Below are 57,671 nucleotides of genomic sequence, written 5' to 3'. Positions count from 1 at the left end.
TTACTGGTGGTGCTGGCGGTATTGGTAGTGGAATGGCTAAAGCAATGGCAAAGGAAGGTGCAATTGTTGCTATTGTAGATTTTAATGAAAAAGCAGGAAAATCTTTGGAAGTTGAATTGCGATCGTTTTCTCCAAAATCAATATTTATGAAAGCCGATTTATTAGAACGCGAAAGACTGCCGAAAATTGTCAGTGATATAGTTGGAAAATTCGGAAAAATAGATGTCCTGGTAAACAATGCACATGCTTCACGACAAGCAAACTTTGAAGATATAACCCAAGAAGATATTGATTTCTCATTTGGTACAGGGTTCTATCCCACACTTTATTTAATGCAAGCTGCTTTTCCTTATTTAAAAGAAACAAAAGGAAATATAATTAACTTCGCGTCAGGTGCAGGATTATCAGGGCAAAAGACGCAAACAGCTTATGCAGCAGCTAAAGAAGCCATTCGTGCAATCTCAAAGGTTGCTGCCAATGAATGGGGCGAATTTGGAATCAATGTCAATATAATCAGTCCTATGGCAAATACTCCTGGGGTTGAAGCTTGGGCAAAGGCTTATCCGGAAATGCATCAAGCTGCTTTAGGTCAAATCCCACTTAAACGCTGGGGAGATCCAGAAACTGATATCGGTCCTGTTGCTGTTTTCTTAGCCTCTGAAGATTCAAAGTATATTACGGGGCAAACTATTATGGCTGATGGCGGTTCCATTCAAATACGTTAGAAGAAGGGGAATTAATGAGTAATACAAATAATATTTTTAATCTAGTTCATATGATTGGGCAAATAACTAATGAAAATATTGTTCGATTTACGAACGAATTTTCTTATCCTATTGGTATATCAACAATTATTGTTTTAAGGGAAATAAATAACAGGGGACCCGTGAAACATACAGATTTAGCTGAATCATTAGGGTATTCAAAAAGTAGTATTACGAAAATAGCAAATAAGCTTGTAAGTCTTGATTTGATACAAAGAACTTACGATAAAAGTGATAAAAGAGCAGTCTATCTGATAATAACAGATAAAGGAATAGCAGCTTTAAAAGAATCTATAGCACTTGGTGATAAGATTTATAATGAGTTATATAATATTCTAACTGAAGATGAACTTTCAAGTTATATTGAAATTCAAAAAAAGTTACTAGCTAAGATTTCTGCTAGTAAAAGGCTATCACCTTAAGCTTTTACACTTATATAATAGTAAATTTCTAGATCAAGCTAAAATATGGAACATAAAATTAAAAGGAGGATTTCGTTTATGGCTCGATTAAAAGGTAAAGTTGCTATCATCACAGGAGCTGCTCAAGGAATGGGTGCAGCGCATGCGAGACGCTTTGTAGCAGAAGGGGCAAATGTTGTATTAACGGATTTAAATGAAGAAAAGGGTTACGCGTTAGCGAATGAACTAGGTGAAAATTCCCTATTTATAAAGCAAAATGTTACTATTGCCGAAGAATGGGCAACAGTTGTAGCAATGACTGAAGAAAAGTTTGGACCAGTCAATATTTTAGTAAACAATGCTGGTATTACAATGGCAAAGTCCATCCTAGGAACGACAGAAGAAGAATATCGTCGCATCGTGGATATTAACCAAGTATCGGTATTCTTAGGTATGAAAGCAGTCATTCCATCTATGCAAAAAGCTGGTGTTGGTTCAATTATTAATATTTCTTCTATAAATGGTATTGTTGGCGGTGCAATCGGTTATACAGACACAAAATTTGCAGTTCGCGGCATGACAAAAGCGGCAGCTATGGAATGTTCAAAATATGGTATTCGTGTTAACTCAGTACATCCAGGTGTTATTGCAACTCCTATGGTCGTCCAAGAAGATACAAAAGCATCTGTAGATGAATTTGCAAAACACATTCCTTTAAAGCGTGTTTCTCAACCAGAGGAAGTGTCAAATCTAGTTCTTTATTTAGCATCTGACGAATCAAGCTACTCAACTGGTTCTGAGTTCATTGTGGATGGCGGTATCACCGCTATGTAAAAAAAGTAAATACAATTAAGCTTAAGGGGCATTAATCATAAGGATTAATGCTTTTTAGCTTTACTCATCTGTTCTGAAACTTATTATGACTAATAAACGAACCAATCTTACACTCTTAGATGGATATCCATACCATATTGGATAAATCCAAAAAGAAAAAGACCATAGCAAATGTTAGTCTATTTTATGAGGTATTAAAACTGGAGATTTTGAAAAAAGTGAGATAGTCAGAATTAGCGTTAATAAGGTGCCTATGACATTAACGTTAATACCTTTACTCCCAATCCCTTTTTCTCTTTATGACCTGTTTCTTTTACAAATTCTTTGTTCATTTCATTCCAAATTGATACAGATGCTAAAGCAACTACGGGGATAAAAGCTGATAACACACTAATCCTCTTTTACATTTAACTCCTTGTATACAAATGCGTAGAAATTAATCCTGTCCGTACGTTCTGATCCTCTACCTGAACTACAAAGTCCTTGTTTAGCCCAACTCGATCTTATATTGTTTTCTCCATTGAAATAGATGCAGTATTATATCAGAGCATTTTATATAGATAATAAGTATTGGAATTACTTCCAAAAACACTCAGGGCTAATGAAGTGATTCCTTGCTCTTTCATATCCGATCCTAACTTTTGAAGAACAGAAATTGCATACCCCTTTTTTTAGAAATCTTTATGGATTAGGATATGGTAAACAAAAACTTTTTTACTGTCAGGCTGCATGTTATACCAGATCACTCCTATATCTTTCTCCTCTTCGATGGAATAGATGTTGAACACTGATTGACAGTCAGATTCCTTGTTTGTCAGGCAATAAACTAACCATCAATTGTTTTGAATTATCCAAGGCTAAATCCGTTGGTAAAAGAAAGGTCTCGGATAAGTCCTTTGCTTAGTCAGGAATAAACTCTTCTATGTACACTGATCAAACAGTCATTTTCCGTAATTCTGTTTTCATGATTTCGCTCCTTTTAACCACTAGGTCTTCGCGTGATTTTACCATTTATTTGGATTTGATTATTATCCATATAACTATGGCTGTCAAAATGAGGTATATATCAGTAGTATCCGCGAATTAGAATTTGTGGAAGTCTGGTATACGTGGTTTAATTTCATGAAATCTTTTTACATCATTTTGCTGCTTTTCGCTCCATTATGTATTATCTTTCTCATGAGCAAGAAAAGGCAGTTGGCGATCGGAAACATAGGGGGTATTGGATTATATTAAGTTCACTTTGGCAAGTATCTTTGTACTAAATAGTGTAGGTTTAATTGATGCTGATACATATCATATTTTATCTGAATGGAATAAAGTAAATAAATCTATGTTATTCTGTAAAAACAAGAAAAGTTTATGTGCTGGAAACTACCGCTTATTTTCGTTTTAGGGGGTGAAGTTCTAATGAATGAATTAACGATTGACAATAGTATAGCGTCTAATATCTTTATAGGCGTAATGCTAGTACTGATCGCAGCCATAGTAATTGCCTTAATAGCCATCCGAAAGAAAAAGCGGGATGAAGAGCAAGGTCATCCGCAATCAAAATATAACTCACAATCCAAGGATAAAGAGAGTGCTGGAAACCCGACCATACATACACCATTAATGGGCGCAGATTTTGAAAGTGATGGCAATAATAAGCGATATCATGATACCGACCTGAGTTCGCAGTCTTATGATTCCGGTCCAAGCAGCCCTTCCTATGATGGTGGAGGTTCGGATGGCGGAGGGGGCGGCGGAGGAGAATAACTGCATACGTCTTCTCATCTGTTGAAAACCGGCTTTTAAGCCGGTTTTTTGATGCTTTCAGGTATTTTTTGGTTTTTGTCGAAACTGTACGGAGAGTTTTATGGATATGGTAAAAAAGTATGTAATGACCAAATGGGGAGAAACGATAGAGCGGCTCGGCATAGGCTTTATAAGGAGGGCTAATGTGGATAAAAACCGGATGGTATTTCTTACGAATGCAGTTATAAGTGGTTTTATTGCATATATCATTGCTGATTATTGTGCTGCAGGTACGATAGCCGAGAATCCTACCGATCAAAAGTACGTAGTTCCAGTGGCTATTTGTTTCTTATTTGGATTGATAACCTCACTTAAATTTCCCTCCGAGCAATTCCGTGTTATGGCTATTGTAATGATGTGGGTATCTATACCGCTTGGGTTTGCAATTGGATTGGAATGGGCTATATGGGCTAATGAATCTAGTACGGCATATATTATTAAAGAAGTATTGGTTGATCGATCACATACTCATTTTTAATACACCTAGAAAAGCCGATTTTTAATTGTCAAAGCAGGTATCCCTCCGATTCTGTCGAAACTGTACAGAAAAGGAGGGTTTTCCATGGAAATTGTGAAAAGTCCGTCTGTTGCTCCTGTAATCGATTCGCTGCCGGAATTACAGCAGCAGATTTACCAGGGTGTTCGAGAAGCTTTTGTTCAAGTTACTGAAGCAGGGGAATATTATATGGCTGATGAAGATGATGCTGTTGTCATGACGCCGTTCGCGGATAAGCATCAGTTAACGCTCACAGAAGTAGCTACACACTATTGTGCAGCAGAATGCAGCATTGCGGATTTTCAGGCGTCACATTTGGGAAGCTCTCCGCCGGCGGATTTTGAAAAGTGGGCAATGAAAAAAGGAAATACCGTGGTGAGTCGGTATGATGATGTGAAGGATTGCATAATGGTCAGCATCAATGGGTGTAAAGCGATACCATATCAAGAATTACCGGTTTCCTCTTTCTTTGAATTGTTTCGTACATACACATTCAGTTCTTTGTTCAAGTGAATACTTGTAAATAGCCGACCCTCGATGTGTCGGTTTTTTTATGTATTCAGTATTTTTTGAGGACGAATTACATGCAGATATGCGTTTTTAACGGTATCATTAAGGATAGGATAGAAAAGTCAGATATTGCTCGACACCTTGTAGGGGGATTTACATGCACGATTATATGATAACCAATCAATTCATTTTTCTCTTCGCGCTGCTGCTCGTTGTAAGTGTAGTGGTGACGAAGTTTTCGACGAGGCTCGGGGTCCCGGCGCTCGTCTTGTTCATTGCGGTCGGGATGATCGTCGGCAGCGATGGTTTTGGTCTTGTATATTTCGATAATGTTCATTTAGCGGAAGCAGTCGGGATTTTCGCGCTGATCGTCATCCTGTTTGAAGGGGGGCTGCATGCGAACTGGCACTCAATGAAGCCGGCGCTTGCTCCGGCGATCACGATGGCAACAATTGGGGTGCTGCTGACAGCAGCAATCGTTGCTGTTGCTGCTCACTATATTTTCGATTTGACGTGGCTGGAATCTGTTCTGATCGGATCGATCGTCGGCTCGACGGATGCCGCTGCGGTCTTTTCTGTTTTGAAGGGGCAAAATGTCAAAGAAAAGCTTGCCGCGACGTTGGAAGCGGAATCCGGCACGAACGATCCGATGGCGATGTTTTTGACGATCACTTGTATCGAATTGATCAGCGGTCACGGCTCCAGTGTTGTCAGCATGATCGGCAGCTTTATCTGGGAAATGGGAGCAGGTGCGGCAATGGGGCTGCTCATCGGCTTCATTGCTGTCACAGCGATCAATCGAATCAACCTGGATACGAGTGGCCTTTATCCGCTGTTCGCGCTTGCATTCGCATTGATAAGCTACGGGTTGACATCCGTTATCCATGCTTCTGGATTATTGGCTGTTTATGTGAGCGCCCTGTATATCGGAAATGCGGAAATTACGTATCGCCGTTCGATCATCCGTTTCAACGAGGGTTTCGGCTGGCTTATGCAAATATGTATGTTCGTCTTGCTGGGCTTGTTTGTTTTCCCTAAGGAGTTATTTACACCAAGTCTTATGATCAAAGGCTTTTTACTATCGCTAGTGCTGATATTCCTGGCACGGCCGCTGGCAACCTTCCTTTCCTTGATCCGCTTCAAATATACCGCAAAAGAAAAGCTGTTCATTTCATGGGCAGGTCTGAAAGGTGCCGTACCAATCGTACTCGCGCTCTTCCCGCTCATTGCCGGTATCGAAAACAGTCAGCTTATCTTCAATGCCGTCTTCTTCGTCGTTCTCTTATCAACTGTACTGCAAGGTTCAACGGTCACGACGCTTGCAACGAAGCTGAAATTGGTGGAGCCTGCGACAACGAATGAAATCGAGACGCTTGAATTGATCAGCATGGGACGGAACAATCTTGAGATGGTAGAATATAAACCAACAGAACTGAATGAGATAACCGGAAAGCGTCTGGAGGATCTTGAATTTCCCGAAACGACTTTGATCAATGCCATCCTGCGGAGCGGTGAAATCATCTCACCAAATGGGCAGACGGTCATCAAAGCGGGCGATACGCTGTATATCATGGTCTCCATGCAATATAAGAAACAACTAGCAAAATATTTACGCAGGAATAAACTAACGGAAAAATAGCAGGAGGAATGAATGGTGCAAGACACACTGACAGCTGAAAGAATTGCAGCAATCGAGAAGGAGCTGCGACATATTGCCGCAATCATCAAGCAAAAAGGACGTGAAATCCTCCTGCAGTACCCGATTACGGCGCCGCAGTTCGTCGCGTTGCAGTGGCTGGCGGACAAAGGGGATATGACAACCGGCGAGCTTTCCCAGACAATCAGGCTCGCAATCAGTACGACGACCGATATTGTCGACAGACTGGAGAAAAATGAACTTGTGAAACGTGTACGTGACGAGAAGGACCGGCGCATCGTCCGGGTGCATATCCTGAAAAAAGGAGAGCATATCATCACAGAAGTGATCGAAAAGCGCCAAGCTTATCTGAAAGAGCTGCTGGAAACTTTTTCTCCGGAGGAGGCCGACCAGCTGCAGTTGCTCTTACATAAGTTACACGGTAAAATGAATGATTACGAACAGCTAGAGGCTAAAACAGAGAAGAAAAAGAGGAGATAAAAGTGGATTATCCGATTGGTGTCATTGATTCAGGAGTAGGCGGCTTGACCGTTGCAAGGGAGCTGATGCGTCAGCTGCCAAAGGAAAACCTCATCTATGTCGGGGATACACTACGCTGTCCTTACGGTCCAAGGCCGAAAGAAGAAGTGGTGGAATTTACATGGGACATGGTGAATTTCCTCCTGGAAAAGAACATCAAAATGCTCGTCATCGCCTGTAATACAGCGACGGCTTTCACATTGGAAGAGCTGAAGCAGAAGCTTGATATACCGGTTGTCGGTGTTATCGAGCCAGGTGCTCGTGCAGCAATCAAAACAACAAAGACAAATCATATAGGGGTACTCGGTACAGAAGGCACGATTCGCAGCCATGCGTACCGTAAGGCGCTGAAAAATATCAATAGTGAGCTCGAAATTGAAGGCCTCGCATGTCCAACATTCGTTCCGATGGTGGAAAAAGGTGTTGTCTCTGGTCCATTGGCCCGCCAGGTTGTCCAAGACGCATTGACACCTTTAAAAGACTGGAAAGAGATGGACACACTCATTTTGGGTTGCACACATTACCCGATTATCAAACCAGTTATCGAAGAAGTAATCGGTGAATCGGTGGAAGTGATCAGTTCTGGTGACGAGACAGCTCGTGAGGTAAGTGCAATTCTCGGATTTAAACGCAAGCTTTATGAAGGAGATCGTCCTGTTTCTCATCAATTCTATGCATCAGGAGATACGCATCTCTTCATGAAGATTGCGAATATGTGGCTGCAGCGGCCAGTTAAGGAAGTCGGAAGGATCCAGCTCGGCAGCAAACAGTCTATTTGAATAAATATGGTCTAAAACCTTTGATGGCTCGTATACATGATAGTACAAACCATCAAGGGGGAAGAAGTGCGTATGAACAAAAAGATTGCAGGTCTTTTCACTAGCGTAATAGGCCTTTCCATTTTACTGGCCGGATGCTCCTTGAAAGGAGAACAGGCTGTCGACGAAGTGGACGTGCCGCAGGATACAACATATGTGGACGAGCTGGAGGAAAATGCGCTTGAGCCTGGCGCAGCGGAAGCACCAGCCGAAGGAGAAGCACCAGCAGAGGGTGAGGAAGAACAGCCTGAAGAGGGTGCTAAAGAAGGCGAATCCGCTACTGCAAAACGTCAGCTGTTTCTGATGGATGCCAATGGAATGGTCGTACCGATGACATTCGAACTGCCACAGACAAATGAAGTGGCGAAAGAAACGTTGGAATACCTCGTAAAGGACGGTCCAGTGACGGACATGCTTCCTAACGGTTTCCAAGCAGTATTGCCAGCAGGAACAACCATCAATGGAATCGATGCCCAGGAAGATGGTACATTGATTGTTGACTTTTCGAAAGAATTTAATGAATATGATGCAGCCAGTGAGAAGAAAATTCTTGAATCGATCACGTACACATTGACACAGTTTGAGAATGTGAAAAATGTGGCCATACGCGTAGAAGGACAAGAGTTGGCGAAAATGCCGGTTGACGGCACGCCTATCGGCAAAAGCTATTCCCGTGCTGATGGCATCAACTTGATGGACAATGGCATCACAACCGTTGACAGCGAGTCTGTCACACTTTACTTCCCGGCTGAAGCAGTCGATGGCACACCTTACGAAGTACCAGTGACAGAACGAATGAACAGCAATGCCGAGAACGGCTATGAAGAAATCGTCAATGCACTGATTGACGGACCATCGATGGACAGCAACTTGTCCAATGTCTTCAATACAGGCTCCGCCCTTGCTTCCGAGCCGACCTTGAAAGATGGCGTACTCAACCTGGAATTCAACAAGGAAGTATTGAGTAATGTCGATGAAGCTGCCATCACAGATCAGCTGATGGAAACACTTGTCATGAGCTTAACAGAGCTTGAAGAAGTCGAAGCTGTCTCCGTTAAAGTCGAAGGTGTGGAAGAAGTGTTCAACGAGCATGGGGAGGCATATGCAGAACCTGTGACAAGAGAACAATATGTCCCAGCTGAAAAACTTTAATAGCAGCAGGCCCGGTCATGTGACCGGGCTTTTATCATGCAGGGGAAATGGGGCGTTTCAGCGAATTCACTCAGGTGAGGTGAATCTACGTATACTTATTTTAACGAACTGATCATCAGGGAAAGGACAGAAGATGTGCCGCCGGAGCTTTTGTTTCAAGAAGCTGGCTGGGCTGGGGCAATACCGTCTTGGCAACGGGAGAAATCCCGGCTGATCTTCGAAAATGGCACGTGGGCTTTCACTGTTTATGACAAAGATGAAATGGTCGGTGGAAATGTGTGAAGCCGCAGCATGGGGACTGGTTTGCACATAGTGCGACAGGTAATTTTGGTTTTTATGAAAAATGCGGCTTCGAAATGCGAGATCTCGATAAGAACCGAACCTGTGTTTATTATGGCTATATCCAGGCAAGGAAACAAGGGCATCGCTGATCACCTGCGTTGACAGGTGAAGTTTACGCAGTTATTATAGATACGTAAAGTCTATGATTGGAGTGCGGCAAATGAAATTCACCAAAGCGACGAACTACGCTCTGCATACAATGCTCTATTTAGCCACTGAAAGAGCAGATCAACAGCCAATTGGGGTGCAGCAGCTTGCTGATCACCAGCAGGTTTCTCCGACGTATTTGTCCAAGATTCTCACGAAGCTGGTAAAAGAAGGTCTGATCACCTCTTCTTCGGGAGCAAATGGCGGATATAGGCTCAGAAACGGATGGCAGCAGCTCTCCTTTTTCGATATCATTCAAGCGATAGAGGGGAAAGCCTCCATCTTTGAATGCAGCTTGCACGACGAGCCGGCTTGTATGGTGAAACGTGTAATGGAAAAAGCGGAAGAGCAAATGGAGAAGGAGCTTCGTCAGACAACCATAGCTTCTTTGCTGGAAGGTAAAAACGGCGAATAAAAAGCTGTTTTTTCTTTCGTACAATTATGGATATTGCGAGTCTATTAAATCCGTAAAGGAGCGTTAGCAGTGGAAAAATGGGATTGTGCCATAGTTGGCGGCGGTGCAGCAGGGATGAGTGCGGCTCTTCAACTTGCTAGAGCGAGAAAGAGTGTAGTTGTTTTCGATAATAATACAAACCGAAATCGAGTGACGCAGGAATCACATGGATTCTTAACAAGAGATGGCATTACTCCAGCGCAATTCAGGGAAGAAGCTAGACATGATCTGGCAAAATATCCGAATGTCACTTTTGTTTCTGCAGAAGTGACAAGTATCATGAAGCAAATGATAACAGCAAACTTCCAAGTCGGCACAAATAATCACCCTTATCTTGCAGAGAAGGTCTTGCTGGCAACTGGTATCCGGGAATCATTTCCCAGAGTCCCTTCCATAGGATCTTTCTATGGAAAGAGTATTTTCTCCTGCCCTTATTGCGATGGCTATGAACGCAAAGATGAGCCGCTGATTCTGTTCGCTGAAACCGAGGCTGGTATTCTTCATATGGGAAAAACGCTGCTTAACTGGACTGGAGATCTTGTCATAGCCTCTAATGGAAATAAACTTGCTGGCGATACAATTTCTTTATTCGAAAAGCATGGAGTACGCATCGAACAAGCAAGGGTCACAGAGCTTATCGGAGAAAATGGTATGTTGCAGGAAGTCGTCTTTGAAAATGAGAAGCGAATAAAACGGTCAGGCGGCTTCGTCATTCCGCAGTTTGTTCGCAAAGACAGTTTCGCAGCCGATTTGGGATGCATGTTTGATGAAGAAGGAAAACTAATCACGGAAGCATCCGGACAAACGAGCATTCCTCATGTCTATGCAGCGGGTGAATACGTCAATCAAGCTCCATCGTCGCTTTTGCTGGCAGCGGCTGAAGGTGCAAGAGTGGCGACAAACATGAATTTGCATTTTGTTGAAGCCCGTTTTTTCAGCTGATTTTTGAATTACGAGAAAAGGCAAGCTATACTGAAGAAGGGCTTGCCTTTTCTATTACATACATCAAACAAGTGCCAACAAGGGTACAAGATACACAGAAGTTCTATTGGAGGGACTAGTTATGGACAAAATCATCATTGCAACAAAAAATGCTGGAAAACTAAAAGAATTCAAAGCCTTTTTCGCAGACTATGATATAACAGCTTATGGTCTCGACGACTTGGCAGAGCAGTTCGATGATATCGAAGAAACAGGAACGACATTCGAGGAAAATGCTGCACTGAAGGCAGAAACAATGGCAGGCCACTTGCAGGTTCCTGTACTTGCGGATGATTCCGGGTTGGAAATCGATGCACTTGATGGTCGCCCAGGCGTCTACTCAGCCCGTTATGCCGGTGAAGCTAAAAGTGACCAGGCGAATATGGATAAAGTGCTAAAAGAGCTGCAGGATGTGCCGGAAGGAAAGCGTAGTGCCCGCTTTGTATGTGTGTTGGCTGTTTCCCAGCCCGGTAAAGAAACATTCTATGCCAGAGGACATGTGGAAGGTGCCATTACCAAAGCGCCGCGCGGCGAATATGGCTTTGGCTATGATCCTGTTTTTCAGCCGAATGGCTACGAGAAAACAATGGCAGAACTAAAACCGGAAGAGAAGAACCAAATCAGCCACCGGAAGCAGGCGATGGTCAATCTGGAAAAATGGCTGAATGATCAGGCAAAGTGAGGGATACGGATGAAAATACTGATAATGAGTGACAGCCATGGGTTAACAGAAGAAGTAGCTATGCTGAAACAGCGTCATGAAGATGATGTGATAGCGAGGATACATTGCGGCGATTCCGAACTGCCATTCGATGCTCACGAAATGGACGATTACTATCGGGTTGCCGGAAACTGCGATTATGACAGAGACTATCCGGACATAGAAGAGCTTACAATTGCCGAGCTGCCAATCCTCATTACACATGGTCATCTGTATGGGGTGAAATCGAGTCTGCGTCCGTTGGAAAAGCTGGCAAAAGAAAGAGACGCCAAAGTCATCTGCTACGGTCATTCGCATGTGGCAAGAGCAGATGTGATCGATGGCAGGCTGTATATCAACCCAGGCAGCATCCGTCTGCCGAAACAGTCGCCGCATCCGACATATTCTATCCTGTCCTACGAAGACAGCATTGCGACGGTCCGTTATTATACGCTGGATGGCAAAGAAATGCCGGAATTGGAGAAATCCGTTTCATTCAAGTAAGCCCGGACAAAAAATTGTAACGTTTTTCTTGCCGGAGCATCTTAATTTTACGTTATACTAGTGTTTGAATGAATTGAGGTGATTCTGTATGAATGAAGCCGATTTCGGTTATAAACCAAATCATAAAAAACGCAATTATCGACCGCTTGTTATTTGGCTTACCATCATCATCGATGGATTGGTTGTCGTACTGAGCGGCTTACCGCCTGTCGAAGGTTTCGATCTATTCGACGTACACATCCTGCCAATGCTGAACGCAATCTTCAACAGTTTTACGTTCATATTCTTGCTGTTGGCCCTGATTTTCATCATGAAGAAGAATATCATCTGGCATAAGCGCTTTATCTATTCAGCTTTTGTCACAACAACGTTATTCTTGATCTCCTATGTATCTTATCACTATCTTGCAGGAGATACATCATTCGGAGGCGAAGGCATCATCCGTCCGATCTATTTCTTTATCCTGATCACGCACATCGTGCTCGCAGCAGTCATCGTACCGCTGGCCCTAGCATCGATCACCCGCGCCTGGAACATGGACGTGCCCCGTCACCGCAAGATTGCCCGCTGGACAATGCCGCTGTGGCTGTATGTCAGCCTGACAGGCGTCATCGTCTACTTGATGATTCGCCCGTATTATTAATACGATTGCTCCGGGAAACCGGAGCAATTTATTAATTTCAAAAAAACTGTTGACTATACTTTGAATATCATGTAGAATAAATCTTGTCCTTAAGAGAGGACGACATACATAAAAGCAACACGCGGGTGTAGTTTAGTGGTAAAACCTCAGCCTTCCAAGCTGATGTCGAGGGTTCGATTCCCTTCACCCGCTCCATGTCCCAGTAGCTCAGCTGGATAGAGCAACAGCCTTCTAAGCTGTGGGTCGGGAGTTCGAATCTCTCCTGGGACGCTAATGAGAAAAGCGCTAAAAACCTTTTATTATAGAGGTTTTGGCGTTTTTTCTTTTGCTAAACCCAACGGGGCAGTAGGGAATTTTTATAGGGATGGGGAAGAAAAGGGGGGATTTTAGGAGGTTGCTGAAAAACTGTTGGCTTTCAAGAAATCCGGTAGTAAATATCAATCTAATAGAAAGCGAAAAGCGGAAGGCGCCTATATGTAGTAAGTTGCCTTCCGCTTTATTTAAACATAGATATTTTTTCAGTGGCTTAGCGTTTTATGTCCCCATTTTCCTGCTTCTTATCGAACATTGAATCATAGTCTGACTTTCTTAAGCTGTGTTCGTGCTATTTGTTGTGCTTTAAAATAGTGACTTAATCTAAATGTCTCTAAACTTAATAAATAAAAAAACAAGTAGCTGAGAATTACCCAGCTACTTAAATTAATTAATGAATAAACTTGTCTGCAACAGCTCTAATTTCTTCAACATGCTTGTTTATTTCTTGGACGTGGTTGATTTTAATAATGGTCTTAGCATCATCATTAAGTTGTATCCATTTATTGGAACCATTCAACCCTAATCTACAAACCCATTTACGAATGTTGTCGTCAATTAGGATATTAAAGTAGCTCTTATTATCGCGATAAAATACTCTTTCAGGTTCAATAACTGAATTAAGTACCATTTTAACATGTACATAACCTTCAATTTCTTCCTCAGTCGTTACAATGGGCTGTTCTCCGCTTTCCTCTTTAATGTCTGCTGAGATATTAATTTCCTCTTTTGTAGCAGCAGCATCTGCTTGAACGCTTGTATTATTTAAAGCAGCTTGAAGCTTGTCATTAACTTTTTCATTTATAAACTGATTAACGGATTTAGCTACTACACCTTTAAAGCTATCAAGAACATTTCTAGTTTTTTTACCTGGATAAATATCTTTCAGAAAGAAATGAATAAATTCATCAGATGGTGACTTAATCTCTTTAGAAAGTAGCTCTTTAATTTCATTTGTATATCTTAACTCAGAAGCAGTATTAAGAATGTCATCAACGTCGAAGTTACTTTTAGCAAACTTATGTAATTCCGTAATTTTACTCTCTTTTATATCGAATAAATCAAAAATAAAGAATGGTTTCTGATCCATTTTATTAGTCTCATCTAAATCAGTATAAAACTTATATTCTTTTCCATTAGTTAGTATGGCGAATTTAGCGCTCGTAGTGCCAAAATATCTAAATAGCTGGGAATCATGTCTCCCTAAATCCTGTGTTACTGGCTTCGCCTCTATAAGTATTAACGGTAAACTATCTTTCATAATTGCGTAATCTACTTTTTCGCCTTTTTTAATTCCAACATCGGCAGTAAATTCGGGTAAAAATTCATTCGGATTAAAGACATCGTATCCTAATAATTGAAAAAAAGGCATGATAATACTAGTTTTAGTGGCCTCTTCCGTTTCTATGGTATCAACAATATTTGAAACTCTTTTAGATAATGCTTTTATTTTGTCCGCAAACTCTTCCATAAATATACCCCCCTAGATTGGAAATTAATAGTATTTCAGACTTATTGTAACTTACTGGAACTATAAATTCACTAAATAACTTGAAATGAAATAAAAGCTTTAGAGTCTATTAATGGCAGCAATATGGATTGTTATGATTCTACAAGGAAACAATACAACTCCGATACCCTGACATAACCTTAAAGACAGGCGCATTGACAAAGAGGGTCAGATGCCGAAATTCAAGGGATTGAAAACTTTCCCTCTCTTAATTCAGTAATATATATTCTGGGGGGGCCATATACGTGGAATCGATTGTAGTATCTACTCCGCCTGTTATGTATGTTTTAGAAGTATATATGGGTTTTGGCTAGAACATGAATTATTATATACTCCAAAGTGATGAATTTCTGTATTGGAGTATCTGCAACGTAATTTTATTTTGTTTGATTTACCTCTCCTTTTTAAACATTTACCCCTGTTTTCTATATACCCTCCATTCCCATCCTTTTGGTAAAATCTAAATGTAATCGCTTACATTAAGCCTGGGGGGATTGGATATGAAAAGAAAATCGCTTCTGTTTATTTTTGGAATGATTTTGGTTTTATTGCTTGCTGGTTGCAGCAGTGAGGGTAGCAGTTCTGGTTCGGATGACGGTAAGGTGAAACTGCGGATTGCTTGGTGGGGCGATCAGCCGCGAAATGATTATACGACGAAGGTTATTGAGATGTACGAGGAACAGAATCCGGATGTACAAATTGAGGCGGAGTATGCGAGCTGGGATGATTATTGGCAGAAGCTTTCGCCGCAAGCGGCTGCAAATGAGTTGCCGGATATCGTGCAGATGGATGTTTCCTATTTGGCGCAATATGCCCAAGGGAATAAATTGGCGGATTTGACGCCGTTTCTAGGAGAACAGATCGACACGAGCAATATGACAGAGGATTATGTCAATGGCGGAAAGATAAATGATGGTATTTATGGAATGAATACTGGGGTGAACGCGGTCGGATTCCACTACAATCCAGAATTGCTGGAGGAGTTAGGTCTTGGTAGTGAAATTCCAGAAGGGTGGACATGGGATGATTATCAGAGCATGTCTGACAAAGCCGCTGCAGAAGGCGTTTATTTTGATACCCATTTGAAGCCGGATGTCTTTTTTGACTATTATCTCCGTTCCAATGGCTCCCGTTTGTATGCGGAAGATGGCAGCGGATTGGGTTATAAAGATGATCAGTTATTCGTGGATTTCTTTGGAATGGTGGCAGGACAAGTGGAAAAAGGAGCGACTCCGACACCTGATGTGCTTGCTCAAGTGACAGGTATTGAGGATGATCCGGTTGTCAAAGGAGAAGGTATCGGTATTTTCCAATGGTCGAATCAGTTCGTGGGATTGAAGCAGGTAGCGGAGAAACCGCTGGAGATTGCGCCGATGCCTGGGCCGGGAACATCTGATGGGCTTTACTTGAAGCCAAGTATGTTCTTCTCTGTATCACAAAACTCGAAGCATAAAGAAGCTGCTGCTGATTTCCTGGATTTCTTCATGAATGATGTCGAAGCGAATAAATTGATTCTTGGTGACCGTGGTGTACCTGGATCTTCTGAAGTGAAAGATGCTTTGAAAAATGAAGTTTCCGAGGCACAGCAGCAGGTCTTTGAATATGTGGAATGGGCGGAAACAAACAGCTCGCCAATGGGCGCTCCAGATCCAGCAGGTGCAGGGGAAGTCATCGAATTGCTGGATACATTAGCCGAACAAATCAGCTATGGCCAGCTTTCGCCTGAGGAAGCCGCGAAAAGTTTCCGAAGCCAAGCGGAAGGCATGCTTGGACAATAGGGAGGGTGTGACCAAGACGACAGCTGATTCAGCTGTCGTCTTGATTACACCTGCATAAAGAGAGGAGTGAAGTCTGTGAACGCACGTTTAAGGAGCAATTTATGGGGATACTTTTTCATTGGTCCGTTCATTATCGGCTTTTTAGCCTTTACGATCGTACCGATGCTAGCTTCTTTATATTTCTCGTTTACCAGTTACGGATTATTCGATTCACCTAAATGGATCGGGTTTGAAAACTATATCAAAATGTTCACTGAAGATCCGCGCTATCTTCAATCACTGAAGGTTACTTTCATTTACGTATTGGGAGGCGTACCGCTTAGGCTGGCATTTGCTTTGCTCGTGGCCATGCTGCTGAATGCGGGATCACGAGCTGTCGGCTGGTATCGGACGCTGTATTATCTGCCCTCGCTCATTGGCGGCAGTGTTGCAGTTGCGATCATGTGGCGGAATATTTTCGGTGATGATGGTATCGTGAACTTAGCGCTGAAAAGTGTCGGGCTGGATGCGATTCGCTGGTTTGGTGAACCGACAGCAGCATTATGGATGCTGATTTTCTTATCCATCTGGCAGTTTGGATCTTCTATGCTGATTTTCCTGGCTGGATTGAAATCCATTCCATTCAGTTTTTATGAAGCGGCCAGTGTGGATGGTGCGAACTTCTTCCAGAAATTCTTCCGCATCACATTGCCGATGCTGAGCCCCGTTTTATTGTTCAATATCATCATGCAGACGATTTCTGCTTTTATGACCTTTGTACCTGCTTTCATCATATCCAAAGGGACTGGCGGTCCGCTGGATGGTACGCTTCTATACTCCCTGTACTTGTTCAAGCAAGGATTTGAGTACTTCAATATGGGATATGCATCCGCTATGGCATGGGTCATGCTGCTTATTGTAGCTGTTTTGACAGGAATCATCTTCTGGACGTCCAAGTATTGGGTGCACTATGAGTCGGAGGGGAAGTAGAATGACTAAAAAAAGACCTCAATATTATCTCTACCATATTCTTGTCGGCGGCTTTGCCATTCTATTGCTTTATCCGGTCATTTGGCTGTTCGTCAGCTCGTTCAAGGAAAGTGGCGATATTTTTGTTACAGCAGGCTCGCTCATTCCCAATCCTTTCACCTTATTGAATTATGCGCAAGGATGGGAAGGCTTTGGCGGATATGGATTCGGGACGTTCATCAAGAATACGGTGATTTTCGTCATTTGGATGCTGCTCGGTCACTTGATTTCCTGTTCCTTGATTGCATTCGGCTTTGCCCGGCTGAAGTTCGTCGGTCGAGGATTTTGGTTCATGATCATGCTCATCACTTTGATGCTGCCGTATGAGGTAGTCATGATTCCGCAGTATATCATTTTCTCTGAGCTTGGCTGGCTGAATTCCTTGAAGCCTTTAGTCGTCCCAGCCTTTTTTGGACATCCATTTTTCATCTTCTTGCTCGTCCAATTCATCCGAACGATACCAAGGGAGCTGGATGAGGCAGCGACAATTGATGGGGCCAATACGTTCCAGGTTTTTTATAAGGTGATTCTGCCGCTCATCGTCCCAGCCTTGGCGACAACAGCGATTTTTACTTTCTATTGGACTTGGGATAATTTGCTCGGACCGGTTTTATATTTGAACAGTCCTGAAAAATATACTGTCTCGATGGCGCTGAATATGTTTTTGAGTAACGAAACAGTCTCGAACTGGGGCGCGATGTTCGCCATGTCGATTGTCACGCTTGTACCGGTGTTTGTTATTTTCTTCATCTTCCAGCGTTATGTGGTGGAAGGAATCAGCACGACTGGGCTGAAAGGATAGATTTTTAGAAAGGAGACATATTTATGGCTGCTATCAATAAAGGGCTGGAATGGATCACCAGAATGGCGTATGTCAACGTTCTTTGGCTTATTTTCCTGTTGCCGGGGCTGGTGATATTCGGGGTATTCCCTGCCACCACCGCCCTGATGGCTATCATTCACCAATGGCTGCAAGGAAAAACGGACATCCCAATCTTTGGAACCTTCTTGGAAAGGTATAAAAAGGAATTCATAAACAGCAACAAGCTGGGATATATCTTCGTTTTGTTAGGATATATCCTTTATTTGGACTTCCTATTCTTGATTTCTGCGGCGGACGCCGCCTTGTACTTCACGATTCCATTTCTTATTATCACTTCCATAGCGTTTTCGGCGAGTTTGTACGCGTTCCCGATGCTTGTTCATTATGAAATGAAGCCCTTCCAAATCGTGAAACGAGCTTTCTTTATCATGATGCTGAATCCGAGTCAAACCATGCTCATGTTAATCGGAACCATAGGAGTAGGTTCTATTTTATGGTATTTTCAAGGGTTGGCATTGTTTTTCAGCTTCAGTATCCTAGCTTTGATTGTGATGATGCCGGCTATTAAAGCATTTGAGAGAATAGAGAAAAAATCAGCAAAACTTCAGGCCAAGGAAATCAAATCAGTCCCCACGAATTAAAAACGAAAGGGAGGTTTGCTTTATGAAAAAATATGCGCTAGTCGGAACAGGCGGCCGGGCGGAATTTTATTATGGGGCAATGGCAAGGGATTTCAAGGACACCTGTACACTTGCTGCTTTTTGTGACATTAACCAAACAAGGATGGGTTATGCCAATCAGCTGCTGAAGGAAAAGTATCAGCACCCTGCCATACCAACATACCAGGCGGCAGACTTTGATTTGATGATTCAAAAGGAAAAGCCGGATATTGTCATTGTCACGACAATCGACAGAACGCATCATACCTATATCATCAGGGCGTTGGAGCTCGGCTGTGATGTGATTACAGAGAAACCAATGACAACGGATGAAGTGAAGTGTCAGGAAATCCTGGATGCTATTCAAAGGACGGGAAAGGAAGTCCGGGTTACATTCAATTATCGATATGCCCCGCATAATACAAAGATAAAGGAATTGATCGGTTCAGGTGTAATCGGAAAAGTGAACGCTGTGCATTTTGAATGGGCCCTGGACACAAAGCACGGAGCGGACTATTTCCGCAGATGGCATCGAGATAAACGAAATAGCGGCGGCTTACTCGTGCATAAGTCCACGCATCACTTTGACTTGGTGAACTTCTGGCTGGATACGACGCCCCAGCGAGTATATGCGTCAGGTGATTTGCTTTTTTATGGGAGGGAAAACGCAGAACAAAGAGGAGAAACGACATTTTACCAGCGTGCTTATCAAAGTGAACAGGCAAAGCGCGACCATTTCGCCCTCGATTTGGAGGGAAATCCACACTTGAAAGCTATGTACCTGGATGCGGAAAAAGAAGATGGCTATCAAAGAGATCAAAGTGTTTTCGGGGATGGCATAAGTATCGAGGATACTTTGGGAGTGCTGGTGAATTATAAAAATAAAGCTATCCTGACTTACAGCTTGAATGCTTACTTGCCATGGGAAGGTTTTATCGTTTCTTTTAATGGTACCAAAGGCAGAATCGATGCGCGGATCATAGAGAAGTCCTATGTGAACTCCGGTGGTGAAAAAGCCGAGGAAGGCCAGCTTGAAGAATTGTCCATCGTTGTGAGTCCTATGTTCGATGCACCTTATGAGGTCGAAGTGAAAGCGGCAAAAGGAGGCCACGGCGGAGGCGATACGGTGATGCTGCAAGATTTATTTGGTATGCCCGAGCCTGACGTGTTTAATCGGGCAGCTACTCACATAGATGGTGCAATGTCCATCATGACTGGCATCGCAGGAAACCATTCTTTGAGGTCGGGAAATGCCGTCAACATCAGTGAATTGATCAACCTATAAAACCGAGTATTGGAATGGAGGATGTTTTGGTGGAAAAAACGGCCATCATTTCCGGCGGAGCTTCCGGAATCGGCAAGGCTGCTGCGCTTAAGTTAGCTGGTGCGGATTTTCGAGTGTGCTTGCTGGATGTGAATGATACGAAATTGACTGAAGTAAAAAAAGAGATGGAAGAGAAAGCGTACAAGGTCATGACCATCCCTTGTGATATCTCTGATTATGATCAAGTTGAAATGGCCGCTAAAAAAATGATGGAGCAGTGGGGCAGAATCGATGTGGTGTTTGCAAATGCCGGGATTGTCGGTCAGACTGCATCCATTGAATCCATGAGCATTGACAATTGGATAAACGTTCACAACATCAACCTGAACGGAACGTTTTTCCTTGTGAAGGCAACCATCCCTTATGTGAAAAAACAAGGCGGAAGCATCATCATTACCAGTTCGGTCAGCGGAAACAGAGTCTTTTCCCAAGCCGGCTTCACTGCTTATTCCACTTCAAAGGCAGCACAAGCAACATTTTCTAAGATGGCAGCATTGGAGCTTTCGAAATACCATATCCGAGTGAATGTCATCTGCCCTGGCGGAATAGAAACGGATTTTAGCAAGTCAATCAAACGATCACAGGATTTGGACGAAATCAAAGTACCTGTCGAATTCCCTGAAGGAAGCAAGCCATTGGATAAACGTTCAGGGAAACCAGAGGAAGTGGCGAATCTAGTAAAGTTCTTGGCCACCGATGAATCCAGTCATATTACGGGGACGGAAATCTATATAGATGGAGCGGAGTCATTATTGATCGGATAGGTCATCGGCTTTTATGAACAAACACCATGAAGAGAGTCATGGTGTTTGTCTGGTCTTTAGGATGTCTGATCAGAGAAGGGGCAAATAAATGATTATAGATGCTCATCAGCATTTTTGGCACAAAGTTCAAGGAGCTGATCAAGGTCCAGGCAGCAGAAGTCGGTCTTACTTGCCTCATCATTTAGGGCCTATCCTCCAATCGCATACAATAGACAAAACGATTGCTGTGCAAGCGTCGCCGAGTTTGGAAGAAAATCGCTTTCTTTTGGAAATGGCTAATAAGCGAGAAGAAGTGATCGGTGTTGTCGGTTGGGTGGAATTGGGAGAATCTGATGCCTTGCAGCGATTGGCAGAGTTTAAGGAGGATCCTCATTTTGTTGGGATCCGACCGATGTTGCAAGACCTGCCCTCGGGATGGTTGTTACAGCGTGTAGTTCTTCATAACCTTAACAAGTGTGCAGACGATGCATTCCCGGTTGATTTACAAGCCAACCCCAGACACTTACCTGCAATCATCGAATTGTTAAAGAATATCCCACATCTGCATGGTGTCATTGACCATATTGCGAAGCCTCCTATGGATCCAGGGCATATGGAGCCATGGGCAAGTCATATGCGTGAAATCGCGGAATATCCTAATATCATGTGCAAGGTTTCCGGCTTGGTTCCCGAAAAAGTCGGAGCCAGCTGGAAGACGGCAGATATCTATCCTTATGTAGAACACATTCTCGATGTTTTTGGTCCAAAACGAGTCATGTTCGGCAGCGACTGGCCGGTATGTTTGAAGTCTGCTTCTTATCCGGATATTATCCAGCTCTTTGAGGAAACAGTGGTATATCGTTTATCCGAGGCCGAAAGGGAAGATGTTTATGGTAATAATGCATGTTGTTTTTATAAATTGGACAATGAATCATAAAACAAAGAGGATATTATTTCCATTCCATAGAAATTAAAAACTATACATGTCGCTTAGTTTAATAGCTTGGCTGTGAGGGGAGTGGCATCATGAGAAGACTGAAAAACTTTTTCTCTAATTTAAAATTGAAATATAAATTGTTTTGTTTACTCTCCCTCGTCCTCATATCATTCAGCATAGGTGGATTGGTCCTTTTGCAATATGCACTTGTTGCTTACAATGATGAGATCCACCGTCAGTCGGCGCAGTCATTGAAGGTATCATCAGCTTTGATAGAAAATGAAATCGAAAAAATGAAAGGGTTCTCATATAGGTTGTCTACGGATCCTTATTTGCAGTCCTATTTATACGATTTAAGGGAAACCGACGATGCTTATGAAGCATACCTTATCGGAACCACCATTAAAAAAAGGCTCATCGACTTGGGAGCCTTTGAAGATTCGGTAGATTCCATCCAGGTATACGACACAGCTGATAGAGGCTATAGTGCGGGAAATCGTGTGATTACCATCGACAACGAGCGTTTGCTGCAATATAAACAAGAAACGAACCAAAGAGATGGAGAAGCAGCATGGTTTGCTCCTGGTGATCAGGGTGAATCGTTTGTGGTGGCTCGGGAAGTGAATGCTTACCCTGATCTTTCCTTTGAGAGGCTGGGTATGATCGTTGTGCGATTCGATATGGCAGATATCGTCTCTTCGTTTGAAAACAGTTTGGACCAAAAAGAGATGCGGCTGCTGATTGCCAATTCGAATAGGGAGATCATTTTCCCTCAGGAAATCACGAAGAAGGATTCTTACCTGATAGCCAGTACAAAGGGGACAGAAGGCTATCAGCTTGTGAATTATGAGGCCGACCGATACTTTGTGACGTACGCCTCTGCTGATTATACGAATTGGACTTATATGATAGCTTCTCCATACAGTCAATTATTCCAGGCTGTGACCTTGGTACAAAGAACCGTATTGAGCATCTATCTTCTATTATTTGTGGTGTTATTGTTTCTGGGTATCCGTTTTATCAAAGGAATCACCAATCCGATCGAAGCATTGAATAGAAAGATGAAAAGAGTGCAAAAAGGAGGAGTCAAGGACTTCAAGGAAGAGAGTCATATCTTGTTTTCTGAAGACGAAGCAGGCCAAATGCATGAAAACTTCAATAAAATGATGAACCAGATCCTATCGCTGATTGAAGAGAACTATAAGAAGCAGTTAGTGATCAAAGATGCTGAATTCAAAACACTCCAAGCACAAATCAATCCTCATTTCCTCTATAACACATTGGAATCCATCAATTGGTCGGCAAAACTTGGCAAGGTACAGGAAACCTCACGTATGACTACGTCACTCGGTTTTATTTTACGTTCCTCCCTGGAAACGAAGGACGCCCTGATTCCGCTTGCGGAAGAACTGGAAATAGTGAAGCATTATATCACGATCCAATCTTACCGTTTTCAGGAACGATTGAGCTTTCTTATCGATATCCCTGATCATCTTCTTTCCTGCAAGGTGCCCAAATTCAGCTTGCAGCCTTTGGTGGAAAATGCGATTAAGTATGGGGTGCAGGAGATTGTCGGAATGTGCACGATAAGCATCGAGGCGGTGCAGGATGGAAAAAACACGATCATCTCGGTGATTGATGACGGACCAGGGATGGAACAGGAATTCATCAATAAATTATCAAGCGGGAATTATCGGCCAAAAGGCACGGGCTTGGGGATTCGGAATATCGATAATCGATTGAAAATATTATTCGGTCCGGCATACGGCATTCGAGTGATAAGTGAACCAGCAGCTGGAACGAAGGTAATGCTGATGATTCCTTTTGAAGGAGGGACTGATATTGTTCAAAGTTCTGCTGGTAGATGATGAGCCGATGCTGCTTGAGGGAATATCTTCTATCGTGGAATGGGAGCAGCAAGGAACCGTCTTGCATGGCATTGCCGAAAATGGGCTCGAAGCCTTGGAATTCATCAAGAAGCATGCGCCTGACATCGTCATTACAGACATTACCATGCCCGGGCTGGATGGGATGGGTTTGATTGAACAAGGGAGAAAAGTCTCTCCGCTAATCAAATGGATACTTCTATCTGGCTACAATGAATTCGAATATGCACAAAAGGCAATGCGATTCGGAGTGAAGCATTATCTGCTCAAACCATCAAGTGAAGAAGACATTCATGAAGCGTTATCGGAAGTAGTACAAGAACTGGCGGAAGAAAATAAACAACAAGCCAATATGGCAGCCGACCAGACGGGCGAAATGACTAACTACTCGTCTGTTGTTAATAAGATGATTGCTGCGATAAAGGATAATATTGAAAATCCAAGCTTGTCTTTGCAATGGATTGCAAGTGAAGTGTTATATATGAACACCGATTACTTAGGAAAATTATTCAAAAAGGAAGTCGGGGAGAAATTTTCTGCTTATGTGGTGAAACGTAAGATTGATAAAGCAGTGGAAATCATCGGTAAACAGAAAGATATCAAGGTTTTTGAACTAGCTGAAAAATTAGGATACGGAAATAACCCGCAATATTTCAGTAATATTTTCAAGAAACAAACAGGGTGCAGCCCGACGGAATGGATAAAAGAACAGGTGAGAAGGCAGTGAAACAATTAATAATGGGGGGACTCTAGATGCGTGAAAAATGGGTTTTTATCGGAGACAGCATCACGGAATGCGGAAGATTCGAGGATCATCGGGATATCGGTGACGGTTATGTGAAAATGATTGAAGATGAATTTGCTCAGAGAAAAGAAGTGGAAATTATAAATAAGGGAGTGGGAGGCAACCGTGTCACCGATTTGGCCGATAGGTGGGAAGAAGATGTGCTTTCGATAGCTCCTGACTTAGTGTCGATTTCCATCGGAATCAATGACGTGTGGCGGCAATTGGATCAGCCGCAGATGCAGCAGGTTTATCCGGATGCCTTCAGGGAAATCTATGATAAGCTCCTGTTCGAAACAAAACGAACCAAAGCTGCGCTCTTCCTCATGGAACCGACAATCATAGAAGAAAATAAAGATTCAAAAGGAAATCAGATGCTGATTCCTTATGTAGAGATCGTCCGGGAACTAGCTGACAAGTATGATGCGATACTCGTGCAAACTCATACAGCTTTTTTGCAAACGACGAAAACGAATCTGACAACGGATGGTGTACATATGACCAACGACGGCAATCGCTTGATGGCTGACACCTGGCTGGAAGCGTATTTTACTGCTAATGGGAAGTGACTTTTCCATGGAGTATGAAGGTAGGGATTGGTGAATGTAACTGACATAAGTCTAAGCCCTTCAATAATATACTAACAACAAGGGGAGCTTTTTCATACTGTGAGTGGGGTGATCATATGGCGAGAGTCCGATACAATAGTTCAGATGTTGACTTGATGGCAAGAATGATGCGGGCGGAAGCTGAAGGGGAAGGGCAGCTTGGAATGCTGTTTGTAGGGAATGTCATTGTAAACCGTGCTGTAGCGGACTGTTTGGATTTTGCAGATCTGAGAACGATCGATGATGTCATCTTTCATGTACAGGGCGGGAATTACTCCTTTGAGGCTGTTCAAAAAGGAAATGTTTTTTATCAACGAGCACGTGAACAGGAAAGAAGATTGGCAGAAAGGAATTTGAAATTTTGGAGACAACAACCTGCTTCGTACGCACTTTGGTATTTTAATCCGTATGCACCATGCCCTCCGACATGGTATGGCCAGCCTTTTTCAGGTCAGTTTAAGGATCATTGCTTTTATGAGCCGCAGGCTGGCACGTGTGACAGTGTTTATATGGGGTAAAGCCTTGTATAAAATAAAGGTGTGTATAAGCATCTTGCCGCTAAAAGCAGGATGCTTATTTTACGTGATTGGAAAAACATGCAGCGTGATTTTTGAATGAGTTATATTGCGATAGAACTTAATCTCTTTTTTGTTACTGTATACTGGATGATTAAAATGAAAGGGTTTTTCTATGCATTATTTCAAACTTGAGCGCATTTCGTTGACTCTATTAGTTGTGTTCATATTAGGTTTTATCGCATTGATTGTTTTTCCATTATTAATATCGAGCACCCCTTTAGCTGGAGATCTAATTGCAAAAATAGGTATGACCATAATGGTAATAATTGGTTTCCTATAATAGGATTTTTTACAGCTTTTTTTGCCTATGAAACCAGCAGTAAAGTTGTTCTAGCTTTATCGCATGTCACTTTGGCTCTGCTTTATTATTTCATAGGATTCTGGGCGCTAGTATTCGTTTACGCGGCATTTGCTAATGCACCTTAAGGGGGAACAATTGGGTTGACCAATCATATTACTTAGAATAATATAGAATTTAACAGAATATTCTCTTATCCAGAGAGGCGGAGGGACTGGCCCTATGAAGCTTCAGCAACAGACTGTATGTACTGTGCTAATTCCAGACTAGATAAGAATCGGACTACATAAAAGTAGCGAACCCCTTCTTATTTAGAAGAGGTTTTTTTGCGTTCTTCCAAACTATTTATTTGAGGTGATCGTTTATGTCAAACGAGTTAAGCAAAGCATTGGAAGTATTGAGAGAGAAAAAATGGGTGGATCTTACCCATACCTTCGGGCCGGATTCGCCGTATTTCTCAGCTTTTTCCCCGGCGAAGTTCGAAACATTGTTCTCCCATGATGACGGCTTCTTCGCCCAGAGCTTTACCTTCCCGGGGCAATACGGAACACATCTGGATGCCCCGATCCACTTTGTGCGGGATACAAGGTATTTGGAAGAGCTCGAGTTAAAAGAATTGGTACTGCCGCTCGTCGTGATTGATAAATCAAACGAAGCGGCTGCCAATCATGATTACGCACTGTCTGTGGCAGATATCCTTGCTTTCGAGGAGGAACACGGCAAAATCGAGCCAGGTACATTTGTGGCATTGCGGACTGACTGGAGCAAGCGCTGGCCAAATCAAGAGCAGATGGATAACAAAGACGACGATGGTAACAGCCATTCCCCAGGCTGGTCATTGGAAGGACTGAAGTTCCTATATGAAGAGCGGCATATCAAGGCGGTAGGGCACGAGACGTTTGATACGGATGCAGCAGTCGATTTCCAAAAGAACGGCGCTTTGGTTGGCGAGTATTATGTGCTGGAGCGGGATTCTTATCAAGTGGAATTGCTGACTAATCTGGATCAGCTGCCAGCTAAAGGAGCTTTCATCTTTAATATCGTACCGAAAGCGGGAAAAGCGTCAGGATTTCCGGTCCGTTCCTTTGCCGTCCTTCCATGAAGCAGGGGAGCCAGATGAGTGAGCTTATTCATGGTGTGTTTTGGGAGACAAGGCGACCAATCAATAAGAGTGGCGGAATTATGGCTCGGCAATAAGGGTACCAGGATGTTGGGTGACAGATGTATAACTTGTAAAATGAGATACCGAAAATCGGGCTTCAACGACTAAATGTAAGTTTTCTGTATATTATGGGGAGAATATGCATTCTCGCTCTCGGGACATGCTACACTTTTCTTGGAGGTGGCCTATGTATTTAGATGAGACGAAACGTTATCGATTCATTGGATCTATTCCTTTCGGGAAATATTTCATGGTTCGAATCTATGATTTGGAGCTGCAGGAGGAATATACGTTATCCGATAGGCTACTCAGCCAGTATACGGATAAGCCGTTGAAGGAATTTTATCTTCAGATCAAGCGGGATATCTACGCATTGAATCACGAAGAAAAAACGCTGACATCGGAAATGGGCGATATGCAGCAGCGGCTGCTTGATTTTTTGGATGAAGAAGATGAAGAAGAATTGGCTCCTAGCATGGAAAACGTCATTCCTTTCAGAAGGCGGGGACCTGAGGATATGCCAAAAAAGTAGCGGGGACTTTATTGAGGCTGTGAATAGACGGATTCACAGCTTTTTTCCATCTAAAAGTTTGCATTCTGCGTTTTCTTTGTTAAATTTAAGGGTATAGCTGTTACCAGGTCTCTAACTGAAAATCTAATAAGGATGTTGCCGATGGATAAAGAGAATAATGTAGTCCTGTTCCCGGGTTTGAAGACACGGCTGGAGCAGGAAGGGATGAAGGAGCTCCAGGAGAAGAATTATACGGACGCGATAGATAAGTTTGAGCAGCTTTTGGATTATGGCTATCGTCAGCCGGAAATTTTGACTGGGCGGCTGATCTGCCTGATGGAGCTGGGCAGGCATGAAGAGGCAGAAGAGATGTCTTTGCAGCTGCTTGCAGCCAAAGATAAGGATTATTTGCAATACTTACATATTCATTTGACTTTGCTGTTCCAGCTTGGGCGCTATGAAGAAGTGGTGGAAATGCTGGATGAGGTGTATGCGCGGGAGAAGATTCCGACGCCGCTTAAAACATCATTCGACCAGTTGCAGAAAGTAAGCCGTAAAATGGCGGAAGATAAGAGTCAGACGACAGCCGATCAACTTATACATAATTTCGACAAAGCTAGAAAGAATCAAGATGCTGCCCTGCAATGGCAGCTCATCCAGAAATGCCATTCGCTGGATGTCAGTCCGCATGTGCAAAAGATGGAGGCTTTCCTGATGGACGAGGAAGCCGACCCAGTCGTGCAGACAGCCGTACTGGAATGGCTCATCAAACAGGAAATCGAATTTCCTGTAACCATACATAAAATGAAGGAAACAGTGACTGTAATTCCGGAGAATCTGGCGCTGGTGGAAAAATCGGAAGGGATGGAACAGGTTCTGGGACATTTGCATCTGCTCGAGCAACAGAATCCATCACTTTACGACCTGGTGTATAAGCTATTGTACCGATACATGTATGTAAGATATCCAATGACGCCCACAGTGGAAGAAGCAGCTGTACTGGCAGCTGCCCTGCAGAAGCTGGCAAGCAGTTATCTGCAAATCGAACAGCCGGCTGTCACCGAGGAAGAAGCTCAGAAAATCGCCTCGATGATGGAGGAAATCATCACATTTGAAGCAAAATTTCTGACTGTTGCCGAGGAATGACAGAGTTCGCATTGTAAGTGTTGAAAGCGACTATGAATATGTTATAATGAGATGGTTGTAAACCAGTACTAGTTAATAACTTCTTTTATGCTAGAATTGAGAACGATTAACAGGTAAGAAACGATAGATGTTGGAGGGAATATTATGTCAGCAAAATTCGAAAGAACAGAAGGCAAGAACGAGGGTATCTTAACAATCACCCTATCTCCTGAGGAATTGGATGCAGCGCTTGACAAAGCGTTTCAAAAAGTAGTGAAACAAGTTCAGGTACCAGGTTTCCGTAAAGGAAGAGTACCACGCAAAATCTTCGAACAACGCTTTGGTGTAGAATCCTTATACCAAGATGCGATTGATATCGTTCTTCCAGAAGCTTACATGAACGCTGTTGAAGAAACTGGCATCGAGCCTGTTGCACAACCGGATGTAGATCTTGAGCAGATCGAACAAGGAAAAGAGCTAATCTTCAAAGCTACCGTAACTGTCAAGCCTGAAGTAGAGCTTGGTGACTATAAAGGTCTTGAAGTAGAAGCAGAAGATACAACAGTAACCGACGAAGATGTAGAGAATGAAATCGAAGCACTTCGCAACAGACAAGCTGAATTGGTTGTCAAAGAAGAAGGTACTGTAGAAGAAGGCGACACAGTCGTAATCGATTTCGAAGGTTTCACTGATGGTGAAGCATTCGAAGGCGGTAAAGCAGAGAACCATTCTTTGGAAATCGGTTCCGGCAGCTTCATCCCTGGATTCGAAGAACAGCTAGTAGGTAAAGAATCCGGCAGTGAGTCCGACATCAGCGTAACATTCCCTGAAGAATATCATGCTGCTGAACTTGCTGGTAAAGAAGCAGTCTTCAAAGTGAAAATCCATGAAATCAAAGCGAAGGAACTTCCAGAGCTTGATGATGAATTCGCAAAAGACGTAGACGAAGAAGTAGAATCTTTGGATGCGCTTCGTGAAAAAACGAAAAACCGTCTGCAAGAAGAAAAAACAAATGCAGCGGAAAACAACAAACGCGAGCAGCTGATCAACCTTGCTACAGACAACGCGAAAGTGGATGTTCCAGAGGCAATGGTAGATACAGAGCTTGATCGCATGGTTCGTGAATTCGAACAGCGCCTGCAAATGCAAGGTATGACACTTGAAATGTACCAGCAGTTCTCCGGTCAGGACGAGGCTGCACTTCGCGAACAAATGAAAGAAGATGCTGGCAAACGCGTGAAAACAAACCTTACACTTGAAGCGATCGCGAAAGCGGAAAACGTGGAAGTGACTGATGAGGACGTTAACGCAGAGCTTGAAAAAATGGCTGAAATGTACCAAACAGACAAAGAACAATTGACTGCTATGCTTGGCGGCAACACTGACGCTATCAAAGATGATTTGAAGTTCCAAAAAGCAATCGATGTTTTGGTGGATAACAGCAAAACTGCATAAGACATAATAGAAAAACAAGGCAGCAATCACTGTGCCTTGTTTTTCTAAAAAATAAACGTATTTTCCTCCCTTTGGATTTACGTGCATGAACGGCTTTTTCGTTTACATATACTACATACATATGATTTGACTTTTTTTAAAAAAACTCCATAATAAAACGTACCTCTTTTTCGTATGTGCAGGATTTGCCAATTTGGCGGAAGCAGAAATCTTCCCTGGCAGGGTTTACCTGCGGTCATTTGGCTAATACTGATGGAAAAAGTGTTTTGCTTTTTAATACTGCTGTTATCTGATATGATTGGCTAAAGGAAGGCTGGGCGCATCCAGAATGTGTTTGATCTTTCGAGATATCATATATAGATATTACATTCGAGGGGTGAAATGATGTTTAAATTTAATGAAGAAAAAGGGCAGCTTAAATGCTCTTTCTGCGGCAAAAGCCAAGACCAAGTACGTAAATTAGTAGCCGGACCAGGCGTCTATATATGCGATGAGTGCATCGATTTGTGCACGGAGATCGTGGAAGAGGAACTTGGAAACGAAGAAGAAGTAGAATTCAAGGAAATTCCAAAGCCACAGGAAATCCGTGACATCTTGAACGACTATGTCATCGGACAGGATAAAGCGAAGAAAAACCTTGCGGTAGCGGTATATAACCACTATAAACGTATCAATTCCAGCAAAGGCTCGGATGATGTGGAATTATCCAAGAGTAATATCGCTATGATTGGACCGACTGGTAGCGGTAAAACATTACTCGCACAGACATTGGCACGTATCCTGAACGTACCGTTCGCCATTGCTGATGCGACTTCTTTGACAGAAGCAGGTTATGTCGGGGAAGACGTAGAAAACATTTTGCTTAAGTTGATCCAAGCTGCTGACTACGATGTAGAGAAAGCGGAAAAAGGTATCATTTACATCGATGAGATCGATAAAGTGGCACGTAAATCCGAAAACCCATCCATCACACGTGATGTATCCGGTGAAGGTGTTCAGCAAGCATTGCTTAAGATTTTGGAAGGCACAGTAGCAAGCGTTCCGCCACAAGGCGGCCGCAAACATCCGCATCAGGAATTCATCCAGATTGATACGACGAATGTCCTGTTCATCTGTGGTGGTGCCTTTGACGGGATCGAGCAGATCATCAAGCGCCGCCTTGGTAACAAAGTTATCGGTTTCGGTGCAGGCGAGGGCAACCAAACACTTGATAAAGGCGAATACCTTTCCAAAGTATTGCCAGAGGATCTATTGAAATTCGGTTTGATTCCGGAGTTCATCGGCCGTCTTCCGGTTATCGGCAGCCTGGAGCCGCTTGATGAGGAAGCTTTGGTTGAGATTTTGACAAAACCTAAAAATGCATTGGTGAAACAATACCAGAAGCTCTTCCAAATGGACCAAGTCGAATTGGAAATCGAGGAAGATGCACTTCGTGAGATCGCTAAATTGGCAATCGAGCGTAAAACTGGTGCACGTGGCTTGCGCTCCATCATAGAAGGTATCATGCTCGATATCATGTATGAATTGCCATCACGTGATGATATCAAGCAATGCATCATAACAAAAGATACAGTACTGCTTGAGAATGGCCGTCCGAAGTTTGTACTGCATGATGGTACCGTAACTGATGAGAACAAGCAATCTCCGAAAGAGAGTGCATAATCTCCATCTGACAGGCAGATGATCATGTACAGCAAATCCCTTGTTACAGTTGGTGGCAAGGGATTTTTTTCTTGATTTTCATAAAGTATGGGTACAGTACAGCGGTTGTGTATATACTTTAAAAAGAACTGATGAAGACAGACATTTGGAGGTGTCACGATGGAAAAAGAGAAGACACTGGTAACGCCTCTCCTGCCCTTGAGGGGGCTGCTAATTTTTCCGACGATGGTCTTGCATTTAGATGTAGGCAGGGAAAAATCCGTCCATGCACTGGAACGAGCAATGATGGAAGGGGAAACAATCTTTCTGGCTGCGCAGAAAGAAGTGGATTTGGATGAACCGACTGAAGAGGAAATCCATCATATAGGTACGGTAGCGAAAGTCAACCAAATGATGAAGCTGCCAAATGGTACGATGCGTGTATTGGTTGAAGGGTTGTACCGGGCTGAGATCATCCGCTTCCTGGAAGATGACAAGCAGTTCATGGTCGAAATCGAGGAAAGACCAGACAAGCATGGTACGAAAAATGAAGAAGAAGCCCTGATGCGAGCGCTCCTGGAGCAATTTGAGCAATACATAAAGGTTTCAAAGAAAATAGGCCAAGAGACGTTGGCAACCTTGACTGATATCAAGGAGCCGGGGCGCATGGCAGATTTGATTACCTCTCATTTATCCTTACGGCTCGATGACAAGCAGGAGATCCTGGAGATGCAGGATGTCAAGGAACGCTTGCGTCATATCATCATGATCATTACAAATGAGCGGGAAGTACTTGATCTGGAAAAGAAAATAGGCCAGCGTGTCAAACAATCCGTCGAGAAGACACAAAAGGAATATTATTTGCGTGAACAGATGAAAGCAATCCAGAAGGAGCTTGGTGATCGGGACGGCAAGTCTGGGGAAATCGAACAGTTCCGAGCGGATATAGAAGCATCTGACATGACGGATCACATGAAGGAAGTCGCTGAAAAAGAATTGCGACGTTATGAGCGTGTTCCGCAGAGCTCTGCAGAAAGCTCTGTCATTCGCAATTACTTGGAGTGGCTGATTGCCCTGCCTTGGAAGAAACAAACAGAAGATAATCTGGATATTCCCCATGCCGAAGCTACTTTGGATGAGGATCATTATGGTCTGGAAAAAGTAAAAGAAAGAATATTGGAATACTTGGCCGTTCAGAAGTTGACCAATTCATTGAAAGGTCCGATCCTTTGCCTGGCTGGACCTCCTGGGGTCGGGAAAACCTCCCTGGCGACAAGCATTTCCAAAGCAATCAATCGTAAATTTGTCCGTATTTCATTGGGCGGTGTAAGAGATGAAGCGGAAATCCGGGGTCATCGCCGTACCTATGTAGGAGCGATGCCTGGACGAATCATGCAAGGTATGAGACGTGCCGGTACTACGAATCCGATCTTCTTGCTTGATGAAATAGATAAGATGAGCAATGATTTCCGTGGCGATCCATCTTCGGCTATGCTCGAAGTGCTTGATCCGGAACAAAACAGTACGTTCAGTGATCATTTCATTGAAGAAAACTATGATCTTTCCAATGTGATGTTCATTGCGACAGCGAATAATCTGGGATCTATTCCTGGGCCGTTGCTTGACCGGATGGAGATCATCAGCATCGCAGGTTATACCGAAGTGGAAAAACTGCATATTGCCAAGGAACATCTATTGCCGAAGCAAATCAAAGAAAATGGTTTGAAAAAAGGCAATATCGTCATGAAGGATGAAGCACTTGAGCATATCGTCCGCCGTTATACAAGAGAAGCCGGTGTGCGTGGATTGGAGCGCCAGCTGGCAGCGGTTTGCCGTAAAGTAGCACGGATCATCGTTTCTGAAGATAAGAAGCGGGTCACGGTATCGGCGAAGAAAGTGGAAGAATTGCTTGGACGCCCACGCTTCCGTTATGGTTTAATGGAGGAGGAGAATCAAGTTGGCGCAGCGACAGGTCTTGCTTATACGACTGCTGGCGGAGATACATTATCCATTGAAGTTTCTTTATCTCCGGGTAAAGGGAAACTTACGTTGACTGGAAAACTCGGGGATGTGATGAAGGAATCAGCACAGGCTGCCTTCAGCTATATCCGGTCCAATGCCGAAGAGCTCGGCGTCGATCCATCCTTCCATGAACAATATGATATTCATATCCATGTGCCGGAAGGAGCGACACCGAAGGACGGTCCGTCCGCCGGTATCACGATCGCCACTGCTTTGACGAGTGCACTTACAAGAAGACCAGTGCGCAAAGATGTCGGGATGACAGGCGAGATCACCCTTCGCGGCCGTGTTTTGCCGATCGGCGGACTGAAGGAAAAGAGTTTGAGTGCTCACCGGGCAGGTATCACGACAATCTTATTCCCGGCTGATAATGACCGTGATCTGGAGGATATACCCGATACAATCAAGCAAGACATGACGTTTATCAAAGTCAGCCATCTTGATGAGGTATTAAAATACGCATTGGTGGAAGATAAACATGAAAGTAACTGAAGCAGAAATCGTAATCAGCGCAGTATCGAAAAAGCAATACCCGGAAACACATATGCCGGAGATTGCTTTAGCGGGGCGCTCGAATGTAGGGAAATCATCTTTTATCAATAAGATGATCAATCGCAAAAACTTGGTCCGCACATCCCAAAAGCCTGGGAAGACGCAGACATTGAACTTTTATAAGATCAATGACCGCTTTCATTTCGTGGATGTGCCGGGCTATGGTTATGCCAAGGTTTCAAAGAAGGAACGTAATGCTTGGGGCAAAATGCTGGAGGAGTATTTCACGGAGCGTGAGAATCTGAAGGCAGTCGTGCTGCTTGTTGATATCCGTCATGAACCGACGAAGGACGACGTGACCATGTATGATTTCCTGAAGCATTATGAGCTGCCGGTTGTCGTAGTGGCAACCAAACTGGACAAGATCCCAAAAGGAAAACGAGTGCAGCACATCAAGCGTGCTGCTGATAAGCTGCAGCTTGAACAAGAGGATATCATCCTTCCATTTTCCTCGGAAACGGGAGAAGGAAAAGAAGAAGCATGGGGAGTTTTAAAACGATTCCTATGAAAAATAACCGTACAAGCTTAGGCCTGTACGGTTATTTTTTTCGGAAAAGAAGATAAGCGCCTGCCAATATAAGCAATACAGGCCAGAAATCACTGATGATGCCAGCTGTTCTATCAAGCCAGCCGAACCAGGCTGGCTGCTTTGGTGCGGCAATCGTAAAGATACCAAGGGCCAGCAGCAAAATCGCCCATACATAACCTTTTTTGGTTTTTAGTGCCGATATGAATAAAGCAGCGCCAGCAAGGAATGGGTAAGCTCCCCAACTGTCGGTCCAGAAGCTGTAATGCTTCTGTCCATGGAAATGGAGCCCCAAGCCTAAAATGAAATACCCAGCGAATAAGTTTTTATGATCTTTCGTAAGATAAGCATGCATTAGTAGAGCCGCGCCAATGATGATCAACAAAGTGGGCCATGAGTAAAAATCCACAAACAAGGGAACTCGTAACTGTCGCAGCAGGAAATAAGCTCCGATTCCTAGTAAAAGGAATCCGACAAAAGCATTTTTCTTCGTCATAACATCTCTCCACATAATAATTATTATTAAATAAGATTAAATCGTTGATTATCATGACTATCTGTGTTAATTTGTTATATGTACTTATGAAATAATTCACAAACACACACTCTATCCTAACACAATTGTTTACGATTCTGTTCACAAATTTGCTTAGGACATAAATACCACAGTGTTATACTGGTATGAGCGAAAGGTTTTCAAGGGGGAAAAAGGGAATGTACATGTTAGTTGCTGGAATCAATTATCGCACAGCCCCGATTGAAATAAGAGAAAAACTAAGTTTCAAGGAAGAAGAGCTTGGCTTAGCGATGCAAGCACTCTCCAACCAGAAAAGCATGCTCGAGAACGTCATCATCTCGACTTGTAACCGTACGGAGATTTATGCTGTGGTCGATCAGATGCACACCGGCCGCTATTATATAAAAAAATTCTTGTCTGAATGGTTCGGAATCGATAAAGACGAGATTGCATCTTATCTTACATTTCATGAGGATGAAAGAGCCATGGAGCATCTGTTCCGGGTAGCAAGTGGACTAGATTCCATGGTCGTAGGGGAAACACAGATCCTTGGGCAGCTGAAACGCTCTTTCCAAAAAGCACAGGAACTTCATACATCCGGAACGATTTATAATGAATTGTTCAAACAAGCTGTGACGTTGGCGAAGCGGGCGCATACAGAGACTGGAATCGGTGAGAATGCTGTATCTGTCAGTTACGCTGCGGTGGAATTGTCCAAGAAGATTTTCGGTGATATTTCTTCCAAACGAATCGTCATCCTCGGTGCTGGTAAAATGGGGGAACTGGCAGCAAGGAATCTGCACGGTTCAGGCGTCAAGGATGTAACGGTCATTAACCGGACGAAAGAAAAAGCCGAACAGCTGGCCGCTTTGTTCAGTGGTAAAGCAGCCGGATGGGATGAACTCGATACAGCACTGCAAAATGCGGATATCGTCATCAGTTCCACAGGAGCTCCAGGGTATGTCCTGGACAAACAAATGCTTCAGCCAGTTCTGAAAGAACGCAAAGGCCAGCCGTTATTCTTGGTCGATATTGCAGTACCACGCGATATCAATCCAGATGTGGATGATTTGGACAGCACATTTTTATATGACATCGATGACCTGCAAGATGTTGTCGATGCGAATTTGGCTGCCCGTCAGGAAGCAGTGGAAAAAATCGAAATCATGATCGAAGGCGGTATCGTCGATTTCAAAGTTTGGCTGCAGACATTGGGGGTCGTGCCAGTCATCACCGAGCTTCGTCGTAAAGCGGCCGCAATCCAAGCTGAAACGATGAAAAGTTTGGAACGCAAGCTGCCGGATCTAAGTGAACGTGATATACGGGTGCTGAACAAGCATACGAAAAGTATCATCAACCAGTTGCTTAAACAGCCGATCACGCAGGCAAAGGAGCTTGCCGGCCGTGAAAACAGCGAAGAACTCATCCAGCAGTTCGCAGAGATTTTCGGAATCGAAAAGGCGGTACTGGACAAACAAAATAACATTGTCAAACTGGAGCGATCAGGGTCACAAGAGCTTCAGACTGTGCCGAATGCATCCTCAACCAGATAAAAAGAAGGGCTTATAATGCAGGTACCAGCTTATCTTTATGAAATCATTTTGTTACTTTATGCAGCCAGCATTTTCAGCTATTTTATCGATTTTATACAAAAGAATCGGAAGGCGAATGTTTTCGCCTTCCGTTTGCTTACATTGGTTTGGTTCTTCCAGAGCCTTTTTTTATTGCAGGAAATGATTGCACATGCCGGACTGCCGGTAAAGGATGTATATGAAGGCTTATATTTTTATGCCTGGGTCATCGTATCGCTTTCTTTGTTCATCAACCGTATCTACAAAGTCGATTTCCTCACCTTCTTCCTGAATGTGGTCGGCTTTTTTATGATGTTGTTATATATTGCAAGCTCGGCTTACGAGCGGCAATGGACGCAGACGATTCCATTCATGGATGAAGTATTGATCGCGCACATCACATTAGCTATAGTGGCTTATGGATTTTTCACGCTGTCTTTTGTCTTTGCTGTCATGTACTTGCTGCAATTCCAGCTCTTGAAGCGAAAAAAAGGGTATAGATGGTGGACAAGGCTTGGTGATTTGGGCAAGCTAGAAACATATACTTTCACCTCCATTACGATTGGGACGCCTTTGTTGCTGTTATCTATCGTGTTGGGGATTGTATGGGCTTATACGACAGCTGCGGCCTTCTATTGGTTCGATTGGAAGACAATCGGTTCGCTGACGGTATTGGCAGTCTATGCAATCTATCTGTTCCTGCGTCTGGCAAGAGGGGTGAGAGGAAAAGGCTTGGCAATCTACGCCATTGCTGCTTTCTTGATCCTGATCATCAATTTCTTCTTACTTAGCACGTACTCATCATTTCATTTTACTGGGTGATTCCCTAGTTTTCAGGAGGTAGAGCAATGCGTAAAATTATCGTAGGTTCAAGAAAAAGCAATCTGGCGCTCACACAGACAAAGTGGGTCATCGACCAGTTGAAACGGGCTGGAGCGCCATATGAGTTCGAAATCAAGAAAATAGAGACAAAGGGTGACAAAATCCTGGACGTCACACTGTCAAAAGTCGGCGGAAAAGGGTTGTTCGTCAAGGAAATCGAGCAAGCTATGTATGACGAGGAAATCGATATGGCTGTACATAGTATGAAGGATATGCCATCGGAACTTCCTGCCGGCTTGACGATTGCCTGTGTGCCGGTTAGGGAGGATTATCGGGATGCATTTATTTCCAAGAATAACATCTCCTTGAGAGAGCTTCCCGAAGGATCTGTTGTCGGAACGAGCAGCCTCCGCCGTGCAGCGCAAATTCTTGCTGTCCGTCCAGATATCGAAATCAAGCCGATTCGCGGGAACATCGACACGCGTCTGAAGAAGTTGGAAAATGAAGATTTCGATGCCATCGTCTTGGCAGCTGCTGGCTTGAAGCGCATGGGTTGGAGCGATGATATCGTTACCGAATTCCTTGAAACAGATCTCTGCTTGCCAGCTATCGGGCAAGGAGCACTGGCGATCGAGTGCCGCGATACCGATATGGAATTGATCGAGCTTTTGACAAAAATCAATGATTCTTATACCCAGCAGACTGTCGCTGCTGAACGGACATTCCTATATTTGATGAACGGTAGCTGCCAAGTACCGATTGCTGGTGTTGCCCATATGGAAGATGATGATGTCGTCCTGACTGCATTGATTGCCTCGGCTGATGGTAAACAAGTATTCAAGGAAGAAGTCCGTGGTGCCGATCCACAGGAAGTTGGTAAACTTGCCGCAGAAAGAATGCAGGAACAAGGTGCACAGGATATCGTCAACAAAGCGATCGAGGAGTCGGAGTCCCAATGAGCCGGTTGCCGGCCGTGAAGGTGCTCGTAACGCGCCCGAAACCGAAGGCAGTCCACTTGGCAGAGGAGCTGGCTGAAGCGGGGGCCAAACCGATCATAGTGCCCCTTTTGACTTTTCATACAAGGATCGATGATGAAAACGTGAAGCTCTGCCAGGAGGGGGAAAGATTTGATTGGCTCTTTTTCTCCAGTACGAACGGAGTGGAGCATTTCCATGCGTTGCTGAGTACGTATTCAAGCTTGGAGGCCTGGAGCCATTGCCATATTGCTGCAGTTGGACAGAAGACAGCTGAGGCGATAGCAAGACTTTTCGGCAGGGAAGCAGATTTGGTGCCGGATGATTATACAGCGGATGCCCTGGCTGCAAGATTTACTCAAGCACATGACCCAGACAGCCGGATTTTGCTGATTCAAGGTAATTTATCACGACCGGCATTGGCAAATGGCTTGAAACGGAATGGCTTTGTATTTGAGAAAATGGTTGTCTATGATACGGTAGAGGAGATAAGCGAGCAAGAACTGCTCAATGATGTCTTGAAAAAGGAACAGCCCGAGGTATTGACGTTTACGAGCCCGTCATCCATTAAGGCCTTTCTTGCTTTTATAGACAACGCCGAACTGGAACAAAAACAGCTTGATAAACTGTGTCTTGTCATCGGACCGACAACCGAGGAAGCGGCCAAACGGCACGGCTTTCGCAATATCTTGCTGCCTGCCCAGTACACGGCAGATGCAATGATTGATTTATTAGTACATTTTTATGAACAAAGGACAGGTGAATGACAATGGCAGAATTCAAACGCCACCGCCGTTTGCGTACATCAGCAAATATGCGGGCATTAGTTAGAGAAACAGAAGTGACAGTGGATGACTTGATTTATCCAGTATTCGTTGTCGAGGGAAAAAATGTACGTAATGAAGTTTCTTCCATGCCGGGTGTATTCCAGCTGTCTTTGGATAATTTGTCAGCTGAGATGAAAGAAGTAAGCGACTTGGGAATCAAGTCCGTATTATTTTTCGGTATTCCTTTGGAGAAGGATGAAGTCGGAACTGGCGCTTTCCATGATCATGGCATCGTACAGCGAGCGATCAGCCAGACGAAAGAGGAATTCCCTGATCTTCTTTTGATTGCAGATACTTGCCTTTGTGAATATACATCCCATGGACACTGCGGCGTCGTACATGACGGAATAATCGATAATGATGAATCATTGGGCTATTTGGTAGATACTGCAGTCAGTCAGGCAAAAGCAGGAGCTGATATCATTGCCCCTTCCAATATGATGGACGGCTATGTGCAAGCAATCCGCAAAGGACTGGATGAAGCCGGTTTTACTAATATTCCGATTATGGCTTATTCTGTCAAATACGCTTCTGCTTTCTATGGCCCATTCCGTGAAGCAGCGGAAGGCGCTCCGCAATTCGGGGACCGCAAAACATACCAGATGGATCCTTCCAACAGGAGGGAAGCAATCCGCGAAGCGACATCTGATATCGAAGAAAATGCAGATTTCCTTATCGTGAAACCAGCACTTGCTTACTTGGACATCATCCGTGATGTGCGTAATCAATTCAATGCGCCGGTTGTTGCATACAATGTGAGCGGGGAATACAGCATGGTAAAAGCAGCAGCATTGAATGGCTGGATTGATGAAAAAGCAATCGTCATGGAGAAAATGATCGGCATGAAACGTGCAGGTGCTGATTTGATCATGACTTACTTTGCCAAAGATGTGGCAAGATGGCTGAAGGAAGATAACTGACTAGGGAGGAATTCTGATGAAAAGCTTTGAAAAATCGATAGCAGCATTCGAAGAAGCGAAACAGCATATGCCTGGCGGAGTTAACTCTCCAGTTCGTGCATTCCGTTCCGTGGGGATGGATCCTATTTTCATGGATAGCGGTAAGGGTTCAAAAATCACAGATATCGATGGCAATACGTACATCGACTATGTATTGAGCTGGGGACCACTCATTCTGGGGCATGCTGATGATCGTGTCGTGGAAGGGCTGAAAAAAATCACCGAGAAAGGGACAAGCTTCGGTGCGCCGACTGTGATTGAGAATAAGATGGCTGCTTTGGTTAAAGAACGGATTCCATCCATGGACATCGTCCGCATGGTCAACTCCGGAACAGAGGCGACCATGAGTGCGCTTCGTCTGGCACGCGGCTTCACCGGCCGCGATAAGATCCTGAAATTCGTCGGCAGCTATCACGGCCATGGGGATTCCCTTTTGATTAAAGCAGGTTCTGGTGTTGCGACACTTGGTTTGCCGGACAGCCCGGGTGTACCGGAAACGATTGCACGCAATACGATCACGGTACCATATAATGATCTGGAAAGTGTCCGCTATGCATTTGAACAGTTCGGGAACGATATCGCAGCAGTCATCGCGGAGCCAGTATGCGGAAATATGGGTGTCGTACCACCTCAGCCAGGCTTCCTCGAAGGTCTCCGTGACATTACGAAGCAGCAAGGCGCACTGCTCATTTTTGATGAAGTAATGACAGGATTCCGTGTCGGTTATCATTCTGCACAAGGCCATTTCGATGTGGAGCCTGATTTGACCTGCTTGGGTAAAATCATCGGTGGAGGACTTCCTGTCGGTGCATATGGCGGTCGTAAGGAAATCATGGAACGGGTTGCTCCAGCAGGTGATATCTATCAAGCAGGTACACTGTCAGGCAATCCGCTGGCGATGACTGCCGGCTATGAAACATTGACTGCAATGGATAAGGCAGCGTATGAACGGATCAATGCCCATGCCGACCGCCTTGCAGAAGGCTACAAAGCAGCTGCAGAGGAATTCGGTATCCCATTGCAAGTGAACCGCGCTGGTTCCATGGTCGGTGTCTTCTTCACGGATACACCTGTTATTAACTTCGAGACGGCACAAACATCCAATCTGGATCACTTCTCCATGTATTACCGGGAAATGATCGAAGCGGGCATTTTCCTGCCTCCTTCTCAATTTGAGGGGCTCTTCCTATCAGCTGCCCACACAGATGAGGATATTGAAGCGACCATCGAAGCAGCAAGACAAGCATTCAAGAAAATTGCAGCATCCTGATTAAAAAGTCCAAGCTGACGCTTGGGCTTTTTTCGTAGGGACTAAGGGATTTTCCTTACATATGTGACTGGGCGTCCGCATAGGTTTTAGTGATTAGGAACGCTTAAATATTGGAAGGAGGATTCCACTTGTCTACGAATGAGACAACACCATTCATGTTTGATATACAAGAATCACTCAGTTTCCGTGCCGACGCCCATCTGCAGGATTTGATCGGAATTGCTTTGGAGCCGGATATCAGTATCCAGGAGTTTGAGCATGAAATTTCTGTCCGGGGTATCATCGAACTTACCGGTGAATATCATCCTGTGCAGGATGTTATTGAGGGAACTGCAGTCGCTGTAAGCCCTGGGACTAGGGAAATAGAAAACGTTGAGAAACTGGAGGGCGGAACGAATACATTTTATCATCGTTTCCCTGTCGAAATTTCAGTTCCAAAATATCGGATCAAGCAGCTGAATGATGTGTATGTAGCAATTGATAATTTCGATTATGAAATTCCTGGAAGCAATGTACTTGAGCTGCATGCAACAGTGGCAATCTATGGTGTGCAAGAAGAGAGAAGGCAAGCAAAGCAGGATATGCCTAAGCAGCCTTATTACCCGGATACGGCTTTCCAGCAACCAGAGTCGGTTCAATCTTATACAGATGAAATTGCAGACCACATCGAAGCAGAAGCAAGAGATGGTTATCAACACAATCCGCAAAGCTATCAATTCTTCAAAGAAGAACAGGCAGAAGCCAAAGCTAATGAATCTTTAGCAAATGCTAGGGATGATCAAGAAATCGAAGCTTATCAGTTCTCTCAAGAGGAATATGCAAAATCTGAAGCGATAGAAGCAGATCAGGAGCAACAAGCTGAACAAGCGCGCGATCATCAGCAGCTAGGGGAGCAGTCGTATCCGTTTGTTGAAGAATATGCAGAGCCTGCAGAAGTGGCAGAATCTGAGGATGAACAAGCACAGGATGATCAAGCGAACGCAGACTCTGGCTATCCATTCACAAATGAATCTGCGGAGCTGCCGAAAACCGAATTAGAAGCACAAGCACGTGATGATCAGAATATCGAGGAATCAGCTTATCCAACTGTCGAGGAATATGCAGAAACAGCAGAGGCTGAACTTGAAGAAGCAGATGTCACAGAAGATAATCTGGAAGAACCGGCAGTCCATGAAAAAGAACAAGAACAATCAGATGAATCACCTTTCTTGCACACTCAATCAGAGAGAGTATCGAACCCTGTTGCCAAAGAAGATGGTAAAACAGAAGCATCACAAAGCGATACGCTATTTACGGAAGCTCATCAGTATCCAGAAGAGCTGTTTGTACTTCCAGATGAACTGGAGGATGCGTATCAAGCAGCCGATTTCCGTCAAGTTCACGAACAGGATGAAGAGCTTCATTATTTGGATCGGGAGCTGCCGCATGAAGAGCCGGCCGAGTCACCGGATTTCACTTTTACTTACCAAGCGAAGCAAACCGACGAAGCACCGCGGGACTCTGATCAGGTCACATTCGAGACACCGCCACTTTTGACACCAGAAGAGGATGATCGGTGGAAATATAAAGAGACGAAGACTTTGAGTGAATTCTTCGGCAGTAAGCCCGTGGAACCGACAGATGTGCCGCAAGCAGATTTAACTGACGATGAACTGGATACCGAAGACTTGTATGAAGATGTTGCATTGCAATCAGTCCCGGTCAATCAGGAGCTTCAGCCAGAGGATCTTCTGGAAGAGGAGGAATCGGTAACAGCGGAAGCACAAGCGGCAGCAGAACGGAAGGACAGCAGCAATTTCCTCGTCCATATGTTCGGAGCAAGGGAAGAGACATTTACGAAGGTCCGTGTCTGTATCGTTCAGGAACGGGATACGCTGGAGAAGATTGCCACTCGATATGATGTGCCGGTAAGCTCGATTGCCAGCTCCAATAATTTGGAGGAGGAGACGGTATCGGAAGGCCAGCTGCTCGTGATACCGCAGCGACGTTCAAAGAAAAACTGATTATAACGAACGGGGTGTGATTGATGGAAAACGTCGATCGAATACTAGCTGCCTATGGCATCACGCCAGCCTCGGTTCAAGCCATTACCAGCCGCCTGTCTAAAGTGCAAACGCACCAGGCGGCTTTTGCTTTAAAAAGGTCATCCCTCCATCCGGAGCGGCTCGACCGCTGGCTGATGGTCGTTCAAGGCAAGCATAATTTTTATCGCGAAGGAGTTCCGCCTGTCTACCAGACATTGCAGGAAAATTTCTATGTAGTGGATGAAGGGGAAGTGTATTATTTGATGCCATGGCTCGAACGGCATCGCACAGATGAACCGGATCATCCTTATGAGATGCTGTTCACTACACTTGGCAAAATCCATGCATCCTCCAGCAAACGCTATCCAATAGACTATGAAGCGTACGCACTGGCCATCCGGAAGCAAAAAGAAAAGCTCCAGCAGGACAGGGAGGAGCTGCTAAGGGTGGTGGAGCGATTTGAATCCCAGACGTACATGGGTGTTGTGCCGCTGCTTGTCTGCACGCATTATAAGGATCTGGAGCACGTTTCTGCCATGCTGGATAAATGGTATGACCATTATGAGACAGATTTGAAGGAAGACCCGGAGATGGAGCACAGTGTGCTGCACGGTAATTTGCGCCCTTCCCATGTGCAGGAGGGCAACCCGCTGCATCTGCTCAATTGGGAAAAGACCAAGCTTGGCAATCCTAGCTTGGATCTGGCTGCTTATTTTAAAGAAGAATGGCGGTATGCAGACAGCAATATGACAAATCCGCCTTATTATTTGCATTCGTATGAGGAGCATCGCCAAATGAAGAAAAATGAAGAGAGCCTGTTCATGCTGCATCTGCTGCATCCGGGCCGATACCTGAAGCAGATCAGACAGTATGTAGATGCACCGCAAAAAGCGGATACCCCGGCTGTTGTCCAGGAATTGACCCAGACACATAGGCAGCTGACGCAGGCTCTCCATGCACAAGCATATTTCCAGGACCTTCGAGATCAGGAAGAACAGGAAGATGAAGAAGGTGGATCAGATTGATTTCGCCTGGAAACTGAAGTAAAGCGCAATCAAGCCGCCAAGTAACAGAATATCCAATATCGATGGAAATAGCAGTGTCCGGATGAACTGGAAAATGATTAGCGGAATCATCGCCTTTTCGGTGACATTGATCCAATACCGGAGAAAGCCCGGCATGTTGTTGCGGTTGATTTTACTCATTGTCATCCCTCCTGTAGACAGTATATGAACGGGAAAGGCTGGGCGTTTACCCTTTTTTGAAAAAAATATGCGACTGCATTGACTTTTTTACTGTCAAGTGGATACAATAGTCATACATGATATAAATGCTTTGACAGGGAAGAGTATAGTGTAAGGATCCATGCTAGAGAGGGAAGCAATTGGTGGAAGTTTCCCGGATACCTGCAGTAGAAGGTCGCCCTGTATGCAGCGACCCCGAATGTGACTTTTTAGTCAGTAGGGGGAGCCGGTGAAGAGCCGTTATCTCCCTCGAGTGTGCGACACAGCTGTCTTGTGTTCGCAAATGAAGGTGGTACCACGGAAACTAACCCTTTTCGTCCTTTTGGATGAGAAGGGTTTTTATATGTCACCAAAAGCATTGAAGGAGGAACCAGGCATGACAACAGACAAATCACAAGAAAGCCATTCATTGCCGTCCAAATACGATCCGGCCAGCATCGAAGCAGGCCGCTACCAATTTTGGCTTGATGGCAAATATTTTGAAGCAACCGGAGATGAAAACAAACAGCCTTACTCCATCGTTATCCCGCCGCCGAACGTGACCGGAAAGCTTCACCTCGGTCACGCATGGGATACAACATTACAGGATATCCTTACCCGGATGAAACGGATGCAAGGCTACGATGTACTATGGCTTCCAGGTATGGACCACGCTGGTATCGCAACACAGGCGAAAGTAGATGCCAAGCTGCGCGAGCAGGGCATCAGCCGCTATGACCTTGGCCGCGAAGGTTTCTTGGAGAAGAGCTGGGAATGGAAAGAGGAATATGCGAGCTTCATCCGCAAACAATGGTCGAAGCTGGGACTTGGTCTTGACTATTCCCGTGAGCGATTCACATTGGATGAAGGACTATCAGAAGCGGTGAAAGAAGTATTCGTCACTTTGTATGAAAAAGGCTTGCTGTACCGCGGCGAGTATATCATCAACTGGGATCCGGCAGCGAAAACGGCACTTTCTGATATCGAAGTAATCCATAAGGATGTACAAGGTCACTTTTATCATATGCGCTACCCATTGGCTGACGGAACCGGACATATCGAAATTGCAACGACTCGTCCGGAAACATTCCTTGGGGACACGGCAGTAGCTGTACACCCGGATGATGAACGCTATCAGCACTTGATTGGCAAAAAAGTCATCCTGCCGGAGGTAAACCGTGAAATCCCGATCGTAGCGGATGATTATGTAGACATGGAATTCGGATCCGGCGCGGTGAAAATAACACCTGCGCACGACCCGAATGACTTTGAAGTAGGCAACCGGCATGATCTTGAACGCATCCTTGTCATGCATGAAGACGGCACCATGAATGAGAATGCCGGTAAATATAACGGTTTGGATCGTTTCGAAGCACGTAAGCAAATCGTCAAAGATCTGCAGGAGCAAGGTATCTTGTTCAAAATCGAAGATCACATGCACAGTGTCGGCCACTCCGAGCGAAGCGGTGCAGTGGTGGAGCCATATCTATCCACACAATGGTTCGTCAATATGGAGCCATTGGCAAAACAAGCATTGGAATTGCAAGCAGGCGAAGATAAAATCAGCTTCGTTCCAGAGCGCTTCGAAAGAACGTACTCTTACTGGATGGAGAATATCCGTGACTGGTGTATTTCCCGTCAGCTTTGGTGGGGCCACCGCATCCCTGCTTGGTATCATAAAGAGACAGGCGAAGTGTATGTCGGTAAAGAAGCACCAGCCGACATCGAGAACTGGGAACAGGATCAGGACGTACTGGATACATGGTTCTCTTCTGCATTATGGCCGTTCTCCACAATGGATTGGCCGAACACGGAAGCAGCTGATTTCAAACGTTACTTCCCGACAGATGTCCTCGTAACAGGCTATGATATCATTGCTTTCTGGGTAAGCCGGATGATCTTCCAATCCAAGGAGTTCACAGGCGAGCGTCCATTCAAAGACGTATTGATCCACGGTCTTGTACGTGACGGTGAAGGACGCAAGATGAGTAAATCCCTTGGCAACGGTGTTGATCCGATGGATGTTATCGAGAAGTATGGTGCCGATTCCTTGCGATACTTCCTATCCACTGGATCATCTCCAGGTCAGGATCTGCGCTTCCAATGGGAGAAAGTAGAGTCTACTTGGAACTTTGCCAATAAGATTTGGAACGCTTCCCGTTTCGCCTTGATGAACATGGAAGGCTTGAAATATGAAGATATCGATTTATCCAAAGAGAAAAGCTTGGCAGATAAATGGATCCTTACCCGCTTGAACGAAACAATCGAAGCAGTGACTTACAATGCTGAGAAATATGAATTTGGTGAAGCTGGACGCCATCTGTATAACTTCATCTGGGATGATGTGTGTGACTGGTACATCGAAATGGCGAAGCTTCCGCTGTACGGTGAAGACGAAGCGGCGAAGCAAATGACACGTTCTGTGCTTGCACATGTATTGGATCAAACAATGCGTATGCTGCATCCATTCATGCCATTCATCACCGAGGAAATCTGGCAGCAACTGCCGCATGAAGGCGAATCCATCACGATTGCGGCATGGCCGACTGTCAACAAAGATTTGCATGATGAAAAAGCAGCCGAAGAGATGAAACGTTTGGTGAGCATCATCCGTTCTGTCCGAAACATCCGTGCAGAAGTGGATACACCAATGTCCAAGCAGATTCAGCTGCTCATCCAGGCAGAAGACAGCGAGATCGAAGCGGAGCTCAAAGCGCAGCAGCACTATATCGAACGCTTCTGTAACCCAAGTGAGCTTACGATTGCAACAAGCATCCAAGCGCCGGATAAAGCAATGTCGGCAGTTCTTACTGGCGTAGAGCTTTACTTGCCGCTTGAGGGCTTGATCGATATCACCAAAGAAATCGAACGTCTTGAAAAAGAACTGGATAAATGGACGAAAGAAGTCGAGCGTGTCGAGAAGAAGCTTTCCAATCAAGGCTTCATCAGCAAGGCACCAGCTAAAATCGTTGACGAAGAGCGTGCCAAGCAAGCAGATTATGAAGACAAACGGTCACGCGTACAGCAGCGAATCAATGAATTAAAAGGCTAAACACACCAAAAGACGCACTGGATTTTTGCTAGTGCGTCTTTTTTACATAAGGAGAGAATAAGATGCTGACATTCCAGAAGCTTGAAACGGAACGAATCGTTTTGGATGAAGTGAAAATGAACGATGCACCATACGTATTTGCTACGCTGTCTGACGCAAGTGTCACGCAGTTCTATGGCATGGAGCCGCTGCAGTCAATCGAAGAAGCAGAGCGCGTCATTTCCTCCTTCCGCTGTGGACTGCAGGAAGGCCGAGTCATCCGCTGGGGCATGTTCTGCAAGGAAGCAGGACGATTCATCGGAACAATCGGCTTGCACCAAGTTAATCGCAGCAATCGGCGAGCCGAAATAGGGTATGAGCTGCATCCGGATCATTGGAAAAAAGGCTTTGCCAGTGAAGCAATGGAGGCTGTGCTGGCGTATTGCTTCAACGAACTGGATTTGCTACGAATCGGGGCGATGGTTTATCCGGAGAATCATGCATCTGCTGCGCTTCTGGAGAAACACGGGTTTATAAAAGAAGGATTATTGCACAGTTATTATTATCATGGCGGAAAAGCCTATGACGCGAATGTGTATGCGCTGCTGCGGGAAAAATGGAAAAAGTAGGAAAATGAGTATAGGAACATTCGAGAATATATGAAATGTATAATGTAGCAGGATAAAGGCAAAGTGCTGCAGCTGGTCACAAGCAATATGCTTAGCGGAGAAATAGTCGAAGGCGGTAATCTGACGGAAATAAAGAGGAAATGAGCGTAATTCCAAGATAAGCAGTTTAGAGATGTTTTATGTCACTTCCATCGAAGATCGGCAGCAGTTCCTTGCGCCATTTAATAATACGATTGTTTTGGCGGCGGGGAGAGTGAAGTAATCAGTTATCTAAGACTATGCGGATGGAAGATGGCGAGTGGAAACTGGATAATGTGGAATTTAATCAGAGTTGAAAAAGGCCCCAATTACTTTTTACAAGCGATAGTAACCAGGAGTTGGGGCTTCCCAAAGGCGCGAAGCTATTACTAGGTGTTTTTGTTCCTCTATCAATCTGCTGCAGCTTCTTGGAGCGTGGCCAAGCAAATATTCCGGGCCGATATATCAGGGAAAGTCACGCATGCTACGGACGGGGATACCTTTACTGTCTATTTTTGGGGGGCGGTTCAAGAGGACCTATGATGCTCTTCTTTTATTTCTTCATATTTAGGGAGAATATTACCGTTCCAAGATCGCCTTTCTTTTCTACTATCTTGTAATCGTCTGCATATCCGACCACACTACTTACAATTATGGTTCCTAGCAGTATCAACGAGAAAACAACTTTCTTCAAAATATACCCTCCTTCTTAGATAAAGGCTAAAATATAGTATTTTGTTGCAAGCTCGTATTGCTTAGTTTTTAGTATAATGCTCGGTTAGCTCTTTTAAATAGAGCCTGACGTTAAATAAATCGTTAACTTTCCTAAAATATTCTATACTTTCTTGCCACACGCTTTCATAGTTCACCCTATCCTCGAATTTTTTCTGCAACATGGCAATTTCCCACTTCATTGTTAAACCATCTGTATCAATACTTTTCTAGAAACCTTCCGTATAAGCCTCCATAGCTTTGGAAGGATGATTGGTTTTCCAATAAGAATCGGCTAACAGGTATAAAATCTTCAGATGGATCCGTTCTTGTTTGTTTTTACGTGCTTCTTCCAGATAACGAATAGCTGTTTCCGTCACTTCACGTTGCACATATAGAAATCCAAGGTTGAGGTTGGTAGTGGTTATGAAATTCTGGTTATCTATATTTTTGTAAGATACTAATGCTTTATGGAGATGTTCTTCTGACAAATCGAAATCTTGAAGATCCATTTAATTCATACCTTGTGGCATTTCTGCCCGGGCAAGACATATTACTGATTCTTGTATTTGAATATAAAAGAATCGGTAAACCACCACAGACTGATCAGAAAGCAAAGAACGCTTTCCATCACTCTGTACGTGTCGCTGTGGTACTAAATGGCTCGCTAACCACGGACTGTAAGACTATTTCCTATTTTCCGTAGGTTTCTGATCCATTTGCCATTCAGGCCCCACCTTACGAGCCGAAATCCGTCCAAAGCATAATTCATAACTGCACTTTACTTATAAAATATTATTGCTCTAACTATTTCCTGAAAGTAATCACTCCATTTTTTCTTCATTCTCAAAATTGCTTCCCCCCTTAAATAATAAAAATATTGTATATTAATATTTTTGAAATTTTAATTTATAAAATTATTCTATGAGCAGCTATATTTAGTAGCTTCCTCAGTCCATTTTGCTTTAGCTGCAGTCAACCAGCCCAAAATCTTTATTACTGCACGGAAATCAGACCAGGGAAAAGCGACCTGGCCTTCTTTTATTTCAATTCATTTTTCTCCTTTGGAAACCATTCGGATTCGCAAGCCAAAGGGAGAAATCTAAGAGAGGAGAATATATTGATTACAAACGAAAAAATCAGCAGCATCCTTGATATTAGGGCTATTGACAGAGAGGAGCTTATGGAATCAGATTACGTTATTTTGGAAAAAGCCCAAGAGACAGCTGAAAAGAAAGGACATTACCTAATGCAAGACCTACTGTGCAGCTTCCTTAAAAGACAGAGAAATAACCCAGAACGGCGGTGTCCTCATTGCAAGACAGATTTTAGAATATGTAGATGACCCAATATTCGATATAATAGAAGAAACTCGTCACAGCAAAAGGTAAAGAAAGCCTTTTAACACACATAAACGTATGTTTATAACCTAGTAAGAGATGTCTTAGAGAAGTGTATGAGAAATACTAGGCAATCTTTGCCCCGAAAGTTTACACAGCATTATTGAGAAGTGCAGTCTGTGGTTTCAAATTTAACAATAGCTTCATCATTGAAAACATACTTAGAATGATGAGGCAGATAACCTATTTTTTATATAAGATCTTTCATACCCTCTTGTAATCACTATAGATAGCCTTCTTTAGTTAGACTTTATTACTGTACAACAACAATTCATTCAGCTGTATCTTAAAACACAAAAAAGGGGTATACGTAAACACAAACATTTACGTATACCCCTTTATCTTTTTTGTTTATGTTTCAATCCTTCAACAACTTATGAATTTACACTGGGGACTTCGACTTTATTAAAACTGCTATAAAATCATTTGCAACCTCTTAAAGGTGATGAGTTGATATCCGATAAACTGTAAAAAAAATACTGATAAGCAGCAGTTGCCATTCTTTTTTACAGACTGAAGTGCTTTGTTTAGCCTGCTTTTTTAGCAGCTGTCAGCTTCCGCTGATCTAATTGAGGAGAGATTAGATAAAAGATGAATGTTCCGGTTAAACCTATAAGGGTCAAAATACAACCCATCACAACTGACGAAAAGAATCCACTTAATGTAACAGTAAGGGATACAATTAGCATTGATAGATTAAACTGCAGTCCACTGAATGCCATATAAGCACTTCGGCTTTCTTCCGGCGGTATGGCTGCCATATAGCTCTGTTGAACCGGGACCCGAAATACCTCTGCAATAGTTAATACTGCCATCATGATGAACAACAACCAAATATTATTAGAGAATGCAATAAAGGCATAACCAAGAGTAAAGACAAGACAGCTCATCGTTAGAACCATTCGATCCTTCATTGTGTCGACGAATCTGGAAACGAATAAAACCAGCATTGCAACCAGGATAGTATTTTCACTTCTGAGTAACCCGGTCATTGTGATACCGTCAATATCCCAAAACAAAAAATGTTGCGTAGGCATTTCCTCGGTGAGTTTAATCCCAATATAACTCGTCAGCTGAAACTCCATTGATAATACCAATATTCCAGCCAAAACAAACCAAACAAACAAACGATCCTGCATCACACTTTTATAAGTGCGAAAAAGTTGAAAAACGTGCTGACCAGGCCGCTTTTCTGTTTTAATCGGATAATAACTTTCTTCGATAAATAGATAAACTACCACAACAATTGCTGCTGTAACAATACTAAGCACCATAAATAATTCAAACAAATAGTGCTGAAAGAAAAAGGCACCAGCAATTCCGCCAACAGCAATCGATAAATTGTTAGCCCAGTAGGTGATGGAGTACATCAGATTTCGCTGTTCTGGCGTACTAACATCTATCAGCATTGCCTGATTAGCGGGACCGGCAAGCCCCCAGCATATGCTGTTTAGTGTCATCATCATAAAAGTTAACTCGGGTGACTCAAACCATGGCGAGTTACTAATCATCATAGTGAAAAACGCAGCAAACCGAAGAGTTTCGGCCGTAAGCATAATTTTCCTTCTACCAAACTGATCTCCAAAATAACCGCCGATTAATGACATTATAATACCTACGCCCACATTAATAAGCATTAAAAGGCCTGCAAGCTTGGTACCAAAATGTGTTGCTAAATAAATTGTCATAAAAGGCAGTACCATACTGCCAACCAAACGACTTGCAAATGTCTCTATAATACGTATCTTTATATTTCTGTGGAAATCACGAAACCGCATTTTATGCCCCCTTTTTGTCTATATATTATTATAATTTTCATTTAATTAAAAAACTACCTTTTATTGTAAAAGTAGAAAGAGATCTAAAATTTTCAATCTAAACTTACTAAGGAGCTACGGTAAAATCAAAACCGCTCTTTCATTTTCTTATCCTTCAATTCACTATCCAGATAACTCTGTATAAAATGTTCAAAAAGTCGTATATTGCGACTGGATCGTTTTGGAAGAACAACAAAGCAGCTACTCAACCTAGTCGAAGAGCTAAATGAAAAACGCATTTATTCTATATCCATCTCTAATAGCATCGATACTTCCACGCCACACGGGGAGTTTTTCTTTACTATCGTGCCTGGCATCGCCAAACACCCGGATAACAAATATGGAAAAAATGAATTTATTTCAATAAGCAAGAACTTCTGATATATAATTATTGTGTATCAGAAAAGAAAACAAGGAGTTATAAATGGCGAAGAAGAAAAAAATCGATATTAGTAAGTGCTCCTGAAATATGCCATAACAATAGCCCGTCTGACTGTAAACCAGTACCTTTTGGTGAGCAAGCTGCCGATTTCGCAAAAGATTACCTGCATGGTGAAACGGTCTACCTGGTACCAGATGAATCAGAACGGGATCAATATGGACGCATATATGTATCAGAGCATGCTCTTAAGGGAGGGGTTGGCTGAGGTTGCTGTATACGAACCTAATACCAAATATCAGCAAGAGCTTGAAGAATATGAGGAGTTAGCCAAAGCCAATAATAAAGGAATATGGCAATAATATGAATACCGAGTGTTAAACCGGGAGTTTGCTCTGCTCATTTGGAAATACCGATAGTGTAGCTGCTGTTCTTAAACGGATAGAATCAGCTATAACAGGATCCCTACAATGGAGGAATATGAAATGAAGGTTAACGAAATGATAGAGATGTTAAAAAACTGTGACCCAGACTCAGAAATTAAGGTACTTTTTCCTTTACCCAACAGACCAACTGGTGGTCAATTAGAGAATGTATACAATGTAAAATCTGTAATCGATCAGGACTCAAATAAAACTTTTTATGTTATTGATACAGGTATTGGAGAAGAAGGGCGTCATCAGGCTTACATTTCTAATAAAGGTGAATAACAAGTACCGTGTAGGTTAAATCATACAGGAAGAAATTCTTGAGATAGCAAAATAAATAGTATTAATATTATTACACAGGATGAAAATATACTAAATTAAATTTGCTACCCAAGCTTCTACTTTAATATATCGGGAAAAGCCATTAAACTAGCATTTTCATAGGGGTTACAGTTCAGCGTGTACAGGTTTTTTTTCTTTCCTGCCACTTTTTTATGAATCGCCTAATGGGTTTGCGCCCCCTTATAATCCGCCTTTAGGGGGATGGCTCCTGGCTTATATCCCCCGCTTCAGGAACCCACGGCACTCTTTCAGTCGTAATGCGCTTACATCAAATCGAAGTTGAACGGGGCTAATTATTGGTTTTCTCCATTATCGGGAACTTTAATCCGCCTTTTACAAGAAAAAGGCTTGTTTCTTGTAAACCAAACTTTTTATAGAACGGTACTTTATCCTGACGGGCATTGCACCATACTCTGTTAACCCCCAATCTCTGACACTGGTTTAATGTATATTTTAACAGCAAACTGCCATACCCTTTACCTTGTTCCTCCTGTAAAGTGGCAAACTTCCTGAATTGAGCTTCATTTTTCTTAATGAATAGAGAAATTACGGAAACTAATTTATCATCGATAAAGAGTCCATAATGCTTGCCAGCGTCGTCATTTTCCAATACGACATAATCAAATTCCTTATCTGGCCATAAAACAAGATGTCTTATTTCCCAAGTCATTTCTTTTGGTATTTGTTTGATAACAGCGTTCATACCTACTAACCCCCTTTGAAATCAGAAAAAGCTTCTAACTTATTTTACAGGAAGCAGTAATTCGCAAAGCCTTTAAAGTTATTCATCCATTCGTATTTTATAATAAATAGGTTGGAGTGATTCTTTTCCTTGCATCGGAAATGAGTGGTTAGATTCGGGAGAAACGATCAAGGTGGATGGGGGCAGGCCGTTATCTAATTCAATCATGAAGGAGGAGATTTGTTGCAAAAGAAAATCAATTTCAGGATAGCTACTGAACAAGATTTAGATAGGATTGTGGAAATGCTGGCTGATGATGAATTGGGCAGAAAGCGTGAAAAATGAAATTGGAATGATTATCTTTTTCAAGCTTATGTTTATATTTTATCTACTATAGTATGTTGGGTGCTAAATGGAAAAACTATTTTCAATGACTTGATTAAAGGACATCCTATTTTAGGATGCCCTTTTGGTAAAGGTAGTACCTTGAGTTATGAGGAATTTTTTGTCGTGTATTAAAAGTTGTAGGCATCCCCGTCATTCGGAACGAGCACATTGGAATCGAATCCTTTATCACGACTGAAACCCTTCAACTCTGCCCTAGATAATCCCCAATGATTTACTGCTTCCATGTGAACAGAGATTATCTTCGCTTTGGGAGCGGCTTTATGCACTTCATAAATATCGTCTTTATTCATGACAAGAGAACCGCCTTCCAGGAACTGATTGTCTCCGCCGTTGACGATGATAACTTCTGGGTTATGTTTATTGATTTCCTCTTTGACACCGTCATACCAAACGGTATCCCCTGCCACGTATAGTGTTTTCTCGCTAGGGTGTTCGAAGAAAACGCCGCATACTTGACCGGCAACTTCCAATATCGGACCTCTGCCGTGTTCACCTTTGGTTTTGGTTAATTGAATGTCAGCAAAAGTTGTGTCCTCTTTTAATACCTCGACATTGTGGAATCCTGCATCTCTTATTAGAGCTGCATCTTCTTCATTTTGAGCAAATAGTTTAATATCCTTTGGGAGTGCGTCTTTTGCAGTGTCGTCCCAATGATCTAGATGCAAATGTGTAACGATTACTGCATCAACATCTTTAAGGATATTTTCTATGGAAGTCGGCAAGTCAACGATGGGGTTATTTTGATCCTGCCGCGCTGAGTTTGGGAATGGGGGATAAGTGCCTTTCTCAGCCAGCATCGGGTCGACAAGGATTTTTTTGCCTGCATAGTTAACAACGATGGTTGCGTTGCGGATTTGCTGTATTTTCATATTCATTAACTCCTTTTTTAAAAAGTTTTCTTTGATCTATGTATAGTCTATACTTGCTGTAATGGGAAATACATAACTTAAATCAAGTGTTCCGGGGGATATACTTGATTAATGAAAGGATTTATAACATGCTGGATAACACGGATGCTCGTATTTTGGAGGAACTATCCCATAACAGTCGCGTAACGATGAAAGAATTGGGCGAGAAGGTCCATATGACCGGGCAGGCTACTTCTGCCAGAGTGGCGAAACTAGAGGATAATGGTGTTATTGAGGGATACACAATCAAAGTGAACCAAGCAAAATTAGGTTGTCATATACATGCTTTCATCACAATCTTCACCCAAAGTTTAAACCATCAGCCTTATCTGTCATTTATAAAAAGCCAAGGTAAATATACAATTAATAATTATAAAATCAGCGGAGATGGATGTTATCTCCTGGAGTGCAGATTTCCTTCAAATGAGCATTTGGATCAGTTCTTAACACAATTGAACAAGTATGCGAATTATAAATTGACCACTGTCATTAATAAGATGGAGTGATAAGAAAAGGGCAGCTATGTATGGTGATTTTTGGGGCAGGAGAGCTCAGTAACTTGCACCTGGAAGACTGCAAAAAGAGGTAATCCAAATGGGATTACCTCCTGAGTTTAACTATGGATTTGACCTGCAGGGTTAATCACTCAATGAGAAACAAACCACGCAGTCTTATCTGAAAGTGGGCGCATCTATCTTAAAGCGATTCTCAACCAAAGCTTTCACATCGGATGTTGCTTGATCGTATGAGATGTTCTTTGCTGCTTGTATCTCTCCGATTAGGAACTCTTCGGCATTCTTATATATTTTTTTGTCTTGTTGAGATAAACGGCCATCCGAAGTATGATAGTGCAGCAGATCCCTTAGTATCTGACAAATTTCTAATGTGGTACCTGATTTCATCTTAATGTCCAGCACTTTTGACCGTTCACTTACTGAAGAAGGCAAAGGAACACCATTTTCATAAAAATCCTGTTTCACTAATTCTAATTGTTCTAATGAAATGATTGGGCGTAGACCATTCTGATTTTCGTTCTGACTTGGTATAAACACATGCAAATTTTTGTAAGGAAAGAAAATCTTGAAATACTCTTTTTCCCTTATATATTCCTTCGATTCAATGGTTCCTGTTCCGTGAAATGGATAGAATACACTATCTCCGCCTTTTAGCAAATTAACAATCTCCCTTCAAAGATACTTCTATTATACCACAATGGATTTTTGTACTTTTGTATGCTTAATCAGTTAGGTTTCATGAACCGTTCTTGAAATATATGACGTTGAACAAAATATAATAACAAAAATGTATTGACCTTTTCTCTAGTTTCCTGTAGGATACTCAATATATTAATAAATGAGCGTTGAATGGGTTACAGTAGTGTATGTTCTCCCTGTCAAAGAGAGCTGACGGATGGTGCGAGTCAGCACAAAGAACAGCATGAATTACGATCCTGGAGCATTCTTTTCCGAAACCGACTGGTGAGGGGAAGACGGTGAATAGCCGTTATCAGGAATGAGAGATTGGCATGTCGTATGTCAATAATTAGGGTGGTACCGCGATATATTCGTCCCTGCTGAATGATTTCAGCAGGGACTTTTTGTTTTGATAAGCTAAATAATGGATAAGCGATGAATGGATTGCAGTAGTGTATGTTCTCCCTGAGACAGAGAGCTGACGGATGGTGCGAGTCAGTACAAAGAACAGCATGAATTACGATCCTGGAGCATTCTTTTCCGAAACCGACTGGTGAGGGGAAGACGGTGAATAGCC

The 57,671-nt window shown here is 43.3% G+C and carries 56 protein-coding genes, 2 tRNA genes, 2 pseudogenes, 1 riboswitch and 2 other annotated features (1 of these 63 running past the window's edge); of the genes and pseudogenes, 50 read left to right on the top strand and 10 right to left on the bottom strand.

What is annotated here, in order from left to right; genetic code table 11:
* The 3 genes from AB1K91_RS09590 to AB1K91_RS09580 form a co-directional block, all read left to right on the top strand.
* On the top strand, nucleotides 1–725 hold the 3' portion of the coding sequence (locus tag AB1K91_RS09590) for an SDR family NAD(P)-dependent oxidoreductase (protein ID WP_413089590.1). 28 nt of this gene lie to the left of the window's left edge; only the last 725 of its 753 coding nucleotides appear in the window; its start codon lies off the left edge, out of view; the stop codon is at nucleotides 723–725.
* Nucleotides 726–739: 14 nt separating this feature from the next.
* Nucleotides 740–1,186 (top strand): MarR family winged helix-turn-helix transcriptional regulator, encoded by a 447-nt coding sequence (locus AB1K91_RS09585; protein ID WP_413089589.1) that lies wholly within the window; start codon nucleotides 740–742, stop codon nucleotides 1,184–1,186.
* 78 nt (nucleotides 1,187–1,264) lie between these two features.
* Nucleotides 1,265–1,999, top strand: a complete 735-nt coding sequence (locus tag AB1K91_RS09580) for a glucose 1-dehydrogenase (RefSeq protein ID WP_413089588.1) — start codon at nucleotides 1,265–1,267, stop codon at nucleotides 1,997–1,999.
* Nucleotides 2,000–2,250: 251 nt separating this feature from the next.
* Here AB1K91_RS09580 and AB1K91_RS09575 read toward each other — a convergent pair whose 3' ends face one another.
* Nucleotides 2,251–2,388, bottom strand: coding sequence for a hypothetical protein (locus tag AB1K91_RS09575; protein ID WP_413089587.1), 138 nt, complete (start codon nucleotides 2,386–2,388; stop codon nucleotides 2,251–2,253).
* A gap of 1,021 nt (nucleotides 2,389–3,409) precedes the next feature.
* Between AB1K91_RS09575 and AB1K91_RS09570 the strand changes: the two genes are divergently transcribed.
* The 15 genes and pseudogenes from AB1K91_RS09570 to AB1K91_RS09500 all read left to right on the top strand — a co-directional run bounded on the left by AB1K91_RS09570 (nucleotide 3,410) and on the right by AB1K91_RS09500 (nucleotide 12,989).
* On the top strand, nucleotides 3,410–3,757 hold the full coding sequence (locus AB1K91_RS09570; protein WP_413089586.1) for a hypothetical protein: 348 nt from the start codon (nucleotides 3,410–3,412) through the stop codon (nucleotides 3,755–3,757).
* 100 nt (nucleotides 3,758–3,857) lie between these two features.
* Entirely contained in the window at nucleotides 3,858–4,274 is a 417-nt protein-coding gene (locus tag AB1K91_RS09565) for a hypothetical protein (protein WP_413089585.1), read from the top strand.
* Between the two features lie 84 nt (nucleotides 4,275–4,358).
* Entirely contained in the window at nucleotides 4,359–4,805 is a 447-nt protein-coding gene (locus AB1K91_RS09560) for a hypothetical protein (protein ID WP_413089584.1), read from the top strand.
* A gap of 154 nt (nucleotides 4,806–4,959) precedes the next feature.
* Entirely contained in the window at nucleotides 4,960–6,441 is a 1,482-nt protein-coding gene (locus tag AB1K91_RS09555) for a potassium/proton antiporter (RefSeq protein ID WP_413089583.1), read from the top strand.
* Between the two features lie 12 nt (nucleotides 6,442–6,453).
* On the top strand, nucleotides 6,454–6,939 hold the full coding sequence (locus tag AB1K91_RS09550; protein WP_413089582.1) for a MarR family winged helix-turn-helix transcriptional regulator: 486 nt from the start codon (nucleotides 6,454–6,456) through the stop codon (nucleotides 6,937–6,939).
* A 2-nt stretch (nucleotides 6,940–6,941) separates the two neighbouring features.
* Nucleotides 6,942–7,757, top strand: coding sequence for a glutamate racemase (gene racE / locus AB1K91_RS09545; RefSeq protein WP_413089581.1), 816 nt, complete (start codon nucleotides 6,942–6,944; stop codon nucleotides 7,755–7,757).
* 72 nt (nucleotides 7,758–7,829) lie between these two features.
* A complete protein-coding gene (locus AB1K91_RS09540; protein WP_413089580.1) occupies nucleotides 7,830–8,948 on the top strand; it encodes a GerMN domain-containing protein in 1,119 nt (372 codons plus the stop codon).
* 108 nt (nucleotides 8,949–9,056) lie between these two features.
* Nucleotides 9,057–9,379: pseudogene (locus AB1K91_RS09535) on the top strand (GNAT family N-acetyltransferase).
* Between the two features lie 71 nt (nucleotides 9,380–9,450).
* Nucleotides 9,451–9,852, top strand: coding sequence for an RrF2 family transcriptional regulator (locus AB1K91_RS09530; RefSeq protein ID WP_413089579.1), 402 nt, complete (start codon nucleotides 9,451–9,453; stop codon nucleotides 9,850–9,852).
* Between the two features lie 69 nt (nucleotides 9,853–9,921).
* Entirely contained in the window at nucleotides 9,922–10,833 is a 912-nt protein-coding gene (locus AB1K91_RS09525; RefSeq protein WP_413089578.1) for an NAD(P)/FAD-dependent oxidoreductase, read from the top strand.
* A 121-nt stretch (nucleotides 10,834–10,954) separates the two neighbouring features.
* Nucleotides 10,955–11,554 (top strand): XTP/dITP diphosphatase, encoded by a 600-nt coding sequence (locus AB1K91_RS09520; RefSeq protein WP_413089577.1) that lies wholly within the window; start codon nucleotides 10,955–10,957, stop codon nucleotides 11,552–11,554.
* Nucleotides 11,555–11,563: 9 nt separating this feature from the next.
* The gene (locus AB1K91_RS09515) at nucleotides 11,564–12,076 is read left to right on the top strand and encodes a metallophosphoesterase (protein WP_413089575.1); all 513 of its coding nucleotides are present in this window, start codon (nucleotides 11,564–11,566) and stop codon (nucleotides 12,074–12,076) included.
* 88 nt (nucleotides 12,077–12,164) lie between these two features.
* Entirely contained in the window at nucleotides 12,165–12,719 is a 555-nt protein-coding gene (locus tag AB1K91_RS09510) for a DUF420 domain-containing protein (protein ID WP_413089574.1), read from the top strand.
* Nucleotides 12,720–12,840: 121 nt separating this feature from the next.
* Nucleotides 12,841–12,914, top strand: a tRNA-Gly gene (locus AB1K91_RS09505).
* A gap of 1 nt (nucleotide 12,915) precedes the next feature.
* Nucleotides 12,916–12,989: transfer RNA gene (locus tag AB1K91_RS09500), tRNA-Arg, on the top strand.
* Between the two features lie 433 nt (nucleotides 12,990–13,422).
* On the opposite strand, the gene AB1K91_RS09495 is transcribed toward AB1K91_RS09500, so the two are convergent.
* On the bottom strand, nucleotides 13,423–14,502 hold the full coding sequence (locus AB1K91_RS09495) for a type I restriction endonuclease (protein ID WP_413089573.1): 1,080 nt from the start codon (nucleotides 14,500–14,502) through the stop codon (nucleotides 13,423–13,425).
* A 539-nt stretch (nucleotides 14,503–15,041) separates the two neighbouring features.
* Between AB1K91_RS09495 and AB1K91_RS09490 the strand changes: the two genes are divergently transcribed.
* The 18 genes from AB1K91_RS09490 to yihA all read left to right on the top strand — a co-directional run bounded on the left by AB1K91_RS09490 (nucleotide 15,042) and on the right by yihA (nucleotide 34,943).
* Entirely contained in the window at nucleotides 15,042–16,319 is a 1,278-nt protein-coding gene (locus AB1K91_RS09490) for an ABC transporter substrate-binding protein (protein WP_413089571.1), read from the top strand.
* Between the two features lie 66 nt (nucleotides 16,320–16,385).
* The gene (locus tag AB1K91_RS09485; RefSeq protein ID WP_413089570.1) at nucleotides 16,386–17,288 is read left to right on the top strand and encodes a carbohydrate ABC transporter permease; all 903 of its coding nucleotides are present in this window, start codon (nucleotides 16,386–16,388) and stop codon (nucleotides 17,286–17,288) included.
* Between the two features lies 1 nt (nucleotide 17,289).
* The gene (locus tag AB1K91_RS09480; protein ID WP_413089569.1) at nucleotides 17,290–18,129 is read left to right on the top strand and encodes a carbohydrate ABC transporter permease; all 840 of its coding nucleotides are present in this window, start codon (nucleotides 17,290–17,292) and stop codon (nucleotides 18,127–18,129) included.
* 23 nt (nucleotides 18,130–18,152) lie between these two features.
* Nucleotides 18,153–18,791: a YesL family protein gene (locus tag AB1K91_RS09475; RefSeq protein ID WP_413089568.1), complete on the top strand. Its 639-nt coding sequence runs from the start codon at nucleotides 18,153–18,155 to the stop codon at nucleotides 18,789–18,791.
* Nucleotides 18,792–18,813: 22 nt separating this feature from the next.
* Entirely contained in the window at nucleotides 18,814–20,094 is a 1,281-nt protein-coding gene (locus AB1K91_RS09470; protein WP_413089567.1) for a Gfo/Idh/MocA family protein, read from the top strand.
* A gap of 14 nt (nucleotides 20,095–20,108) precedes the next feature.
* Nucleotides 20,109–20,897, top strand: a complete 789-nt coding sequence (locus AB1K91_RS09465) for an SDR family oxidoreductase (RefSeq protein ID WP_413089566.1) — start codon at nucleotides 20,109–20,111, stop codon at nucleotides 20,895–20,897.
* A gap of 88 nt (nucleotides 20,898–20,985) precedes the next feature.
* Nucleotides 20,986–21,813: an amidohydrolase family protein gene (locus AB1K91_RS09460; protein ID WP_413089565.1), complete on the top strand. Its 828-nt coding sequence runs from the start codon at nucleotides 20,986–20,988 to the stop codon at nucleotides 21,811–21,813.
* A gap of 89 nt (nucleotides 21,814–21,902) precedes the next feature.
* Nucleotides 21,903–23,681 carry a cache domain-containing sensor histidine kinase gene (locus AB1K91_RS09455; RefSeq protein WP_413089563.1) on the top strand — a complete coding sequence of 593 codons (1,779 nt, stop codon included), beginning with the start codon at nucleotides 21,903–21,905 and terminating at the stop codon, nucleotides 23,679–23,681.
* On the top strand, nucleotides 23,656–24,426 hold the full coding sequence (locus tag AB1K91_RS09450) for a response regulator transcription factor (protein ID WP_413089562.1): 771 nt from the start codon (nucleotides 23,656–23,658) through the stop codon (nucleotides 24,424–24,426). The genes AB1K91_RS09455 and AB1K91_RS09450 overlap by 26 nt, the downstream gene beginning before the upstream one ends.
* Before the next feature lie 26 nt (nucleotides 24,427–24,452).
* Nucleotides 24,453–25,052 carry an SGNH/GDSL hydrolase family protein gene (locus AB1K91_RS09445; protein WP_413089561.1) on the top strand — a complete coding sequence of 200 codons (600 nt, stop codon included), beginning with the start codon at nucleotides 24,453–24,455 and terminating at the stop codon, nucleotides 25,050–25,052.
* 116 nt (nucleotides 25,053–25,168) lie between these two features.
* Entirely contained in the window at nucleotides 25,169–25,609 is a 441-nt protein-coding gene (locus AB1K91_RS09440; RefSeq protein ID WP_413089559.1) for a cell wall hydrolase, read from the top strand.
* A gap of 548 nt (nucleotides 25,610–26,157) precedes the next feature.
* A riboswitch (SAM riboswitch) is annotated at nucleotides 26,158–26,244 on the top strand.
* 87 nt (nucleotides 26,245–26,331) lie between these two features.
* On the top strand, nucleotides 26,332–27,069 hold the full coding sequence (locus AB1K91_RS09435; protein WP_413089558.1) for a cyclase family protein: 738 nt from the start codon (nucleotides 26,332–26,334) through the stop codon (nucleotides 27,067–27,069).
* Nucleotides 27,070–27,316: 247 nt separating this feature from the next.
* Nucleotides 27,317–27,661, top strand: a complete 345-nt coding sequence (locus AB1K91_RS09430) for a hypothetical protein (protein WP_413089557.1) — start codon at nucleotides 27,317–27,319, stop codon at nucleotides 27,659–27,661.
* Between the two features lie 141 nt (nucleotides 27,662–27,802).
* Nucleotides 27,803–28,786, top strand: a complete 984-nt coding sequence (locus AB1K91_RS09425) for a DUF3196 family protein (protein WP_413089556.1) — start codon at nucleotides 27,803–27,805, stop codon at nucleotides 28,784–28,786.
* 144 nt (nucleotides 28,787–28,930) lie between these two features.
* Nucleotides 28,931–30,220 (top strand): trigger factor, encoded by a 1,290-nt coding sequence (gene tig / locus AB1K91_RS09420; RefSeq protein WP_413089555.1) that lies wholly within the window; start codon nucleotides 28,931–28,933, stop codon nucleotides 30,218–30,220.
* A gap of 384 nt (nucleotides 30,221–30,604) precedes the next feature.
* Nucleotides 30,605–31,882 (top strand): ATP-dependent protease ATP-binding subunit ClpX, encoded by a 1,278-nt coding sequence (clpX, locus tag AB1K91_RS09415; RefSeq protein WP_093727657.1) that lies wholly within the window; start codon nucleotides 30,605–30,607, stop codon nucleotides 31,880–31,882.
* A 159-nt stretch (nucleotides 31,883–32,041) separates the two neighbouring features.
* On the top strand, nucleotides 32,042–34,375 hold the full coding sequence (gene lon, locus AB1K91_RS09410) for an endopeptidase La (protein WP_413089554.1): 2,334 nt from the start codon (nucleotides 32,042–32,044) through the stop codon (nucleotides 34,373–34,375).
* Nucleotides 34,362–34,943: a ribosome biogenesis GTP-binding protein YihA/YsxC gene (gene yihA, locus AB1K91_RS09405; protein ID WP_413089553.1), complete on the top strand. Its 582-nt coding sequence runs from the start codon at nucleotides 34,362–34,364 to the stop codon at nucleotides 34,941–34,943. The genes lon and yihA overlap by 14 nt, the downstream gene beginning before the upstream one ends.
* A 31-nt stretch (nucleotides 34,944–34,974) precedes the next feature.
* Here yihA and AB1K91_RS09400 read toward each other — a convergent pair whose 3' ends face one another.
* Nucleotides 34,975–35,457 (bottom strand): LiaI-LiaF-like domain-containing protein, encoded by a 483-nt coding sequence (locus AB1K91_RS09400; RefSeq protein ID WP_413089551.1) that lies wholly within the window; start codon nucleotides 35,455–35,457, stop codon nucleotides 34,975–34,977.
* A 218-nt stretch (nucleotides 35,458–35,675) separates the two neighbouring features.
* Between AB1K91_RS09400 and hemA the strand changes: the two genes are divergently transcribed.
* The 8 genes from hemA (at nucleotide 35,676) to AB1K91_RS09360 (ending at nucleotide 44,950) form a co-directional block, all read left to right on the top strand.
* A complete protein-coding gene (gene hemA / locus AB1K91_RS09395; protein ID WP_413089549.1) occupies nucleotides 35,676–37,031 on the top strand; it encodes a glutamyl-tRNA reductase in 1,356 nt (451 codons plus the stop codon).
* A 15-nt stretch (nucleotides 37,032–37,046) separates the two neighbouring features.
* Nucleotides 37,047–37,871 (top strand): cytochrome C assembly family protein, encoded by an 825-nt coding sequence (locus tag AB1K91_RS09390; RefSeq protein ID WP_413089547.1) that lies wholly within the window; start codon nucleotides 37,047–37,049, stop codon nucleotides 37,869–37,871.
* Nucleotides 37,872–37,897: 26 nt separating this feature from the next.
* A complete protein-coding gene (hemC, locus tag AB1K91_RS09385; RefSeq protein ID WP_413089545.1) occupies nucleotides 37,898–38,830 on the top strand; it encodes a hydroxymethylbilane synthase in 933 nt (310 codons plus the stop codon).
* Nucleotides 38,827–39,612 (top strand): uroporphyrinogen-III synthase, encoded by a 786-nt coding sequence (locus tag AB1K91_RS09380; RefSeq protein WP_413089543.1) that lies wholly within the window; start codon nucleotides 38,827–38,829, stop codon nucleotides 39,610–39,612. Before hemC ends, AB1K91_RS09380 begins: the two co-directional genes overlap by 4 nt.
* Complete coding sequence (hemB, locus tag AB1K91_RS09375; RefSeq protein WP_413089541.1) at nucleotides 39,609–40,592, top strand: porphobilinogen synthase; 984 nt, start codon at nucleotides 39,609–39,611, stop codon at nucleotides 40,590–40,592. Before AB1K91_RS09380 ends, hemB begins: the two co-directional genes overlap by 4 nt.
* Before the next feature lie 16 nt (nucleotides 40,593–40,608).
* On the top strand, nucleotides 40,609–41,901 hold the full coding sequence (gene hemL / locus AB1K91_RS09370) for a glutamate-1-semialdehyde 2,1-aminomutase (RefSeq protein ID WP_413089539.1): 1,293 nt from the start codon (nucleotides 40,609–40,611) through the stop codon (nucleotides 41,899–41,901).
* A 128-nt stretch (nucleotides 41,902–42,029) separates the two neighbouring features.
* Entirely contained in the window at nucleotides 42,030–43,904 is a 1,875-nt protein-coding gene (locus AB1K91_RS09365; protein WP_413089538.1) for a LysM peptidoglycan-binding domain-containing protein, read from the top strand.
* A gap of 23 nt (nucleotides 43,905–43,927) precedes the next feature.
* Nucleotides 43,928–44,950 (top strand): hypothetical protein, encoded by a 1,023-nt coding sequence (locus tag AB1K91_RS09360; RefSeq protein WP_413089536.1) that lies wholly within the window; start codon nucleotides 43,928–43,930, stop codon nucleotides 44,948–44,950.
* Here the strand turns inward: AB1K91_RS09360 and AB1K91_RS09355 are convergent.
* Nucleotides 44,942–45,130 carry a hypothetical protein gene (locus AB1K91_RS09355; RefSeq protein ID WP_093727669.1) on the bottom strand — a complete coding sequence of 63 codons (189 nt, stop codon included), beginning with the start codon at nucleotides 45,128–45,130 and terminating at the stop codon, nucleotides 44,942–44,944. The genes AB1K91_RS09360 and AB1K91_RS09355 overlap by 9 nt on opposite strands.
* 121 nt (nucleotides 45,131–45,251) lie before the next feature.
* Nucleotides 45,252–45,494 (top strand) — a binding site (T-box leader).
* A gap of 51 nt (nucleotides 45,495–45,545) precedes the next feature.
* Between AB1K91_RS09355 and AB1K91_RS09350 the strand changes: the two genes are divergently transcribed.
* Nucleotides 45,546–48,200, top strand: a complete 2,655-nt coding sequence (locus AB1K91_RS09350; RefSeq protein WP_413089533.1) for a valine--tRNA ligase — start codon at nucleotides 45,546–45,548, stop codon at nucleotides 48,198–48,200.
* A gap of 62 nt (nucleotides 48,201–48,262) precedes the next feature.
* Nucleotides 48,263–48,808, top strand: a complete 546-nt coding sequence (locus AB1K91_RS09345; protein WP_413089532.1) for a GNAT family N-acetyltransferase — start codon at nucleotides 48,263–48,265, stop codon at nucleotides 48,806–48,808.
* A 571-nt stretch (nucleotides 48,809–49,379) separates the two neighbouring features.
* Here the strand turns inward: AB1K91_RS09345 and AB1K91_RS09340 are convergent.
* From AB1K91_RS09340 to AB1K91_RS09330, 3 genes are all read right to left on the bottom strand, one after another.
* The gene (locus tag AB1K91_RS09340; RefSeq protein ID WP_413089531.1) at nucleotides 49,380–49,520 is read right to left on the bottom strand and encodes a hypothetical protein; all 141 of its coding nucleotides are present in this window, start codon (nucleotides 49,518–49,520) and stop codon (nucleotides 49,380–49,382) included.
* Nucleotides 49,521–49,767: 247 nt separating this feature from the next.
* Nucleotides 49,768–50,049 carry a tetratricopeptide repeat protein gene (locus AB1K91_RS09335; protein WP_413089530.1) on the bottom strand — a complete coding sequence of 94 codons (282 nt, stop codon included), beginning with the start codon at nucleotides 50,047–50,049 and terminating at the stop codon, nucleotides 49,768–49,770.
* A 1,415-nt stretch (nucleotides 50,050–51,464) separates the two neighbouring features.
* On the bottom strand, nucleotides 51,465–52,715 hold the full coding sequence (locus AB1K91_RS09330; RefSeq protein WP_413089529.1) for an MDR family MFS transporter: 1,251 nt from the start codon (nucleotides 52,713–52,715) through the stop codon (nucleotides 51,465–51,467).
* A gap of 204 nt (nucleotides 52,716–52,919) precedes the next feature.
* Between AB1K91_RS09330 and AB1K91_RS09325 the strand changes: the two genes are divergently transcribed.
* The 3 genes and pseudogenes from AB1K91_RS09325 to AB1K91_RS09315 all read left to right on the top strand — a co-directional run bounded on the left by AB1K91_RS09325 (nucleotide 52,920) and on the right by AB1K91_RS09315 (nucleotide 53,843).
* Entirely contained in the window at nucleotides 52,920–53,135 is a 216-nt protein-coding gene (locus tag AB1K91_RS09325) for a recombinase family protein (RefSeq protein WP_413089528.1), read from the top strand.
* A pseudogene (locus tag AB1K91_RS09320) lies at nucleotides 53,108–53,495 on the top strand (thermonuclease family protein). Before AB1K91_RS09325 ends, AB1K91_RS09320 begins: the two are co-directional and overlap by 28 nt.
* A gap of 123 nt (nucleotides 53,496–53,618) precedes the next feature.
* On the top strand, nucleotides 53,619–53,843 hold the full coding sequence (locus AB1K91_RS09315) for a hypothetical protein (protein ID WP_413089527.1): 225 nt from the start codon (nucleotides 53,619–53,621) through the stop codon (nucleotides 53,841–53,843).
* Between the two features lie 349 nt (nucleotides 53,844–54,192).
* Here AB1K91_RS09315 and AB1K91_RS09310 read toward each other — a convergent pair whose 3' ends face one another.
* Both AB1K91_RS09310 and AB1K91_RS09305 read right to left on the bottom strand, forming a co-directional pair.
* Nucleotides 54,193–54,606 (bottom strand): GNAT family N-acetyltransferase, encoded by a 414-nt coding sequence (locus tag AB1K91_RS09310; protein ID WP_413089526.1) that lies wholly within the window; start codon nucleotides 54,604–54,606, stop codon nucleotides 54,193–54,195.
* 494 nt (nucleotides 54,607–55,100) lie between these two features.
* Complete coding sequence (locus tag AB1K91_RS09305) at nucleotides 55,101–55,862, bottom strand: MBL fold metallo-hydrolase (protein WP_413089525.1); 762 nt, start codon at nucleotides 55,860–55,862, stop codon at nucleotides 55,101–55,103.
* 128 nt (nucleotides 55,863–55,990) lie between these two features.
* Between AB1K91_RS09305 and AB1K91_RS09300 the strand changes: the two genes are divergently transcribed.
* Nucleotides 55,991–56,407, top strand: coding sequence for an Lrp/AsnC family transcriptional regulator (locus tag AB1K91_RS09300; protein ID WP_413089524.1), 417 nt, complete (start codon nucleotides 55,991–55,993; stop codon nucleotides 56,405–56,407).
* A 165-nt stretch (nucleotides 56,408–56,572) separates the two neighbouring features.
* On the opposite strand, the gene AB1K91_RS09295 is transcribed toward AB1K91_RS09300, so the two are convergent.
* On the bottom strand, nucleotides 56,573–57,073 hold the full coding sequence (locus AB1K91_RS09295) for a CarD family transcriptional regulator (protein WP_413089523.1): 501 nt from the start codon (nucleotides 57,071–57,073) through the stop codon (nucleotides 56,573–56,575).
* A 179-nt stretch (nucleotides 57,074–57,252) separates the two neighbouring features.
* Nucleotides 57,253–57,476, top strand: a binding site (T-box leader).
* The last annotated feature ends 195 nt before the right edge of the window (nucleotides 57,477–57,671 follow it).

It is taken from the genome of Terribacillus jepli, assembly GCF_047228925.1.
Lineage (GTDB): Bacteria > Bacillota > Bacilli > Bacillales > Amphibacillaceae > Terribacillus.
Note: the sequence above shows the minus strand (reverse complement) of the source record. Positions and strands in the feature narration are given on the sequence as shown.

Coding starts and splice junctions, on each gene's coding strand:
- AB1K91_RS09350 (WP_413089533.1), top strand. CDS start 45,546: ATGACAACAGACAAATCACAAGAAAGCCATTCATTGCCGTCCAAATAC.
- AB1K91_RS09430 (WP_413089557.1), top strand. CDS start 27,317: ATGTATTTAGATGAGACGAAACGTTATCGATTCATTGGATCTATTCCT.
- AB1K91_RS09510 (WP_413089574.1), top strand. CDS start 12,165: ATGAATGAAGCCGATTTCGGTTATAAACCAAATCATAAAAAACGCAAT.
- AB1K91_RS09460 (WP_413089565.1), top strand. CDS start 20,986: ATGATTATAGATGCTCATCAGCATTTTTGGCACAAAGTTCAAGGAGCT.
- clpX (WP_093727657.1), top strand. CDS start 30,605: ATGTTTAAATTTAATGAAGAAAAAGGGCAGCTTAAATGCTCTTTCTGC.
- AB1K91_RS09335 (WP_413089530.1), bottom strand. CDS start 50,049: ATGGATCTTCAAGATTTCGATTTGTCAGAAGAACATCTCCATAAAGCA.
- AB1K91_RS09390 (WP_413089547.1), top strand. CDS start 37,047: ATGCAGGTACCAGCTTATCTTTATGAAATCATTTTGTTACTTTATGCA.
- AB1K91_RS09380 (WP_413089543.1), top strand. CDS start 38,827: ATGAGCCGGTTGCCGGCCGTGAAGGTGCTCGTAACGCGCCCGAAACCG.
- AB1K91_RS09465 (WP_413089566.1), top strand. CDS start 20,109: ATGGAGGATGTTTTGGTGGAAAAAACGGCCATCATTTCCGGCGGAGCT.
- yihA (WP_413089553.1), top strand. CDS start 34,362: ATGAAAGTAACTGAAGCAGAAATCGTAATCAGCGCAGTATCGAAAAAG.
- AB1K91_RS09355 (WP_093727669.1), bottom strand. CDS start 45,130: ATGAGTAAAATCAACCGCAACAACATGCCGGGCTTTCTCCGGTATTGG.
- AB1K91_RS09315 (WP_413089527.1), top strand. CDS start 53,619: ATGAAGGTTAACGAAATGATAGAGATGTTAAAAAACTGTGACCCAGAC.
- hemL (WP_413089539.1), top strand. CDS start 40,609: ATGAAAAGCTTTGAAAAATCGATAGCAGCATTCGAAGAAGCGAAACAG.
- AB1K91_RS09540 (WP_413089580.1), top strand. CDS start 7,830: ATGAACAAAAAGATTGCAGGTCTTTTCACTAGCGTAATAGGCCTTTCC.
- AB1K91_RS09475 (WP_413089568.1), top strand. CDS start 18,153: ATGGCTGCTATCAATAAAGGGCTGGAATGGATCACCAGAATGGCGTAT.
- AB1K91_RS09555 (WP_413089583.1), top strand. CDS start 4,960: ATGCACGATTATATGATAACCAATCAATTCATTTTTCTCTTCGCGCTG.
- AB1K91_RS09520 (WP_413089577.1), top strand. CDS start 10,955: ATGGACAAAATCATCATTGCAACAAAAAATGCTGGAAAACTAAAAGAA.
- AB1K91_RS09570 (WP_413089586.1), top strand. CDS start 3,410: ATGAATGAATTAACGATTGACAATAGTATAGCGTCTAATATCTTTATA.
- lon (WP_413089554.1), top strand. CDS start 32,042: ATGGAAAAAGAGAAGACACTGGTAACGCCTCTCCTGCCCTTGAGGGGG.
- hemA (WP_413089549.1), top strand. CDS start 35,676: ATGTACATGTTAGTTGCTGGAATCAATTATCGCACAGCCCCGATTGAA.
- AB1K91_RS09585 (WP_413089589.1), top strand. CDS start 740: ATGAGTAATACAAATAATATTTTTAATCTAGTTCATATGATTGGGCAA.
- AB1K91_RS09305 (WP_413089525.1), bottom strand. CDS start 55,862: ATGAAAATACAGCAAATCCGCAACGCAACCATCGTTGTTAACTATGCA.
- AB1K91_RS09400 (WP_413089551.1), bottom strand. CDS start 35,457: ATGACGAAGAAAAATGCTTTTGTCGGATTCCTTTTACTAGGAATCGGA.
- AB1K91_RS09580 (WP_413089588.1), top strand. CDS start 1,265: ATGGCTCGATTAAAAGGTAAAGTTGCTATCATCACAGGAGCTGCTCAA.
- AB1K91_RS09310 (WP_413089526.1), bottom strand. CDS start 54,606: ATGAACGCTGTTATCAAACAAATACCAAAAGAAATGACTTGGGAAATA.
- AB1K91_RS09330 (WP_413089529.1), bottom strand. CDS start 52,715: ATGCGGTTTCGTGATTTCCACAGAAATATAAAGATACGTATTATAGAG.
- AB1K91_RS09445 (WP_413089561.1), top strand. CDS start 24,453: ATGCGTGAAAAATGGGTTTTTATCGGAGACAGCATCACGGAATGCGGA.
- AB1K91_RS09550 (WP_413089582.1), top strand. CDS start 6,454: ATGGTGCAAGACACACTGACAGCTGAAAGAATTGCAGCAATCGAGAAG.
- AB1K91_RS09435 (WP_413089558.1), top strand. CDS start 26,332: ATGTCAAACGAGTTAAGCAAAGCATTGGAAGTATTGAGAGAGAAAAAA.
- AB1K91_RS09530 (WP_413089579.1), top strand. CDS start 9,451: ATGAAATTCACCAAAGCGACGAACTACGCTCTGCATACAATGCTCTAT.
- AB1K91_RS09300 (WP_413089524.1), top strand. CDS start 55,991: ATGCTGGATAACACGGATGCTCGTATTTTGGAGGAACTATCCCATAAC.
- AB1K91_RS09560 (WP_413089584.1), top strand. CDS start 4,359: ATGGAAATTGTGAAAAGTCCGTCTGTTGCTCCTGTAATCGATTCGCTG.
- AB1K91_RS09345 (WP_413089532.1), top strand. CDS start 48,263: ATGCTGACATTCCAGAAGCTTGAAACGGAACGAATCGTTTTGGATGAA.
- AB1K91_RS09515 (WP_413089575.1), top strand. CDS start 11,564: ATGAAAATACTGATAATGAGTGACAGCCATGGGTTAACAGAAGAAGTA.
- hemC (WP_413089545.1), top strand. CDS start 37,898: ATGCGTAAAATTATCGTAGGTTCAAGAAAAAGCAATCTGGCGCTCACA.
- AB1K91_RS09565 (WP_413089585.1), top strand. CDS start 3,858: ATGGATATGGTAAAAAAGTATGTAATGACCAAATGGGGAGAAACGATA.
- AB1K91_RS09360 (WP_413089536.1), top strand. CDS start 43,928: ATGGAAAACGTCGATCGAATACTAGCTGCCTATGGCATCACGCCAGCC.
- tig (WP_413089555.1), top strand. CDS start 28,931: ATGTCAGCAAAATTCGAAAGAACAGAAGGCAAGAACGAGGGTATCTTA.
- AB1K91_RS09425 (WP_413089556.1), top strand. CDS start 27,803: ATGGATAAAGAGAATAATGTAGTCCTGTTCCCGGGTTTGAAGACACGG.
- AB1K91_RS09455 (WP_413089563.1), top strand. CDS start 21,903: ATGAGAAGACTGAAAAACTTTTTCTCTAATTTAAAATTGAAATATAAA.
- AB1K91_RS09480 (WP_413089569.1), top strand. CDS start 17,290: ATGACTAAAAAAAGACCTCAATATTATCTCTACCATATTCTTGTCGGC.
- AB1K91_RS09440 (WP_413089559.1), top strand. CDS start 25,169: ATGGCGAGAGTCCGATACAATAGTTCAGATGTTGACTTGATGGCAAGA.
- hemB (WP_413089541.1), top strand. CDS start 39,609: ATGACAATGGCAGAATTCAAACGCCACCGCCGTTTGCGTACATCAGCA.
- AB1K91_RS09490 (WP_413089571.1), top strand. CDS start 15,042: ATGAAAAGAAAATCGCTTCTGTTTATTTTTGGAATGATTTTGGTTTTA.
- AB1K91_RS09495 (WP_413089573.1), bottom strand. CDS start 14,502: ATGGAAGAGTTTGCGGACAAAATAAAAGCATTATCTAAAAGAGTTTCA.
- AB1K91_RS09470 (WP_413089567.1), top strand. CDS start 18,814: ATGAAAAAATATGCGCTAGTCGGAACAGGCGGCCGGGCGGAATTTTAT.